The 56704-nt window shown below is 54.4% G+C and carries 54 protein-coding genes and 1 tRNA gene (3 of these 55 only partly in view); 25 read left to right on the top strand and 30 right to left on the bottom strand.

Features of this window, described 5'->3' with window-relative positions; translation table 11 throughout:
• The 9 genes from E3E36_RS08090 to E3E36_RS08130 form a co-directional block, all read right to left on the bottom strand.
• A protein-coding gene (locus tag E3E36_RS08090; RefSeq protein WP_167894947.1) for a hypothetical protein crosses the window boundary here: on the bottom strand, positions 1 to 1890 show its 5' portion. 201 nt of this gene lie to the left of the window's left edge; 1890 of the gene's 2091 nt are visible here — the first part of the coding sequence; the start codon lies at positions 1888 to 1890; its stop codon lies off the left edge, out of view.
• A gap of 17 nt (positions 1891 to 1907) precedes the next feature.
• The gene (locus E3E36_RS08095) at positions 1908 to 2117 is read right to left on the bottom strand and encodes a hypothetical protein (protein ID WP_167894948.1); all 210 of its coding nucleotides are present in this window, start codon (positions 2115 to 2117) and stop codon (positions 1908 to 1910) included.
• Between the two features lie 141 nt (positions 2118 to 2258).
• Positions 2259 to 3626 carry an ATP-binding protein gene (locus E3E36_RS08100; RefSeq protein WP_167894949.1) on the bottom strand — a complete coding sequence of 456 codons (1368 nt, stop codon included), beginning with the start codon at positions 3624 to 3626 and terminating at the stop codon, positions 2259 to 2261.
• 128 nt (positions 3627 to 3754) lie between these two features.
• Positions 3755 to 4603 carry a damage-control phosphatase gene (locus tag E3E36_RS08105; RefSeq protein WP_167895334.1) on the bottom strand — a complete coding sequence of 283 codons (849 nt, stop codon included), beginning with the start codon at positions 4601 to 4603 and terminating at the stop codon, positions 3755 to 3757.
• Positions 4604 to 4931: 328 nt separating this feature from the next.
• A tRNA-Val gene (locus E3E36_RS08110) sits at positions 4932 to 5008 on the bottom strand.
• Positions 5009 to 5046: 38 nt separating this feature from the next.
• Positions 5047 to 6789: a tRNA guanosine(15) transglycosylase TgtA gene (gene tgtA, locus E3E36_RS08115; RefSeq protein WP_167894950.1), complete on the bottom strand. Its 1743-nt coding sequence runs from the start codon at positions 6787 to 6789 to the stop codon at positions 5047 to 5049.
• Positions 6790 to 6831: 42 nt separating this feature from the next.
• A complete protein-coding gene (locus tag E3E36_RS08120; protein WP_167894951.1) occupies positions 6832 to 7752 on the bottom strand; it encodes an inorganic phosphate transporter in 921 nt (306 codons plus the stop codon).
• Positions 7753 to 7866: 114 nt separating this feature from the next.
• Positions 7867 to 8916 carry a glycosyltransferase family 2 protein gene (locus E3E36_RS08125; protein ID WP_167894952.1) on the bottom strand — a complete coding sequence of 350 codons (1050 nt, stop codon included), beginning with the start codon at positions 8914 to 8916 and terminating at the stop codon, positions 7867 to 7869.
• A gap of 24 nt (positions 8917 to 8940) precedes the next feature.
• The gene (locus E3E36_RS08130) at positions 8941 to 9240 is read right to left on the bottom strand and encodes a hypothetical protein (RefSeq protein ID WP_167894953.1); all 300 of its coding nucleotides are present in this window, start codon (positions 9238 to 9240) and stop codon (positions 8941 to 8943) included.
• Positions 9241 to 9330: 90 nt separating this feature from the next.
• On the opposite strand from E3E36_RS08130, the gene E3E36_RS08135 reads away from it, so the two are divergent.
• Positions 9331 to 13509, top strand: coding sequence for a DEAD/DEAH box helicase (locus tag E3E36_RS08135; protein WP_167894954.1), 4179 nt, complete (start codon positions 9331 to 9333; stop codon positions 13507 to 13509).
• On the opposite strand, the gene E3E36_RS08140 is transcribed toward E3E36_RS08135, so the two are convergent.
• Positions 13501 to 14205 (bottom strand): gas vesicle protein GvpD, encoded by a 705-nt coding sequence (locus E3E36_RS08140; protein ID WP_167894955.1) that lies wholly within the window; start codon positions 14203 to 14205, stop codon positions 13501 to 13503. The genes E3E36_RS08135 and E3E36_RS08140 overlap by 9 nt on opposite strands.
• A 63-nt stretch (positions 14206 to 14268) precedes the next feature.
• On the bottom strand, positions 14269 to 16122 hold the full coding sequence (locus E3E36_RS08145) for a prolyl oligopeptidase family serine peptidase (protein ID WP_167895335.1): 1854 nt from the start codon (positions 16120 to 16122) through the stop codon (positions 14269 to 14271).
• Positions 16123 to 16283: 161 nt separating this feature from the next.
• On the opposite strand from E3E36_RS08145, the gene E3E36_RS08150 reads away from it, so the two are divergent.
• The gene (locus tag E3E36_RS08150) at positions 16284 to 18206 is read left to right on the top strand and encodes a GNAT family N-acetyltransferase (protein ID WP_167894956.1); all 1923 of its coding nucleotides are present in this window, start codon (positions 16284 to 16286) and stop codon (positions 18204 to 18206) included.
• On the opposite strand, the gene E3E36_RS08155 is transcribed toward E3E36_RS08150, so the two are convergent.
• The 3 genes from E3E36_RS08155 to E3E36_RS08165 are packed head-to-tail and all read right to left on the bottom strand — an operon-like array spanning position 18172 to position 20647.
• Complete coding sequence (locus E3E36_RS08155; RefSeq protein WP_167894957.1) at positions 18172 to 18924, bottom strand: heparan-alpha-glucosaminide N-acetyltransferase; 753 nt, start codon at positions 18922 to 18924, stop codon at positions 18172 to 18174. The genes E3E36_RS08150 and E3E36_RS08155 overlap by 35 nt on opposite strands.
• A gap of 37 nt (positions 18925 to 18961) precedes the next feature.
• A complete protein-coding gene (gene mrtA / locus E3E36_RS08160; RefSeq protein ID WP_167894958.1) occupies positions 18962 to 19564 on the bottom strand; it encodes a CPBP family archaeomyxosortase MrtA in 603 nt (200 codons plus the stop codon).
• A gap of 33 nt (positions 19565 to 19597) precedes the next feature.
• Positions 19598 to 20647 carry a peptidylprolyl isomerase gene (locus tag E3E36_RS08165; RefSeq protein WP_167894959.1) on the bottom strand — a complete coding sequence of 350 codons (1050 nt, stop codon included), beginning with the start codon at positions 20645 to 20647 and terminating at the stop codon, positions 19598 to 19600.
• 417 nt (positions 20648 to 21064) lie between these two features.
• Here E3E36_RS08165 and cysS point away from each other — a divergent pair, with 417 nt between their 5' ends.
• From cysS to E3E36_RS08185, 4 genes are all read left to right on the top strand, one after another.
• Complete coding sequence (gene cysS / locus E3E36_RS08170) at positions 21065 to 22495, top strand: cysteine--tRNA ligase (RefSeq protein WP_167894960.1); 1431 nt, start codon at positions 21065 to 21067, stop codon at positions 22493 to 22495.
• Positions 22496 to 22590: 95 nt separating this feature from the next.
• Positions 22591 to 23913: a M20/M25/M40 family metallo-hydrolase gene (locus E3E36_RS08175; RefSeq protein WP_167894961.1), complete on the top strand. Its 1323-nt coding sequence runs from the start codon at positions 22591 to 22593 to the stop codon at positions 23911 to 23913.
• A 103-nt stretch (positions 23914 to 24016) separates the two neighbouring features.
• Complete coding sequence (locus E3E36_RS08180) at positions 24017 to 24664, top strand: phosphoribosyltransferase (RefSeq protein ID WP_167894962.1); 648 nt, start codon at positions 24017 to 24019, stop codon at positions 24662 to 24664.
• A gap of 12 nt (positions 24665 to 24676) precedes the next feature.
• Positions 24677 to 25009 carry a hypothetical protein gene (locus E3E36_RS08185; RefSeq protein ID WP_167894963.1) on the top strand — a complete coding sequence of 111 codons (333 nt, stop codon included), beginning with the start codon at positions 24677 to 24679 and terminating at the stop codon, positions 25007 to 25009.
• Here E3E36_RS08185 and E3E36_RS08190 read toward each other — a convergent pair.
• Complete coding sequence (locus E3E36_RS08190; protein WP_342764398.1) at positions 24988 to 26685, bottom strand: hypothetical protein; 1698 nt, start codon at positions 26683 to 26685, stop codon at positions 24988 to 24990. The genes E3E36_RS08185 and E3E36_RS08190 overlap by 22 nt on opposite strands.
• Positions 26686 to 26873: 188 nt before the next feature.
• Between E3E36_RS08190 and E3E36_RS08195 the strand changes: the two genes are divergently transcribed.
• Positions 26874 to 27857 carry a metal ABC transporter solute-binding protein, Zn/Mn family gene (locus E3E36_RS08195; protein ID WP_167894965.1) on the top strand — a complete coding sequence of 328 codons (984 nt, stop codon included), beginning with the start codon at positions 26874 to 26876 and terminating at the stop codon, positions 27855 to 27857.
• 51 nt (positions 27858 to 27908) lie between these two features.
• Here E3E36_RS08195 and E3E36_RS08200 read toward each other — a convergent pair whose 3' ends face one another.
• From E3E36_RS08200 to E3E36_RS08215, 4 genes are all read right to left on the bottom strand, one after another.
• Positions 27909 to 28796, bottom strand: coding sequence for an ABC transporter permease (locus E3E36_RS08200; RefSeq protein WP_167894966.1), 888 nt, complete (start codon positions 28794 to 28796; stop codon positions 27909 to 27911).
• Positions 28796 to 29848, bottom strand: a complete 1053-nt coding sequence (locus tag E3E36_RS08205; RefSeq protein WP_167894967.1) for an ABC transporter permease — start codon at positions 29846 to 29848, stop codon at positions 28796 to 28798. Before E3E36_RS08205 ends, E3E36_RS08200 begins: the two co-directional genes overlap by 1 nt.
• Positions 29829 to 31367 (bottom strand): ABC transporter ATP-binding protein, encoded by a 1539-nt coding sequence (locus tag E3E36_RS08210; RefSeq protein WP_167894968.1) that lies wholly within the window; start codon positions 31365 to 31367, stop codon positions 29829 to 29831. The genes E3E36_RS08205 and E3E36_RS08210 overlap by 20 nt, the downstream gene beginning before the upstream one ends.
• Before the next feature lie 64 nt (positions 31368 to 31431).
• Positions 31432 to 32670: a BMP family protein gene (locus E3E36_RS08215; protein ID WP_167894969.1), complete on the bottom strand. Its 1239-nt coding sequence runs from the start codon at positions 32668 to 32670 to the stop codon at positions 31432 to 31434.
• A 124-nt stretch (positions 32671 to 32794) separates the two neighbouring features.
• On the opposite strand from E3E36_RS08215, the gene E3E36_RS08220 reads away from it, so the two are divergent.
• Positions 32795 to 33244 carry a hypothetical protein gene (locus E3E36_RS08220; RefSeq protein WP_167895336.1) on the top strand — a complete coding sequence of 150 codons (450 nt, stop codon included), beginning with the start codon at positions 32795 to 32797 and terminating at the stop codon, positions 33242 to 33244.
• Between the two features lie 141 nt (positions 33245 to 33385).
• Positions 33386 to 34369: a signal recognition particle-docking protein FtsY gene (ftsY, locus tag E3E36_RS08225; RefSeq protein WP_167895337.1), complete on the top strand. Its 984-nt coding sequence runs from the start codon at positions 33386 to 33388 to the stop codon at positions 34367 to 34369.
• Here the strand turns inward: ftsY and surE are convergent.
• Positions 34366 to 35148, bottom strand: coding sequence for a 5'/3'-nucleotidase SurE (gene surE, locus E3E36_RS08230; RefSeq protein ID WP_167894970.1), 783 nt, complete (start codon positions 35146 to 35148; stop codon positions 34366 to 34368). The two genes, ftsY and surE, sit on opposite strands and share 4 nt — an antisense overlap.
• Positions 35149 to 35209: 61 nt before the next feature.
• Between surE and E3E36_RS08235 the strand changes: the two genes are divergently transcribed.
• The 9 genes from E3E36_RS08235 (at position 35210) to E3E36_RS08275 (ending at position 42250) form a co-directional block, all read left to right on the top strand.
• On the top strand, positions 35210 to 36184 hold the full coding sequence (locus E3E36_RS08235; protein ID WP_167894971.1) for an archaeosine biosynthesis radical SAM protein RaSEA: 975 nt from the start codon (positions 35210 to 35212) through the stop codon (positions 36182 to 36184).
• Between the two features lie 149 nt (positions 36185 to 36333).
• Positions 36334 to 36606, top strand: coding sequence for a 2-oxoglutarate ferredoxin oxidoreductase subunit delta (locus E3E36_RS08240; RefSeq protein ID WP_167895338.1), 273 nt, complete (start codon positions 36334 to 36336; stop codon positions 36604 to 36606).
• Positions 36607 to 36608: 2 nt separating this feature from the next.
• Positions 36609 to 37799, top strand: a complete 1191-nt coding sequence (locus tag E3E36_RS08245) for a 2-oxoacid:acceptor oxidoreductase subunit alpha (protein WP_167895339.1) — start codon at positions 36609 to 36611, stop codon at positions 37797 to 37799.
• A complete protein-coding gene (locus tag E3E36_RS08250; RefSeq protein ID WP_167894972.1) occupies positions 37799 to 38653 on the top strand; it encodes a 2-oxoacid:ferredoxin oxidoreductase subunit beta in 855 nt (284 codons plus the stop codon). The genes E3E36_RS08245 and E3E36_RS08250 overlap by 1 nt, the downstream gene beginning before the upstream one ends.
• A gap of 5 nt (positions 38654 to 38658) precedes the next feature.
• Positions 38659 to 39171, top strand: a complete 513-nt coding sequence (locus tag E3E36_RS08255) for a 2-oxoacid:ferredoxin oxidoreductase subunit gamma (protein WP_167895340.1) — start codon at positions 38659 to 38661, stop codon at positions 39169 to 39171.
• Complete coding sequence (locus E3E36_RS08260; protein ID WP_167894973.1) at positions 39168 to 40316, top strand: 2-oxoacid:acceptor oxidoreductase subunit alpha; 1149 nt, start codon at positions 39168 to 39170, stop codon at positions 40314 to 40316. The genes E3E36_RS08255 and E3E36_RS08260 overlap by 4 nt, the downstream gene beginning before the upstream one ends.
• Complete coding sequence (locus E3E36_RS08265; RefSeq protein WP_167894974.1) at positions 40317 to 41162, top strand: 2-oxoacid:ferredoxin oxidoreductase subunit beta; 846 nt, start codon at positions 40317 to 40319, stop codon at positions 41160 to 41162. It begins immediately after the preceding gene.
• Positions 41159 to 41719 carry a 2-oxoacid:ferredoxin oxidoreductase subunit gamma gene (locus E3E36_RS08270; protein WP_167894975.1) on the top strand — a complete coding sequence of 187 codons (561 nt, stop codon included), beginning with the start codon at positions 41159 to 41161 and terminating at the stop codon, positions 41717 to 41719. Before E3E36_RS08265 ends, E3E36_RS08270 begins: the two co-directional genes overlap by 4 nt.
• A 60-nt stretch (positions 41720 to 41779) precedes the next feature.
• Complete coding sequence (locus E3E36_RS08275; RefSeq protein WP_167894976.1) at positions 41780 to 42250, top strand: DUF192 domain-containing protein; 471 nt, start codon at positions 41780 to 41782, stop codon at positions 42248 to 42250.
• On the opposite strand, the gene E3E36_RS08280 is transcribed toward E3E36_RS08275, so the two are convergent.
• Genes E3E36_RS08280 through E3E36_RS08290 form a run of 3 tightly spaced genes read right to left on the bottom strand, consistent with a single transcriptional unit; the run spans position 42247 to position 43227 of the window.
• Positions 42247 to 42594: a 6-carboxytetrahydropterin synthase gene (locus E3E36_RS08280; RefSeq protein WP_167894977.1), complete on the bottom strand. Its 348-nt coding sequence runs from the start codon at positions 42592 to 42594 to the stop codon at positions 42247 to 42249. The genes E3E36_RS08275 and E3E36_RS08280 overlap by 4 nt on opposite strands.
• Positions 42591 to 43058, bottom strand: coding sequence for a type II toxin-antitoxin system VapC family toxin (locus E3E36_RS08285; protein ID WP_167894978.1), 468 nt, complete (start codon positions 43056 to 43058; stop codon positions 42591 to 42593). The genes E3E36_RS08280 and E3E36_RS08285 overlap by 4 nt, the downstream gene beginning before the upstream one ends.
• Entirely contained in the window at positions 43036 to 43227 is a 192-nt protein-coding gene (locus tag E3E36_RS08290; RefSeq protein WP_240911829.1) for a hypothetical protein, read from the bottom strand. Before E3E36_RS08290 ends, E3E36_RS08285 begins: the two co-directional genes overlap by 23 nt.
• 88 nt (positions 43228 to 43315) lie before the next feature.
• On the opposite strand from E3E36_RS08290, the gene E3E36_RS08295 reads away from it, so the two are divergent.
• The 6 genes from E3E36_RS08295 (at position 43316) to metG (ending at position 50345) form a co-directional block, all read left to right on the top strand.
• Entirely contained in the window at positions 43316 to 43567 is a 252-nt protein-coding gene (locus E3E36_RS08295) for a hypothetical protein (protein ID WP_240911830.1), read from the top strand.
• A gap of 66 nt (positions 43568 to 43633) precedes the next feature.
• Complete coding sequence (locus tag E3E36_RS08300; RefSeq protein WP_167894980.1) at positions 43634 to 45586, top strand: hypothetical protein; 1953 nt, start codon at positions 43634 to 43636, stop codon at positions 45584 to 45586.
• A gap of 2 nt (positions 45587 to 45588) precedes the next feature.
• On the top strand, positions 45589 to 47292 hold the full coding sequence (locus E3E36_RS08305) for a hypothetical protein (protein ID WP_167894981.1): 1704 nt from the start codon (positions 45589 to 45591) through the stop codon (positions 47290 to 47292).
• A gap of 70 nt (positions 47293 to 47362) precedes the next feature.
• A complete protein-coding gene (locus tag E3E36_RS08310) occupies positions 47363 to 47608 on the top strand; it encodes a hypothetical protein (protein WP_240911831.1) in 246 nt (81 codons plus the stop codon).
• The gene (locus E3E36_RS08315) at positions 47589 to 48008 is read left to right on the top strand and encodes a type II toxin-antitoxin system VapC family toxin (protein WP_206203565.1); all 420 of its coding nucleotides are present in this window, start codon (positions 47589 to 47591) and stop codon (positions 48006 to 48008) included. The genes E3E36_RS08310 and E3E36_RS08315 overlap by 20 nt, the downstream gene beginning before the upstream one ends.
• Positions 48009 to 48113: 105 nt before the next feature.
• Positions 48114 to 50345 carry a methionine--tRNA ligase gene (gene metG / locus E3E36_RS08320; protein ID WP_167895343.1) on the top strand — a complete coding sequence of 744 codons (2232 nt, stop codon included), beginning with the start codon at positions 48114 to 48116 and terminating at the stop codon, positions 50343 to 50345.
• 4 nt (positions 50346 to 50349) lie between these two features.
• On the opposite strand, the gene E3E36_RS08325 is transcribed toward metG, so the two are convergent.
• The 6 genes from E3E36_RS08325 to E3E36_RS08350 form a co-directional block, all read right to left on the bottom strand.
• A complete protein-coding gene (locus E3E36_RS08325; RefSeq protein WP_167894983.1) occupies positions 50350 to 51294 on the bottom strand; it encodes a helix-turn-helix domain-containing protein in 945 nt (314 codons plus the stop codon).
• Positions 51295 to 51351: 57 nt separating this feature from the next.
• Positions 51352 to 52773: a hypothetical protein gene (locus E3E36_RS08330; RefSeq protein ID WP_167894984.1), complete on the bottom strand. Its 1422-nt coding sequence runs from the start codon at positions 52771 to 52773 to the stop codon at positions 51352 to 51354.
• Positions 52774 to 52926: 153 nt separating this feature from the next.
• A complete protein-coding gene (locus E3E36_RS08335) occupies positions 52927 to 53781 on the bottom strand; it encodes a helix-turn-helix domain-containing protein (protein WP_167894985.1) in 855 nt (284 codons plus the stop codon).
• A 31-nt stretch (positions 53782 to 53812) separates the two neighbouring features.
• Positions 53813 to 55027, bottom strand: a complete 1215-nt coding sequence (locus tag E3E36_RS08340) for a hypothetical protein (RefSeq protein ID WP_167894986.1) — start codon at positions 55025 to 55027, stop codon at positions 53813 to 53815.
• 61 nt (positions 55028 to 55088) lie between these two features.
• Positions 55089 to 55373 carry a hypothetical protein gene (locus E3E36_RS08345; protein ID WP_240911832.1) on the bottom strand — a complete coding sequence of 95 codons (285 nt, stop codon included), beginning with the start codon at positions 55371 to 55373 and terminating at the stop codon, positions 55089 to 55091.
• Positions 55374 to 55413: 40 nt separating this feature from the next.
• Positions 55414 to 56151 (bottom strand): sulfite exporter TauE/SafE family protein, encoded by a 738-nt coding sequence (locus E3E36_RS08350; RefSeq protein WP_167894987.1) that lies wholly within the window; start codon positions 56149 to 56151, stop codon positions 55414 to 55416.
• Positions 56152 to 56199: 48 nt separating this feature from the next.
• Here E3E36_RS08350 and E3E36_RS08355 point away from each other — a divergent pair, with 48 nt between their 5' ends.
• On the top strand, positions 56200 to 56704 hold the 5' portion of the coding sequence (locus E3E36_RS08355) for a hypothetical protein (protein ID WP_167894988.1). 38 nt of this gene lie beyond the right edge of the window; 505 of the gene's 543 nt are visible here — the first part of the coding sequence; its start codon is at positions 56200 to 56202; the stop codon falls past the right edge of the window.
• Positions 56702 to 56704, bottom strand: the 3' portion of a protein-coding gene (locus E3E36_RS08360; RefSeq protein WP_167894989.1) for a sulfite exporter TauE/SafE family protein. Its footprint extends 762 nt past the window's final position; the window shows 3 of its 765 coding nt (coding positions 763-765); its start codon lies beyond the right edge, outside the window; it ends in the stop codon at positions 56702 to 56704. The two genes, E3E36_RS08355 and E3E36_RS08360, sit on opposite strands and share 41 nt — an antisense overlap.

Here is a 56704-nt window from a genome sequence, read left to right on the forward strand (position 1 = left end):
ATCCTCCGCCGTTTCGTAGGTCTCTAAGAGAGCCTTTGCGGTGAAGGGAAGGGTTATGACCTCGATTAGTTCCGCGATTTCCTCCTCGCTCAGGTATTCTCTGAGGTAGTCCCTCAGCTCCTCCGCCTTCTCCTCGGCCTCTTCTCCCGTGAGCTTTCCTGACATCAGGACTGCTACGAAGTCCTCGACCTTCCTCCTCGGCGAATCCCTCCTGAAAAGGCCCACCTTCCTCGTCTCCGGAATCTTCTCGATTATTGGGGCTATATTCTCCTCAAGCCTCTCGATGTAAGATTCGTCCTTCATCAGGGCTAGAACTGTGGCGAGCTCCCTGAGTTCCTCCTCAAGCTCCTCGGTAACTTCAGCATCGAAGGGCAGGAAGTCAGGGGTCTTCTTCAGCACCCCGAGGAGAAGCTTCTCTATCTCCTCGGCCTCTGTGGGCAGGCCTCTTATTGCCACGGACTCAAGGGCGGAAAAGGTCATTCTCCCGACGGTTGCGAGGTTGAGAGCACTCCTCAGGTCTTTCTCGGTGATGGAATTCGCTTTCAGCTTCTCAAGGAAGGGAACCCACTCGGCTGGAACCTCCGGTGAAGCTAGTCCGCTCTTCTCTGCCCCCTCAACTGCCGTGAGGAGAGCACTCCGAAGTTTCTCGTTCTTCAGGAGTTCTCTGAAATCAATGCCCCAGAGCTGTGAGAGGTCTTTGGGTGAGATCAATCCAGAAACGAGGAGGTTGAGCTCTTTTACCGCCGTCTTCCGCTTCATGACCCGCCAGAGAGCCTCCGCGAGCTTGGTGTTCTCTCGTTTTGTCTCCTGCCTTAACTCTTCCAGCGCAGAAACGATCCTGCCCACCGGTTCAACGTGTTCTAATCCTACTCCTTCCTCCGCTGCCCACTTCAGTATTGCCCCTGCTGCCTTCCCGTGCTTCGCAATCAACTGATGCATTTTCTTCGTCGGAACGATCCTTACCTTCTCCTCTTCCTGCTCCACATGTATTAACCCGTTCTGCACCATCCACGCGTATATCTTCGCCTTCCTCTCCGCCACGTTTCCCGTCTCTAACTTCAGATCTACTCCCATGCCCTTCAACGTCTTGAACGCTTCCTCCACCTCGGAGGGAATCTTCTGCGTGATAGTTTTGGTAGGCACTGTAGTTGGTGTGGGCTGCTGTGCTGCTTCTCTTCTCATTATTTCGGCGATGTTTTTGCTGTGCTTCTTTAGTACGTCCTCAAGAACAACTTCGTACCAGTAATCACCGAGACCTTTATCTTTTACTCCCCAGCTTTCATCCCTTCTGATTTGCTTTTTTATCCTCTCTCTGTGTTCTAGAACCGATTCCTTATTTGGGAATGCTTCGTAAACGATCTGGGAGAGCTCCTTTGCCAGATCGATAACATCCTCCTTTGCTCTTTCGGGGAGCATCCCTTCCCGAACGAGTTTGTTTATGGTTTTTTCGACCTCTTGTATTTCCTCAGGTTTTGGGACCCTGTGCCCTAATCTCTTTGGAAGCTCGACCGATAATGCTCTGTACGCGTTTTCTATGTCGAGATTGTGCTTCATTGCTGTTAGTGCGGTCAGTAGACGGTAAAACAGCGAGAGTTTTGGATATTCCCATGCTGGCACCTCTTCGGCATGTTTTCCATATCCTTCTATCCAGATCCCAAACCCCTTGCCGCGCCTTCCATCTGAAGAGATTATGACGCCGTATTTTTGAATGTCCGTCTCTTTGGCTTCGGGGTATATTGCTTTAACGATCTTTCGAAACAACGCATAGTCGTCGTGAAAGTGTGGGAGATGCTCATCAAGCGCGTCGTGATACTTTTTTTCTTCTTTTGTCTTTCTCCGTATATGGCCTCTTTCTACCCCGCCAATTTCCTTTTCATATGGCCCATACATTTGCATGTCACCTTATTTTACCCCACATTAATTGACGTTCCGCTTATTGAGATCGTGGCGCTTGACGTTATATTTTGAATATCCACTGTGAGTGTGGATTGAGACATTCCTGCCAGCAAGGAGTATGCCGAGAGCGTGCCTGTGACTGCTCCTACTGCGCTGCAACCGAGATCCACTCCCACGGTTTTCACTGCTGATCTCCCCTTAGGAAATTCAATTATCCACATCCTCCATCCACCCCATCTGATACGGTTCGTTGAAAATGCTCGCCATTCCTACATTTTCACCCTTGTAGGTCAGTTTTCTGTACTTTCCAGTTAAAGTATGTGCACAACACCCTAAAATGGTTTTCTGTAGGGATTGGACCATCACATGTATTCCCCAACTTCATTAAAGTCCCCCAAGTCACAGGCGAGCCATCCCCCACTGCGGAGCTCCTTTTTACCCTTCAGGCCTTTTGCAACTATCCCGTACCATTTCTCCCATCCTTCAAGCCCTACAAGCTCCGCCTTCCTCTCCAAGTCCCTCAAAACTCCCCTCGCTTCCCTCTCACTCAGCTCCTTCCACTTCACCTCAATGAAAAGGGCCTTTTTCTCCCGCTCGTTAATGGCGAGAAGGTCGATCTCCTCGTTTTTCTTCCACCAGCCGCCAATTTTCGTGAACCTAAACGGGAGTTTCCCGGCACGGTTCAATTCCTTGAGAAAATCACCCGCCACCTTTTCAAAGACAAAGCCGAGGTAGTGGTTGTACTCCTCTTCAAAGTTTTCGATGTAGCCGAAGTCTAGGAGCTGGGAGCGGTTCGGGTAGACAAAGCGGAACCAGAAGTTGAAGTATAGGTCGCTCAGGTAGTAGCGGGCGTTTCTCCTCCGCTCTGGCTCTCCAATAGGGTGCCTCTCCTCAACGATGTGGAGCGTCTGGAGGTTGCTCAAGTACTGGGAAACCGTCGAGCTTGGAAGGCCCGTAAAGTTCACTATCTCGCCGAACTTCGTCTTTCCAAAGGCTATCGCCTTCAGTATCGCGAAGTAGCGGGCAGGCTCCCTAAGCTCGCTCCGGAGAAGGAACTCCGCCTCATCGAACAGCGGTTTGTTTGGCTGAAAAACCTCTTCAAGCCCTTCGCCGGCCCTCAGCCTGAACTGGACTTCTTTAATGTATGCCGGTATGCCATCAGTTATCCCGTATATCCTGACAAGATCTTCCCAGCTTTTCTCGGGGAAGAACTCCTTCAGATGGAGGAAGCTCAGCGGTTCGAGTTTTATCGAGAGGGTCCTCCTCCCGTAGAGGGGACTTTTGTAACCCAAAACATGACTTTCCATCACGCTTATGGCAGAGCCAGTTAGGACGAGCTTGAGTTTTCTTGAAGAGTCCCATATCTTCTGGAACTTTGAGAGGAGTCCTTTGTTTGCTCTCAGAAGGTTCGGGAACTCGTCTATTATGACCACAACTCCCGAGTCTTCGAGTAGCTCGAAGACTTCCTCCCAGGACAGTTCTGCCTTTGCTATCAGAGGATTCTTAAGGGCTTTGGCGACGAGGGACTGAAACATCCTGAGGTTTTCCTTCTCAAGAGTTTCCTCAGCAAAAAAGTATATGTGGGGAATACCCTTCACCGACTTCTTAACGAGGGCAGTCTTACCAACTCTTCTTCTCCCATAAACGATTATGAGCTCTTTCCTGCTACTCTGGTAAGCTTCCCTTAATGCCTGCAGTTCCCTCTTCCTGTTTACAAATTGTTCACACATGATTATGATAATCCAGATTGAACTATTTAAACCTTTCCTTCCCCTGTGAAAGCCCTTCGCAAATCCGGGTGATCCCTCCCCTGCAACCCTTTAACTACCGGGGTGATAGTATACTATCGGGGTGCTAGTTATACCCTCAGACACACCATACTCCCCTGCGGAACTCCCAGCTCTCTCGCTATCGGCCGGCACTTCGCCTTGAGCAGGTAGAACACCCTTCCATCCTTTATCTCGCTCAGCGTCTCGAAGTTGCCCTGTCCCTTGGCAATTATAATATCCGCTCTTTCAAAGACCTCCCTGAACTCCTCCGAGACTCTATCAAAAGGAACGCCGACTATCCTCGTGCCAGTCGAGATGACCTTAGCGAACTCCTCAAAGCCTGTCCTTTTGAGGTCTCCTACGGTCGCGTCGTTTATAATCGGTCCTTCTTTGCCTGCCACGTAAATTTTAAGGTGGGAGAAGGACTTTTTGAGCGCCTTGATGAAGAGCCTGTCGAAGTAAATCTCGCCGCAGTTGTCAGTGATGTAGAGGAGGGTTTTCGCTTTCCCCAGCCTCTCAAACAGCTCATCGGAATGGTCAACGTAGAGCTCCTCGTTGAGCATCGCTTTGACGTCTTCCTCAATTCTCTCCGGCGAGTAGCCGACGGCGAAGTCTATCACGTTGCCGATTATGGCGAGCTTTAGGGCCGTCTTCAGGTCTATATCCTCCCCCTCAAGGTCGGAAACTATCCTTTCGGCGAGCCTGTTCGAGAGCTCTTTGTACTCCCTGAACGGGTCGTCGTTGCCTATAACTTTGTAAACGCCGAGAAAGACCTCGCTCCCAAAAATCGCGGGGATTGAGTCCTCGTTTATCCTCGCCATCAGCCTCGCCGCCTCGATGACGCCCCTCTTTCTGAGCTCCAGGTCGTTCGTGCCCATCTCGACTATCTTCTGGCACTGATTCGCGGCGCAGGCAAAGCACTCGTAGTGGATTTTCACGCTCACCACCGGGAGATGAAAGGTTCCGGGCTTTTTAACCCCATCGGCAGAACTTTGTGGGGCAAAGTTTGACCAAAGAGTAAACTTCCACCAAAACTGGCCAGAAAGAGCCCGCATGTCCCTCTGAAACTGAAAGTTTACAGCGGGTTTAACTCAAAAACCGGGGGTTAAAACCGGTTTCGCTTTCATTTTAACGCCCGAAGGGCGTTGTATTAATTGCGAAACCATACAGAACTGGCAAGTGAAAGATTAAACCCCTCTTAAAACTGAGAATTTCCAAGAGTGACATGCAAACCTTGATCAAACTTCGCGCAGGCGAAGTTTGTACTGGTGGGCCCGCGGGGATTCGAACCCCGGACCTCCACCTTGTAAGGGTGGCGTCATGACCATCTAGACCACGGGCCCGCCCGAAATAGGAGAAGGGAGGGGAGTTATAAAATTTTCTACTTCTCAACGCCCCTGCGAACCTTCACGGCTAGACCGCTCCGGAAGACCTTCAGCTCCTCGCCGTTTAAAAGTGTCTGTCCTGTGGCCAAAAGCTCGTCCCTCTCGTTCACCACCAGAACCTCGTCGTAGGGCCTTATCTTTGGGTCTGCATCGACCACGAACTTTGCGAAGACGTTCTTCCCGCGCCTCGCGAAGGGTTCTGCATCATCGTTAACAACGACCCTCATCCTCGGGAACGGCAGTATCTCGTGGAGCCTTTTCGCCCCCTCGATGCCGAGGGTTAAGAGGCCGTCTTCAGCCCTGAATGTCGCGAGGTGTTTGCCCTTGGCCTTTATCTGCCTCGGCATTCCTGTCTTCCGGGAAAGCTCGACGAAGGCATCCTTGAAGGCTTCCCCAGCGCCTTCTCCGAACTGATACTCCGCTATAGCCATTATGTACTCTCTAGCCTCGCCCTTCGAGGGCTTCCTTATGCTGAAGTCCTCCTCGCCCTCGCTCTGCGCAAAAGGGTAGGTCAAGCCGAGGTACCTGGGTATCTCTCCGAATATCGGGTGTTCTATCGTCTCAGGGAACTTGCTCTTAACGCGCTCTGCCCTCTCCTTAGCCCTCACAGCAGTCGGCCACCTCAAAGATTCCTCGCTCACCTTGAAGAAAGCGGAGGCCTTGGTTATCGGCTCGTTCTTCTCGAGGTAGTCCCTGTACTCCAACAGCCTCTTGTAGGCGGCGAACATCTTCGGGTGGCTCCTAGCCCTCTCGTCCACGAGCTCCCAGAGGGTACCCTCCTTAACCGCCTGCTTAACCCTGTTGAGCTCTTCGCGAATGACCCAGAGATTGTGAAGCGCCAAAAGTCTCGTGCGCTCTTCCTTCGGCATCTCCCTAAGCTCCTGGGGAGTGTGGCGGGAGCAGACGGGGCAGGAGCACGGGAAGTACTCAAGCTCCTCAAGCCTCTTCGTCCCCTCTGGCGTCATGTAGCGGTCGTCCTTTGCGTAGAGGGCATAGCTCGCGGAATCGAAGAGGTCTATCCCCATCGCCACCGCGAGGGCAAATATCATCGGATGGCCGGCACCGAAGAGATGGACGGGCCTGTCGGGCCTGAGCCCTTGTTTTGAAGCGATAACGACATCAACTAGGTCTCTGTAGCGGTAGCTCTCCATGAGCGGGACGACTGCCCCAACGGGGTGAATCTCAAAGTTCATCTCGCTTAGCTTTCTCGCGGCGTGGGTTCTCAGATCCGGATAGGTCGAGCCCTGGACGGCCGCGTTCATGGCTATCTCCTTTATTTCCTCAGCCTCCTTTGCCCTCTCCAGAGTTATTCGGAGATCTTCCTCCGCCTTCTCCCTGGGAGTGTCCGGTGGCGTCGGTATGTCGAGGAAAGTGCCGATATCAACGCCTATGTCGTGCTGGAACTTCACTATCTCGCTGTTGGTGACCTCTACACCGCCGTAGCGCATAAGCTGGAATGAACCAGAATCGACCTCTATTATGCCGTCGTAGTCAAGGAGCCTGTGGATTCCGACTTCAAGAGCCTTCTCCCTAAGCTCCGGCGTCTTGTAGATGATGTAAGAGTTGGTGATTACCATCCCGAAGCCCATTTCCTTCAGCTCTTTTGGGGTTACTATAAGTTGCTTCGGGTTGATGACCGGCATTATGGCCGGCGTTTCTATCGTCTTCCCGTTTACAGTGAGCCTGCCTATCCTCCCAGCGGCGTCTCGCGCTTTAACCTCGAACCTGAACTCGACCATCTCGCAACACCTCCCCGAGAGTAGGGCGGCCGGTTTAAAAGTCTAAGCCAGAAGGGTAATCATTAAGTATGAGAGTGCCCCGGCGGCGATTGGGGCGATAATCCAGCCGCGCACTATCCCCACGAGCAACTTCAGATTGACAGTCTCCCCTTTGTAGAGTCCAAGGCCGCTTATCGCGCCGACTATTGCCTGGCCAGAACTGACGGGGAGGCCGAGCAGGTTGGCCGCGCTCACGGCAAGTGAAGCCCCAAACTGGGACGAGAAAGCTGAAGTCGGCCCGAGGGGCGATATGTCCCTCCCAACAGTCATCATGACGTTGTAGCTGAACGTCAGTGCTCCTATTGCAAGTGTCGTGGCCAGAACCAGCTTGAAGGGCCCGTCGATCCCGAGGCTCTGAAGCAGGCCCGCCACGTTGGATAGCTCGTTGGCCCCGAGGTTGAAGGAGGAATACGCAGCGGCCGTGAAGACGAGCCACTTCTGGGCCAGCTCAAGGTTGCGCAGGCACTTTATCCTCTTCGTCAGGGGGTTGTAAATTCTATAAACTGCCACTGCAAAGAGTGCCGCAACTAGGGGCGAGAGAACCCAGGCGGACGCTATCTTCACAACCGTCCACCAGTCAACGGGGAGTCCCAGCGCGAGGGAGGCCCCGACGAGGCCGCCGATTATTGACTGCGTAGTTGAAATTGGCCTTCCCCACAGACTGGCGAGTGTCACCGCTGTGGCGGCGCTGAAGAGGACGAGACCTACCTGGGCCGGGCTCATGCCCTCGGCCATCCCTGAAACCGTGCCTGAGACACCTGAACCGCCAAGGAACACACCGAGAATCACAAAAACACCGATTAGCAGGACGGCACGCCTGAACCCTATAACGCCCGCACCAACTGCAGTGCCGACTGCCTTAGCACTGTCGTTGGCCCCTATCGCCCACGCCATGAATACAGCCGGGAGCACTAAAATGATCATCGCCCATCACTATAGTCTATTTGTTTCTACATAATCTATATAGTGTATGTAGTACTGAGACAGGCACTTAAAAAGGTTTCGAATGAAGTATGCCGGAACAGGGGACGGGGAACACTACAGCCTACCCGCGAGAAGCTTTCCGTAGCCGTACAAGTGCAGGGTGAGATAGAAAACCGCCCAGAACCAGACGATTATTGGGAATAGGAGCGCGTTTACGAGCCTCCCCCCCTCGAAGAACGTTGGGAGGAGCATAGTAAGGGTCTCAAAGAGCCACCAGAGGACGAAGATGGAGAAGTTCCCAGTTGCAAGAAGGGCTATTGGGACGACCACGTCAAAAAACGCCACAACATCCCCGAGAATCAAAAAGGCCCAGTCCTTGGTGAAGCCACCGCCGAGGTTCTTCAGGTCGCCGAGGAACCAGCGCTTCCTCTGGCGCCAGAGCACACTAATGCTCTTCGGCATCTCTGTCCAGACCCTTGCCCCTGGGGCATAGACGACCTCTCCAAACGCCTTTAGCGCCTTTGTAGTGGCGTAGTCCTCGACGATGTCCTCAACGAAGCCGCCGATCCTCTCAAGGGCTTCCCTCCTGAAGGCGGAAACCGGCCCGGGTGCGACGCTCAGGTCATCGAGCTCCTTTGCCCGGCGGAACATGGCTATTCTGAGGTGCTCCGCGTCCTGCGCCATCTCTAAGAAGGAACTCCCAGCGACACGAACCTGTCCGCCGACACCGAAAATTTCGTTGGAGTAAAAGCGTCTCACCAGCTCCTTAACGGCATCTCGTTCGAGATAACTGTCGGCGTCGGTTGTGACTACAATCTCCCCACTGGCCTTTGAGAGTCCGAAGTTCAAGGCTTTGGCCTTCCCGCCGTGCTCCTTACTGTAAACCTTTAGGCGGGGATCTTTTACCGACGATGCAAGCTCGAAGGTGTCGTCCTCGCTCCCATCGTCGATTACTATGACCTCGAAGTCCGGATAATCCTGTGCAAGGGCTGAGTTGATCGCCTTGAGGACCCTCTCGCCCTCGTTGTAGGCAGGGATTATTACGGAAACCCTCGGCTCCCACTCTCGAATTCTGTAATTACGGAAAAGGCTAATTATGTAATTGAAGAAAAAGTAGCCGTCCCAGAGGAAGATGACGACAAGACCGAGGAGGAGCGGGTTCATGTTGGGGATTCCGATGGGAAGCTTTTAATCTTTATCCGGAAGTTCAAGGGAGAGGGATTTTCCGATCCTGTACCTCACAACGTACCTGCCATGCTCGAACTCATCTTCCTCAGCCTCTAAGACCTCCACAGGCTCAATTTCTAGACCGAAGTCCATCGCCTCCCATTTAATGTCGTCGAAGTAGTCGTACAGACCGCAAGTGGCACAGAAGGAGCCGGAAAACTCTATTACAACTTCATCTCCCCGAACTTTCAATATCCTCGCCGTGGCCTCGCTCCCGTGAAGTCTGTTGAACTCCTCTATGACACGCCTCAGGGATTCCATTGTCCCACCGATTCTAGTTCTTAATTGACACTTAAAAAGTTTGTTAAGGTAACCGAATAGCTTAAAAATCGAAAAACCGAACCAACTTCGATGAGCGAGGAAAGGATACGCCACGCCGAGAGGGAATACACCGATGAGGAGATATTCGAGATACTGAGCGAGCCGGTTAGGGAGTGGTTTAGGCGGAAGTTTGGTACCTTCACCCCTCCCCAGCGCTACGCGGTGATTGAAATCCACAAGGGCGAGAACGTGCTTATCTCATCGCCAACCGGTTCCGGAAAGACCCTTTCGGCTTTTCTCGCCGCCATAAACGAGCTCATTCTCCTCGGGAAGGCTGGAAAGCTTGAGGATAAAATCTACGTGCTCTACGTCTCCCCGCTGAGGGCTTTGAACAACGACATCAAGAGGAACCTTGAGGGGCCTTTAGCCGAGATAAAGGAAGTTGCCAAAGAACTCGGCTACGAGCTGCCCGAGATAAGGGTTGGCATAAGGACGAGCGATACTTCAAGCTACGAGAAGAGCAAGATGGTGAAGAGGCCGCCGCACATCCTGATCACAACTCCCGAGAGCCTCGCCATAGCCCTGAACGCCCCCAAGTTCCGCGAGAGGCTTAAGACGGTCAAATACCTCATCATAGACGAGGTTCACGCCTTAGCCGAGAACAAGAGGGGAAGTCACCTTGCCCTGAGCGTCGAGAGGCTCGCCCACTGGTCGGAGAACGAGTTCGTGAGGATAGGACTGAGCGCAACGATTCATCCGCTTGAGGAGGTCGCCAAGTTCGTCTTCGGCTTTGATGACGATGGAAAGCCGAGGCCGGGCCTGATAGTTGACGTCAGCTTCGCCAAGCAGACGGAGATATGGGTAGAGAGCGTTGTAGATGACCTCGTTTACACGGACGCTGGGACACTGAGCAACGCCCTGTACCGCCGTCTGGCAGAGCTTATCAGGGAGCACAGGACAACGCTCATCTTCACCAACACGAGGAGCGGTGCTGAGAGGGTGGCCTACAACCTGAAAAAGCGCTATCCGGAGTTTGAGGGGCTGATCGAAGCTCATCACTCAAGTCTTTCGCGAGAGGTTCGTCTGGACGTCGAGGAGAAGCTCAAGAGGGGAGAGCTTAAGGCAGTTGTTTGCGTCCCAGGACACTCGAGGATTCTAACTCCAGATGGAATGCAGAGGATCGATGACCTCAGAAATGCGAGAGCCATAGTGGGTGTTAACGGTACCGAAGGCAGCTTTGTGGGATTCGGTGGAGTTCACAGGATCAAATACAACTCTAGGGGCGTTAAGCTGAGGACAAGGCTGGGTTTCGAAGTCGAGGCAACGCCTGGACACAAGTTCCTGACTGTTAGGAGGGGAAGGTTGACCTGGGTGGAGGCGAGAGAGCTTAAACCCGGGGACTACGTGGGGGTTCTCAGGAGACTGCCGAGTCCTGAAGAGGAAGTGCCCATCTTCGATTTTCTCCCCGATTCAGCCTACCTTCACCTCAAAGTCGGATTTCTAAGGGAGCTCAAGAAGAACGTACAGGCTAAATTTGGTTCCATCAAATCCCTCGCCAGGAAACTGGGAGTGGATGAGAGCTATTTAGCCAGGCAACTCAGAGGGGAGTACCCGTTCAGCTGGGGAAGGTTAAAGTTAATCCTCCGTGAAGTCGATATGTCCATCGAAGAAGACGATCTAAGCAGGATAACCTCCGACAAGGACTCCTACGAGCTACCGAAGAGGTTCACGCCCGAGCTGGCAAGGCTTCTCGGATTCTGGCTCGCCGACGGTTCATGGAAGGAAGGAACCCTAACCCTGTTCTCCAGCGATCTGGGCATGCTCAAACGATACGCCCAGCTTGCAAAGGAAGAACTGGGAATCGGGGGGAACATTAGGAGACAGAACGAAAGCACCTATTCCCTTGAACTGTCTTTCAGCGTCCTACTCCGCATGTTTAGAGAGCTTGTCGGGGGAGAAGGTAAGAAATCCACCAACGGCAGGTTTCCGGAGGTGCTCTATCGCCTTCCCGGGGAGCACAAGATCCAGTTTCTCTCGGGATACTTCGATGGGGACGGCTACCTTGATGTGAAGGACGGCAACCGCGTGTACTCTGCCGGGTTCGCGACGTTCAACCATGAGTTCGCGGAGGGCATACGAAACCTTCTCCTTCAGCTTGGGATTGTTGCTTCCATAAGGAGGAGATATTACAACGAACGGGGGTTCTTCAGGGGAAGGGAGATAAGGAAAGAAGGAACTTCGTACACGGTTGCAATCCTGGGCGGGGAATATCTGCGGAGGTTTGGAAAGCTCCTCGATCCCTGGAGGGAGGAGCTAAAAAGGCTGGAAACGCTCGATGAGGGTGGCTACTCAAACTCCGACGTGATCCCTGGGATTGGCGAACGCCTCAGGAATATCCGGGAGGCTCTTGGAATAAGCTCGTATCGGCTTCAAAAGATGGGGATGTACAACCCCATTAAGGCCGAGCTGGGGACGAGGGAGATCAGCAGAAGGAACCTGGTGAGACTTCTCGACTTCTACGAGAAAACCGCTCAGGAAAGAGGCCTGTCCGAGCTTATCATCGAAATCAGAAAACTCCGGGTGCTAGCCGAGGGTGATGTTTTCTTTGACAGAATAGTCTCGATTGAGGAGGTCTATATCGGCGACGCCTATGGGATACTCGATTCTGAAACCGGGAGCTATGTGGTCAACGGTTTTGTCTCAAAAAACAGCTCAACAAGCTTAGAGCTCGGCATTGACATCGGTACAATAGATTTGGTTGTCCTCATCGGTTCGCCAAAGAGCGTCAACAGGGCTTTGCAGCGCATAGGGAGGGCCGGCCACAGGCTCCACGACGTCAGCAAAGGAGTAATCCTCGCCCTCGACCGCGACGACCTCGTCGAGGTTACCGTTTTGGCTCACAATGCGAGGAACAGGAGGCTCGACCGGATAAGGATACCGAAGAACCCCCTCGATGTCCTCGTCCAGCATCTTTTGGGAATGGCGCTCAACCAGGTGTGGGACGTGGAGGAGGCATATAGGCTTGTGAGGCGGGCGTATCCGTACCGGGATTTGTCCTTCGATGACTTCATGAGCGTGCTGAGGTATTTGGCGGGAGAATACGCCGGCCTCGAAGAGAGGAAGGTCTACGCGAAGATATGGCTTGAGGACGGAAAATTCGGCAGGCGCGGCAAGATGACAAGGGCGATCTACTACATGAACGTCGGCACGATACCGGACGAGGCAAAGATTCGGGTCTACACCATGGACAAGCAGATGATCGGAACGGTCGAGGAAGAGTTTGCCGAAAGGTTGATGCCCGGCGACATCTTCGTTTTGGCGGGGAGAACCTACGAGTTCGTCAAGAGCAGGGGCAACAAGATTTATGTAATTCCGCGCGAGGGTGCGAAGCCCACTATTCCAGCCTGGTTCTCGGAGATGCTCCCCCTGAGCTTCGACCTGGCCCTCGACATCCAGCGCTTCAGGAAGGAGGTCTCCTCCCTTGTGGACAGCAAACGCGCCAGGAGCTTCCTGATGAAAAAGTACGGGATAGACGAGAGGGCCGCGAAGGCTATTCTCGCCTACTTCCGCGAGCAGGCGAAGTACTCAACGGTGCCCGACGACGAGACGGTTCTGGTCGAAATCGTCAAAGGCGAAAGGAGGAACGAGTACTTCTTTCATACGCTCATCGGAAGGAGGGCGAACGATGCCCTGAGCAGGGCCTTTGCATACCAGGTCAGCAAATGGAAGAAGTGCAATGTCGGGGTGGCCATAAACGACAACGGCTTTGCCCTCCTCCTTCCTCCAGAAGCCGAGCTGAGCGAGGACGAGATAAGGGCGCTCTTCCAGATCGAAGACCTGAGGGAGACGCTCAAGAGGGCCCTCGACAACACGGAGCTTCTGAAGAGGCGCTTCCGCCACGTCGCCAACCGTGGGTTGCTGATTCTCAGGCGGTACATAGGCCGGAGCAAGCGCCTCGGGAGGCAGCAGGTCATGGCAGTGGCACTGCTGAGGGTTCTCAAGGAAAACCATCCGGACTTTCCGCTGCTCAAGGAGGTCTACCGTGAGATAATGGAGGACAAGATGGATGTTGAGGCCGCCGAACTCTTCCTGGGCTGGATTAAAGAGGGCAGGATAAGGGTGGTCATCGAGCACAACGAGCTTCCCAGTCCCTTTGCATTCAACCTTGAGGTGATAGGCTCAAGCGATGTGGTTCTCATGGAGGACAGGCGCGAGCTGATAAAACAGCTGCACAGAAAGATAATGGCGATGATCGAGGCGTCAGGGTAGAGAGATCGTGCGGTCGGGGTATACAACAATGCCGCTGGAGGTTATCTCGTAGGGCCGGGTGGCGCTGTCAAACCCGCTGCCCCTGAACTTTGTTATCCGCACTCCCCTCGAAAGCCTTCCCCCGAGTTCAAAGGTCTTAAGCTCTATCACACCGCTGACCAAGTACTCCTCTATGCCTGTCTTTTCGAGTTCGGAAGTCAGCAAGACCGTGGTTCTCAGCCGCATCATCGTCTTTATGAAGGACAGAAACGCCCTCCTGTAGTCTATTTCCCTGGCGGCGGTCAGTTTGAGCATCGTTATTGGGTCGATGACTATCCTGGAGTAGCGCTTCTCCTGGAACTGCTTTTTAATTGCGTCGGTCATTTTTTCTATGTTTTCCGCGAACGTTTCAAAAAAGTCGCTTATCAGCACGTAGCGCTCAACCGTGGGTGTCGCGTCTATGAGCGTGAAGTGGGGATCCCTGAGGTTGAAGCCCATCCTCGTCATGTCCACCCTGATGTTGTCGGCGGGCTCTTCGAGTGTAACGTACAGCACGTCCTCCCCGTTGGCCACACCGGCCATGGCAAAGTGCATGGCCAGAGTGGTCTTCCCTGTGCCAGGGGCCCCCTTGACCAAGTAGACCCTTCCCGCTATGAGGCCGCCGTGCAGCATCCTGTCCAGTCCCGAGATGCCCGTGGATATTCTCTGGACATCCATGGCTCCGCCCCAGATACTAATTCCCACCCGCCATATAAGAATCTTTCGCGACAAAAAAGGGGATCAGGGCCACAGAACCCTCACAACAAAAGCCACCAGATCGGCCAATTCCCTCGCTCTCGTTTTCGGTGACGCACCCATATGGCCGCTCTTTGTCTCAACGCGAAGATATACCGGTGCGTCGACTTCCTTCATCCTGGCAAAGAACTTTAGGGCGTGAGCCGGGTGGACACGGTCATCGTGAAGACCGGTGTAAATGAGCGTCGGTGGGTAGCTCTTGTCTGGGTCAATGTTGTGGTAGGGGCTGTACTTGAGGAGGAACTCCCTGTCCTTCGGGTCGTCGGGGTTGCCGTATTCGGGAACCCACACGCTGCCGATGTAGAGTTTATGGAAGCGCATCATATCGATGACCGGATAGCCTATAATGGCCGCGTCCATGACGTCGGGCCTCTGGGTGAGCGTCGCCGAGACGAGAAGGCCGCCGTTGCTCCTTCCCCACGCGGCAACCCGGTAGCCCTCGGCCTTGAGCTTGCCGAGAACCGCTATGAAATCGTCGAAGACATTCTGCTTGTTCTCCCGCATGCCGGCGCGGTGCCACTCCTCACCGTACTCCGAACCACCGCGCAGGTTGGCCATTGCGAAGGTTCCGCCACGCTTGAGGAACGGTATCACCTGCGGGAAGAACCTGGGGGTGAGCGAGATGTTGAAACCGCCGTAGCCGAAGACCCAGACCCTTTTCTTATCCTCCTTGCCCCTCACGTGGAAGTAGTGGATTCTCGTGCCGTCCCCGCTCACCGCGAAGTCCTCCTCTACGGTGAACCCTCCCTCGATCTCCTGCTTTTCAATGATCCTCAGCTCCCCGTCGAACTCGTAGAGCCTGTAGGGCACGGTGAAGCTCTCGTACTTCAGGAGGGCCTTCTTCCCGTCGGTGTGGAGGGGGTAGACGCTCCCCGGGAGGTCAAATGTCATCCCGTCAAGCTTCTCCCCATCGAGGGAGTAAACCTCAAGCCTGTGGCTCGCGTGGACGAGCCTTCCGGCGAGTATTTTGCCGTCCACCACAACCGCCCACTCGAGCGGGAACTCTCCCTCCGGTACAACCTCAGTAACGTTTTCTCCCTCAATAGCAATGACCTTCCCGAGGCCCTTTCCTTCCCTTGTAAGGACGTAGAGCTTCCCGTTAACGACGTCTATCGGCCCTGCAGGGACTTCAGCGGAGTAAACCTTTCTCCATAGCTCTGGCTTCTCGACAGGCCCGATGTAGATGTCTGCCCTGTTCCAGCCGAAGGTTACCGTCAGCATGGCCCACCTGCCGTCTGTACTCTTTCTCAACGAAATGAAGTATCCGGAGCCGAGGCCCTCCCCGAAGACCATCCTTTCACCGCTCTCGTCCTTCCAAAAGAGCCTCACCGCGGGAGCCTTAACCCCGTCCGGAGTCTCGCCGTGGCGGTAGAAGCGGCTGAAGTAGTAGCCGTTTTCGAGGAAGGTGATGTTCCACACAGAGGGTTTTATCTCGTCGATGATTTCACCTGTCTCAATGTCAACTATCCTCGTTATCCCCTCGTCGGCGCCTCCAATCGAGAAGCTGTAGGCGAGGTATTTTCCTTCTTTGTCAGCGGTAAACCCCTGGAGGAGAACCTCGTCGCCGAGTTCCCTTTCAAGGGCCTTGGAATCAACGATGACCTCCCCACCGAGCCACCTAATAATCTGCCTGTCCTTCTCTTTAAACATGGCTATGACGCCTTTATCTGTGAGCCTCGCTCCGGTGAGGGTCGGCATCGAGTAGTACTTCCAGACCTCGGGGAAGAGCTCGTCGCTCAGCTTTCCTATGAACTCCCTGAAGCGCTTGTTCTCCTCCTCGACGAGCTTAAGAACGCGCTCATCTTCAAGGTTCTCCATCCAGACGTACGGGTCTTCCATCATAACCACCGTTATGATAAAGGCTTTAACGCTAATAAAACTGTCGGCAGGAGGATCCCGCCTTCAGGACGTGCGGGGCGGCTCTAGGTCACGCGGTGTTCACGGCGCGAGCCAGGTTAACGTTTTAACCTCCAGTGCCCTATCATCCCCGGTGGTTCTTAATGATCATGCGGGGAAGGGTCGCGGAGAGCGAAATCCCCCGGTTCAGGCACCGCTGGTTTGGCATACTCGAAGTTGAAGCCGGGGGTGAGAAGTACCGCCTCCACATGACGGGCAACGTCGCCCAGTGGTTCTTGACGGGGGACGAGGTTGAGCTCGAAGTTCTTGAAGAACCTAGGGAGCTGGAGGGTGTCAAGGTTCTCGACTTCGATGATTACAGGCTCTGGAGGTTCTACAACGGCGATAAAGTCTTGGTCTGGCCCCTCTGGGAGAAGGACGTCGAGGCAGAACGCTACTCTCCCCTCACCGGCGAACTGCTCTATACCTACAAGATTCGCGCGAGAGAGGCAAAGTACGAGTCAGACTTTGAGGCCATAGCGGAGCTTGAACAGTACCACTACGCCTCCCAGAAGGAGAAGGTGGCCCTGTGGTGCTGTGAGAAAGGCCACATCTTTGAGGCCAACACCAAGGGGGCCTGTCCAGTCTGCGGAACTGAGGATGTCCATATTCTTGAAATCAAGGGCTCAACGCCTGCCTCACGCTTCCTCATCCTCGAGCTGGTCGAGAGGGAGGAGTACGAGCCGAGGATCTTGAGCTACGTCCGTGTGGATCCTCCGATTCCGCTCATGCACCGCAGACTGCCGAACGGCGAGGTCGAAAAGAACATCCGCGAAAAGGTCTTTCCTGAGGAGTGGTTCCACCCATCCTTTTGGCCAGAGCGCATAATGAAGGAACTTTATGAAGAGTTAAAGAAGAAGTACAGGAGAAGGGTCGCCCGCTCCTATCTCTGGGAAAAGGCCAAATGGAAGGCCCTGTCCGAAACCAGCACGGCGGGAGCGAGAATTGCCCGTGTTGTCGTTCACCCCGACTACCGCTCGGATGGGTTGGGACAGCTGAGCGTAAGGGCGGCGCTTGAGTGGATAGCGGAGAGAAGGATACCTGAGATGAGAAAGAGGAAGCATCTCGTCGAGACCATAGCCCAGATGGCGAGGTACAACCCCTTCTTCGAGAAGGTCGGCTTCAGGTTCCTCTGGGAGACCGCCAGCGGGAGGCCGGTGCTGTTCTATCCGCTAACTGAAAAGGCTGTGGATTACATTGAGAGGTTTCTGAAGGAAGATCCCTATGCCCCGAAGGACGGAAGGCTCTGGCGTCCGAGCTACGGTAGGGTCGAACCTCTTGCAGGCCCCATAGTGTTCAAAAACGTCTCCAAGGTCTTCGAGAGCGAGCTCGACATAAATGGTCTTCCGGAGGAGATCCAGGGTTTGCTTATGGCCTTCGGGGTAAAACACCGCGTCATTCAGAGACCAGTCTTGAGAAACCTCAACTTCGAGATAAAACCTGGCGAGCTGATAGCGGTCGTCGGTGCCAGCGGGGCCGGAAAGACAACGCTGTTGAGGCTCATACTCGGGGCGGCAAACCGCTGGTGGGAGGAAAAGTACAGACCGACGAGCGGGGAAATAGCAGTTCCTGACAACGTCAGGGCGGCCGTGATGATACCAGGCGAGTTCGAGCCCTCTTTCGGCTCAGAGAGTATTCTCGAACACGTTTACAGGAAGCTCAAAGACCTCAACGCTGCCGTCGAAGTTCTAAACCGGACCGGCCTTAGCGATGCGGTTCTCTACCGTGCCAGGTATTCAGAGCTGAGCACCGGGCAGAAGGAGAGGGCGAGGATTGCATCCCTCCTGGCAGAGAAGCCGAACCTCCTGCTCATAGACGAGTTTGCGGCGCACCTAGACACGCTGACTGCAATGAGGGTTGCCAAGAAAGTTGCCCAGATGATCCGCGAGGCCGGAATCACCGCCCTAATAATAACCCACAGGCCGGAAGTGCTCAAGGCCCTTGACCCCGACAGGGTGCTCTTCGTCGGCTACGGAACGGCCAGGGTTCAGTCTAAATCGGAAGGCCCGGAAGCGGGCCGTGGATGAGCCTCAGCAGGCCGACGAGGATGGGCTGATGAATGATGTAAATCAGGAGGGTGTGCCTCCCCGCGAAGACGAGGAAGTGAATCAAGAGGCTTGGGGGAAGGCCCATCTCGATTTTTCTGCTTCCGCCGGGGTAAAAGATGCTCCCGACTGCCAAGCCGAGGAGGTAGACGCCGAACCAGGGGAATATCGGGAAGTAGTCGGGGGTGAAGTAGTCCTCCGGCATTATTCCAATGGGAAGGAGAAGCAAACCGTCGTGGAGGTTCCTCACGAAGAGTGAGCCGAGGATGAACAGAGCCGCCCACAGGAAGTTCCACTTCTCGAAGCGGTGGAAGGGGATCGCGAGGAGAGTCGCTACTCCAAGGAGGTGGAGCACGCCAAAGTGTATGGTCATGCCCTCGAGGAAGATGTAGGTCACGGCCGTTATGAGCATTCCGAGGCCGAAGAGCTTTAAGAAGCGTATGAAGTACTTCCGATACGGCCTGGAGGTCTTCATGACGGTCCGCGAGTAGCTTATCCAGAAAGAGAGCCCGGAGATAAAGACAAAGATGAATGCCGTTGTCCTGGCAAAGAGCAGCCAGAAAGTCTGGTGCCCTGAATAACTCAGAAACAGCTGTAAATCAGTGACGAAGTTCGAAACGACCATCATGAGTATGCCGATGCCGCGCAGGAAGTCAATTTCCCAGTAGCGGCCTCCCGTGTAAACCTCAGAGCCGAACATACCTCTCATTTGGCCTCAACACTAATAGAGGTTTCGGTTAGAGCAGAACGCACAGAACGTCAAAGAGCACTGAGCCGAGCCAGTGAAGGAGGAAGCTCGGAAGAAAGCTCCCGCTCTTCAGATCCATTTTAGCGAAGATTATCCCCGCTACGAACGAATAGGGGATTTCTATCGGGGGTTTTCCTATGTGGGCGAGCGCGTAGGGGATATCCTGCGCGATTATGGTCAGCCACTCGTTCTTTTTAGAGAGTGGGAAGAACAGTATGCCCCTGAAAAAGGCCTCGTGGGCAAACATTATGGCCCCAACGGCGAGTTCTTTGACGAAAAAGTCGCCCCAGCTGGAGTACTCGAATATGGGGTAGTAGTCCTTCATCTCGGGTACGGTCGTGCCGTAGAGACTCAGCGGAATGGTCAGCAGAAATAGTATGAGCGCCCACTTATAGCCCTCCCCCCAGCCCAGCCGGACGCCCACCTCCTCCCGTCCAAACCCCATTAAAACCGCGAGAGCAAGTGGAACTGCGAAGTAGAGGAGCATGTTGTAAAACGCCCAGCGGAAGATTCCGCCGTCGCTGTACCGTACCGCGAGGATGAGCGGCAGGGAGACGACGTAAAGGAGGTAGGGGTTTTGTCTGAACTCCATGGAGAAAAGTTGGGGGAGAGAGATAAAAGCTTTTCACTCCTCCCCGGACTCTTCCTTCTTCTCCTCGGCGGCCTTGACCTTCTTCTTGCTGGTGGTCTTCTTGGTGGTCGTCCTGCGGGTCTTCCTGCCCTTGGTGCTCTTCCTCTTGGGCTTCTCTTCATTCTTCTCGGTCTTCTCCCCGGCGACTTCCTCAGTCGTTACCTCTTCCTTGGTTTCTTCAGCGGTCTCCCCGGTGGGCTCTTCCTTCATCTCTTCGGCAGGCTTTTCCTCGGTCTCTGTTTCCGCTGGCTCAGCAGCAGCCTCAGCCTTCTCGACGAGGGGCTCGCTGACCTCCTCTTCAAGCTCTACTGCCTCTTCACCCTTCTCCCCGGGCGGCTTGAGGAGCTCCTCAACGTTCGGCTTGAAGCTGACCTCCTCGTAGCCTATGAACTTGAGGTCGCTCTCCAGGAGTATCTCACCGAGGACGAGGGTGTTCCTGTCGACCTCCTCAACGAGCTGGCCGAAGTCGACGGTAACGTCCTTCTCACCGACCTCTATGATGACCTTCTCCGTGTCAACCATCGGCATGCGGAGCTCGATGAGGGCCTTGACCTTCTCTATCGGGTCTTCAATCTTCTCGATGACCTCAACCTCATAGATGAGGTGCTTGCCCGCGTAGGGGTGGTTGAAGTCAACCCTGACCCTGCCTCCGCTGACGGTGAGAACCCTGCCCTTGAGCTTCCTACCGCTCTCGGTCTCTATCTCGACGGGCATGCCCGGGAACGGGAAGATGCCCTGCCTCCTGAACTGGCCGAGGGTGAAGGTCTTTATGAGCTTGGGGTCGCGCTTCCCGAAGCCCTTTTCGGGCGGGACGATTATCTCGTACTTCTTTCCGACCTCAAGGCCCTCAAGCTGCTCGTCGAGCCCGCTGAGGACGTGGCCAGCGCCAACGGCTATCGGGACGGGACCGTAGATGCCCTTCTCAGAGTATATTCCGGCCTTTTTGGCAACCTCCTCGTAGGTGGTGTCGAAAACCTCGCTGGTCTCCTTGACCTTTCCGGTGTAGTGAAGCCTTATGACGTCTCCCTTCTGAACCTTCATCACCGTAACCTCCTTCTACTGCTCTAACCCCGATTGAGGGAGTTGGTTTTTAAGCTTTTGTTTGTGCCAGGGCCAGGAGATACTCTTACGGATCATTGGGGTGTCACCTCCTGGGACTGTTCAGTGACACCGCACCATCAAGCGAAGCATTACACTGAGAATGAAACCGCGCAGATTAAGAGGGGAGTGCGTATCAGAAGAGTGTGGAGATTGGGAATGGAAGCAATGGCTGGTTGCAAGCCAGCCAAGCTCCTGCCTTTTTTATTATTTCCCGTTGAATTTTTGATTGGGCATACTCCTGAAACCATCCATAACAAGCAAACCCACTGCAAAATTCTCACTCTCTCTACTCAAATCTGACCAAAACGACGGCGATAACCTAATAAAAGAACCCCCCAAAGTTCTCACGGTGGTGAGAAGATGGCCATAAGAGTGTACAACACCCTGACCAGGCAGAAGGAGGAGTTCAGACCCATCAATGAAGGCGAGGTCAGGATGTACGTCTGTGGGCCAACCGTTTACGATTATACTCACCTCGGCCACGCCAGAACCTACATAGCCTTCGACGTTATTAGGAGATACCTTGAGCACCGCGGTTACACGGTCCTGATGGTTATGAACTTCACGGACATAGACGACAAGATCATCAGGCGCGCCAACGAGACCGGGGAAGACCCAAAGGAGCTGGCTGAGAAGTTCCTGAAGTACTTCCTTGAGGATATGAAGGCCCTCAAGGTCAAGCCGGCGGACATTTATCCCAGAGTCACCGAACACATTGAGGACATCATTGACTTCGTGAGGAAGCTCCAGGAAAAGGGCTACGCCTACGAGGGGAGCGACGGCGTTTACTTCGAGGTAAGGAAGTTCAAGGACTACGGCAAGCTGAGCAAGATAAAGCTCGACGACCTCGTCAAAGGCGCCCGCGTCGAGCCTGGTGAGGGCAAGAAGAAGCCCGAGGACTTCGCTCTCTGGAAGAAGGCCAAGCCCGGAGAGCCTAAGTGGTCTTCACCGTGGGGTGAAGGGAGGCCCGGCTGGCACATAGAGTGCTCCACGATGAGCACCAAGTACCTCGGCGAGAGCTTCGACATCCACGGCGGTGGAAACGACCTCATCTTCCCGCACCACGAGAACGAGATAGCCCAGACGGAGGCCTGCACCGGCCACGAGTGGGTCAAGTACTGGATGCACACCGGCTTTCTCATGGTGAACGGCGAGAAGATGAGCAAGAGCCTCGGCAACTTCGTGACGATTAGGGAGATGCTCCAGCGCTATGACCCTGAAGTAATCCGTCTCTTCGTCCTCCAGAGGCACTACCGCTCACCCCTCGACTACACGGAGGAGGGCATGGAGCACGCCAGGAACAACCTGGAGAGGCTCTACAACACCCTCGAGAACATCCGCGTGGCCATGGAGAGGGCGGAGATATCCTTCAGGTGGGGAAGCGAGGAGTTCGAGACCTACGAGGCCATCAGGGACGCGAGGAAGAAGTTCTACGAGGCCATGGACGACGACTTCAACACGGCAGAGGCGCTCAAGGCCGTCTTCGAGGTGAGCGGCGCGGTAAACAGGTACCTCAGCAGGGTCGAAAGGCCAAAGGAGAGCATCCTCAGGAAGGCGTGGGAGTTCTTCAGGATCGTCAGCGAGGTCTTCGGTCTCTTTGAGGACTACTTCAAAGAACAGAAGGCGGGCGAGGAGGAGGCTCTCATAGAGCTCCTCATAGAGGTGCGCGCCCAGCTCAGGAAGGAGAGGAACTTTGCCCTGGCAGACAAGATAAGGGCAGAGCTGAGGGAGCTCGGCATACAGCTTGAGGACACACCGCAGGGGACCATATGGAAGCGGGTGAAGGTCTGAACTTCCCCATCCGTTTCTCCTCTTCTTAAACCGGTTACACAGGTTCCAGCAACCCTTAAATATCATTTCGATGGAAATCTTAACGGTGTATGCCGATGGACGTGCTGGAGCTCCTCGCGGAACTCGTTAGTTTTGACACGACCAACGATCCGGGAAAGGGAATAAAGCCCCCAAAGGAGTGCCCCGAGTTCATCAGAGATACCCTGCAGTCATGGGGCATCGAGAGTGAGCTGATCGAAAAAAACGGCTACTACGCACTCTACGGCGAAATCGGTGAAGGGGAACCGAGGCTTCTCTTCATGGCCCACTTCGACGTTGTCCCTGTCAGCAGGGAAGAGTGGGACACAGACCCCTTTGAGCTGACCGTCAAAGGGGACAGGGCATACGGCAGGGGAAGCGCCGACGACAAGGGTAACGTTGCCTCAATAATGCTCGCCCTGAGGGAACTCTCAAAGACGAAGCTCGGTGGAAAAATCCTCTTCACCTTCACAGGGGACGAGGAAATTGGTGGAGCAATGGCAATGCACATAGCGGAGCGGCTTAAGGAGGAGGGGAAGCTCCCGGAGTATATGATAAACGCCGACGGCATCGGCATGAGGCCCATAATCAGAAGGAGGAAAGGATTCGGCATCAGGATTTCAGTTCCGGCCGAAAAAATCCTCATCAGGGGAGTTCTGAAAGAAAAAACCTTCAGGATAAACACCCCAGTCGTCGAGACGAGGCACGCGGCCTATTTCCTGCCGGGGGTGGACACGCACCCAATGATAGCCCTCTCGCACTTCCTGAGGAACAGCGGGGCTTTTGCCCTCTCACTCGAAGGTAAGTTCCTGAAAGGGAACGTGGTTCCCAGCGAGGTGACGCTCAGGTACCTCGAACCCGGCGAGGGGGAGGAGGTCAAAGCCGACCTGGGACTCACGAGGCTCCTGAAGGCAGTAGTCCCGCTCGTGAGGGCACCGGTAAAGCCGGAGAATTACAGCGACTACGGGGTTTCTATAACCCCCAACATGTACTCCTTCGAAAACGGAAGACACGTTCTGAGGCTCGACGTGAGGGCGATGAGCCGCTCGGAGGAGGAGATAGAAAGCACCATCAGAGAGGTCATCGAGTTCAACGTCCCGGGGGCAGAACTAGAGGTTCGCTCAAACGAGAGGGCGGGCTACCTCTTCACGCACCCCAGGGAGGGTATAGTTAGGGCAATGCTTGATGCTCTGGAGATGTTCGGGGTACGGGCCGAGCCGGTTGAAGGACCGGGGGCGGCAGATTCAAGGTTCTTCACGCCATATGGGGTAAAGGCAATCGACTTCGGCCCGAGGGGCGGAAACGTCCACGGTCCCAACGAATATGTGGAAGTAAGCTCCCTCAGAGTCCTGCCGGCGGTCTACAGGGAGGTCGCTTTAAGGCTCGTCCGAAAAGTTTAAGCATCCGCCAGATTACCGTTTTCATATTTTGCCATCTCCCTGTCAAAGCCGGAAGCAAAACGCTTAAATATAACCTCCCGTCCGCTCAATTAAGGGAAATCCAATGAAGAAGTTTCCGGCTTATCTTGCTTCTTGGGACGACATAGAGAAGTGGGCGAAGGAAGGGGCTTGGAAGATACTCGAAAACGGCTGGAGGCCCGACGTCATAGTTGGCCTCGCAAGGGGCGGCTGGGTTGCAGCGAGGCTCTACTGCGACTACCTCGGCGTCAAGGACCTCGTCAGCCTCAAGGTCGAGCACTGGGGCGTTACCGCCACCCCGGACGGAAAGGCCAAGCTCAAGTACGGCAGCAACTACAGCCTCGAGGGCAAGAAGGTTCTCATCGTCGACGACATCAGCGACACCGGCGAGAGCCTCACCCTCGCGAAGAACTACGTTGAGGACCAGAACCCGGCGGAGATAAAAGTTGCCACGCTTCTAACCATCAGGGGCTCGCGCTTTAAGCCCGACTACTATGGTGAGGAAATCGACTGGGCCTGGATAGTCTTCCCGTGGAACTTCGTCGAGGACATGATAAACCTCGTCAACAACCTCTTCGAAGAGAGAGAGGCCCTAACAACCGACGAGATAGTTGAGCTGTTCAAGGAGCTCCATAACCTTGAGGTTCCCAAGGGCAAGCTTGAGGAAGCACTCCGCATGGCAGAGCGCAGGAAGGTTTTTAAGTTCCGCGAGGGAGCCTGGCGCAAAGCCTGAGGGAGTGGTAGCTTGGACAGGGAAAAGAAAGTTCAGGAGATCAAAAACCACAGTGTCTATGCGAACGAGATCTACGAGATGCACAGCGAGAGCATAAACGAGGTTCTCGACAACTACGAGGGTCTCAAGCAGGACTACCTGAACGACCACTCACGCGCCAGGATCGTGAGGATAGTCTTTAATGAAGACAACGGCCTTCCCCTAGCGATAGAGTTCAACAGGAAGGACGACAGCTTCAAGGGCTTCACCATAGCGATAGGCAAGCCCCACATAAAGAGCGGTGGGGACGGAAAGGAAAAGAAAAAGGAAGAAAAGGGCTCCCCTCAAGAAGAGGAAAGCGGCTGAACATAGAAGCCCATCTCTATTCCCTTTTCACTCCATATCTCGTAGCTGCTGAGGTAGTAGGTCGGGTTCTGGAAGAGGGAGGTTAGTTTCCTGTTTTCTCCGGCTATCCAGACAATGTAGTTCTCGGGGTTGCTGGGGTTTCTGATGGCCATGATCACGGAAGCCCCGGCGATGTTTCCAAGCTCTCCCATAACTACCGGGTCAGTTTTATTGTCCGTGAGCACAAAGGAAACTATTTGCCAGTCACTGTCTTTTTCCAGAATCCAGTGGCCGTTTTCCGACTTCACAAAACGGAGCGGAAATTCATCCTGTATGCTCACGGCGATTGAATTGGCCACTGGACCGCCGACCAAAACGAGGTTGGAATTTAGGTCTTCGGGGGTAACGTCCACGTCGGCTTTAACTACAACCTCAACCCTCCCGCCCCACTGGGAGTAGAACGTTCTCAGGTTGTCGGCGATTATCTCCGCGGTTTCCATGTCCCTCTCGGTACCGGACGGGTCGGGGTTCAGGGTTCCATAAACCACCACGACTTTGCCGGTTACAGCACCCCTGTCGAATGCCCTTAAGGGTGTCACCGGAACGCGCTCATGATACATGTCCTCCGCCACTTCAGGAGGGACGCTTTCCCTGAGCTCAGCCAACATATCATCCACGTATTCCTCGATTGAGACACCGTTCTTCTGGCTCAGAACCGCATACTTGTCGTATATCCTGAGCATGTCGTCGATCCAGAACTCCCCCCAGCCCTTCTGCATCCACATAGCCAGGGCAGAGTAGTCGGGGTCAACGTTGAGAAGGGCAAAGTCCATCCAGCCGTCCGCGAAACCCTCGTATATCATCATAGTATCCCACCAAAAATGTATGTCGTAGGTGGCTAGGTAGGGCATGTCCCCCTCTATCGTGTCCTCCAGGTAGTGCAGGCTGTAGGTGTCCTCGTAGTACCTGTTCAGTCCCGGAATCGTTGTATCGTGGCCGAGTTCATGGTAAACAAAACTAAGATAGATGAGCTGATCCAATCCGGTGTTGTTTATGTAGTCTTTGTTGAGCGGCAAACCAAACATGGTATCCCTCGCGGTCTTGTAACTCCAGAGAGTTCTCTGTGGATCCCGTCTTACCAGCGGTACCATCCCGCCGGCACCGTATATCTGGGTTCCATTCCCCACCGGGCTAAAGCTGTGTCCGTGTATCGCTACAAGGAAGGGATGCTGAAACTCGAAGCGTACGTTGGAAACGTCAATATAGTTTCTCATAAAGTCATCAGGAGGGAGTTGCTCAAGGGCACCTTTGTAGACATTTATATCCTCCGCATAGTAATCCTCATGCTGCCTATAGAACTCCATAAAGTTGCTTTTCTTTGCGAAATCCCTGAGAACCCCAAGGTACTCCGAAGTCCAGGGGTCGTAGAACCCTGCCCACTGCTGAAGCTCCGGAGGCCCAGTACACTGGAGCAGATCCGCCTCAAGATAGTAAAGCATACGATCCCGGTCGGAGATGCTGGTGGCGTTCTGAAGATGCTCCCTCAGCATTGTAACGGCCCGGTGGTTTCGGTAGGGCCCAAACCATACATCAACTTCGTCCAGATAATCTCCCCGATGGATGACGAAGGGATCGTCCCTGCCGAAGGCCAGGTAATATACAACGCTCAGTAGTTCTGAGTTCGGGCTAATTCCCACAGACACGCCCGGTGTTATTTCATATGCTGAGGAAGGTACGGCCGATGCTGCCACAACAAGAGCAATTATTAACATAACCAGTCGCTTCATGACGACATCCCGTGGTATTTAATGAACACATCTTTTAAGTGTTTTGGTGCCAGCAGGTTTAAAACCCGTGAGGGGGAACAGAATTCGGGTGACCGAAAATGAAGGCGAGGGTATTTATCCCCCTCATGCTGTTCCTTGGAGCGCTCATGCCGCTGATGGGGGCCTCGGGGGAAAAGCCTCTGGTGGTGACAACGATAGCACCGCTGGAGGGAATAGTGAGCGACGCCTTCGGGGATTCGGTTGAGGTGGTCTACCTGATACCCCCGGGTGCAGACCCTCACGAGTACCAGCTCACAGCGAGCCAGATAGAGCTCCTCCGGAGGGCGGACGTGATAGTAACAACGGGCGGCCACCTGCCGGTTGAGAAAAGGATAGCGGAGCTGAAGAAAGAAGGCACGATAACAGGGGAGGTTCTCTTCCTCGAAGACTACCGGGAAAACGGCTTCCGCTACCTTGGGGAGCACTGGTACAACGATAAGGACAACCCCCACGGGATATGGCTCGACCCCAAGAATGCGCTGGCGATGGCAAAGGCAACTGAAAAGGCGCTTGAAAGGGAGGATCCATTAAGGGCCGAGCTCTACGCGATGGAGTACAGGAGCTTCGAGGAGAGGGTGAAGGCGATAGTTGACTCCTACCGGGCCCTTATGGAGGAGAACAGGAGCGCCGTGATTCAGACCCCTGCGAACCAGTACGCGGTCGAGTGGCTCGGGATAAGGGCGGTAGCGTCTATAAAACCCGAGGAAGAGGTGCCGGCGATAGGGATCGACGACCTCGTCTCAACTGCGGAAAATGCGGACATGATCGTTTACGCCACCGACAGCCCAGGCCAGCTAAAGGATGCCGCGAGAGAGCTGGCGTTGAAGAGCGGAAAACCCCTGGCGGAGATAACAGTCTTCTGGGGCGGCAGGCCGTACACAGAGATCCTCATTGAGAACAGCGCGGCCGTTGTAAAAGCCCTAAGCGGAAAAACCCCTACTGAAAAGCCCGGAGCCACAACGGACGCGACAAGGTATGCCCTGGTATCCCTTGTGGTGGGGGTTGTCCTCGGGACAGCTTTGGGCGTGGTACTGAAGAAGTGAACTTTTTCCTCTTCACTCCGACCTGACAAAAACAGAATGGAGAAGAGGGAGTCACTCCCTCTTGTAGGGCCTTCCGTCCCACTTCGGCGGCCTAGCCTTGCCAATGATTCCTGCCACGATGATAAGGGTCATTATGTAGGGCAGCATCAGGATGAACTGCCCGGGTATTATGTGGAGCGGTGCGAGCCACGCCGCCAGTGCGTCGAAGAAGCCGAAGAGCCAGCCGCCGAGGAGGGCAACAAGGGGGTTCCAGCCGCTGAAGACCATGTTGGCGAGTGCTATGAATCCCCTGCCGGCGGACATCGTTTTCTGAACAACTCCGAGCCAGGCGACGCTCATGTACGCCCCTCCGAGGCCCGCCAGCGCGTGGCCGTAGACCGCTGACCAGAACCTGTACTTCTCGACGTTTATACCGAGGGCGTCAGCCGCCTCAGGGTTCTCACCGACCGACCTAACGCGCAGTCCAAGGGGTGTCTTGAAGAGCACCCACCACGTGATGATCGCTATCGCTATGGTCACGAACACCATGGGGCTTATCTTGCCGTACTTGGTGTTCCAGCTCCAGAGCGTAACGGCGACCTGGTGCTGGCCGGCGGTTCCCCAGTAGGCGAGGATACCGAAGGGGACGACACCCATAGCCAGCAGGTTGATGCCTATACCCGGTATGATGTGGTCGCCCTTGAGGTACACCGTGAGGACTCCATGGAGGATTCCGAAGATGATGCCCGTGGCTATGCCGCCAACAAGCCCCATGATGCCGCTGCCGGTCACTTCCGCGGCTATTGCGCCAAAGAACGCACTCATGAGGAGGACTCCCTCATAGCCAATGCTGACCACACCTGCCCTCTCACTCCAGACGGCACCGACGCTCGTGAGCACTATGGGCACCATGGCCATGAGGGAGGTTATGAGTATGGATATAACCGACCCAAGGTCCATCAGGCCTCCCCCCTCGCGAGAGCCTTCTTAATCATGTCGTAGAGTCCAGGAATGGCAACGGTTATGACAATGATACCCTGTATGACCTTGATAATCTCAAGGGGTACCTGCGCGCCGATCTGCATCAGCGGGGTACCTGCGCGGAGCATTCCGAAGAATATCGCGGCGAAGATTATGCCCAGCGGGTGGTTCCTGCCGACGAGGGCGACGCCTATTCCATCGAAACCCAGGCCGTAGACGTTGGCCATTCCCTGGCTTATGGCGTATGTTGGCGGCTCACCCATGATCTTCATGGCGCCACCAAGGCCGCTCATGATTCCGCCTATAACAAAGGACCATATTATTGCCTTGTTCGGGTTAACACCGCCGTACCTGGCGGCCCTCGGGTTGATGCCGCTTGCCCTCATGCCAAACCCGAAGACCGTGTGCCAGAGGAGGTAGTACGTGAGGATTGAGGCAATGACCGCAATTATGAAGGCTATTGAGAGGTCAGTGTTCCCTATCAGGGGGAGCCTGGCACTTTCGGGGATCCTTATGGTCTTGTTGGGGTCGTTGGGGTTGGCGTACGGGCCGACGACGAGCCAGAGGACAAAGAACCACGCTATCCAGTTGAGCATGATGGTGGATATAACCTCGTGGACACCGCGGTAGACCTTAAGGAAGGCCGCAGGGAGGCTCCAGAGCGCACCGAGGAGCATGCCCATGGCGAGACCGAACCACATGTTGCCCCATATGTTGGTGAAGATGACGGCCGCTATCGCACCGAAGTAGAAGGAACCCTCCGCACCGATGTTGAAGATTCCAGTCCTGGCGCTTATGGCAAACGTGAGTGCCGTGAGCATTATCGGGGTGGAGTACGCGAGGGTGCTGGCTATACCGTTGGTTGAGCCGAGAGCGCCCTTGAAGAGCCAGTAGTACGTCTCTACAGGACTGTATCCGAAGGCCAGGAGCACTATGGCCCCCAGGAGGAAGCCGACGAAGATGGCTATGAGACTCTCGATGAGAGCTTTGAAGTTGAAGAACTTAAGGGCATCACTTTTTGAGCTCTTCATAGCGTATTCCCCCCATCATCATTCCTATCTCCTCTGTGGTGACCTCCTCGGGCTTGACAACTCCCATGAACTCGCCCTCGTAGATTATTCCCATCCTGTCGCTGAGCTGGATGACCTCATCAAGGTCTGCCGAGACAAGGAGAACGGCCTTGCCCTCGTTCCTGAGCTTCACGAGGTAGTTGCGGATGTACTCGGTGGAGGCCACGTCAACACCACGCGTCGGCTGGGATGCTATTATAAGGACAGGCTGTTTGCTGACCTCTCTGGCAACGATGAGCTTCTGCTGGTTTCCACCGCTGAGGCTCTTGACCGGGGCGTCCACTCCGGGAGCGGATATCTCGAACTGCTCGATGAGCTTCATCGTGTGCTTCTTGGCCTTGCCCCAGTCTATGGCACCCTTCCAGCGCTGGAACTCCTTCCTCCACTGCAGGCCGAGGATCGCGTTCTCGGTAACGGTCATGTCGAGCACAAGTCCCATGTGGGTCCTGTCCTCCGGGATGTGGGCCATTCCAGCATCATAAAGTTTCTTGGGAGATCTGCCGGTAATATCCTGCCCGTTGAGGAGAACACTTCCCTTTTCGGGCTTTCTAAGGCCGGTTATGGCCTCGATAAGCTCCGTCTGGCCGTTGCCCTCGACCCCGGCTATTCCAAATATTTCGCCGGCCCTCACCTCAAAGGACAGGCCTTTAACAGCATCCTCTCCCCTGTCGCCCTTGACCCAGAGGTTCTTGATCTCAAGTATCGGCTTTCCGGGTTCTTTCGGCGGCTTCTGGATCCTGAGAACGACGTCCCTGCCGACCATCATCCTCGCGAGGAGCTGGGGAGTGGCCTCGCTGGTCTTGACGGTTCCTATCACCTCACCCTTCCGGATAACGGTAACCCTGTCCGTCAGCTCCATGACCTCGTTGAGTTTGTGGCTGATGAAGATTATAGTTTTACCTTCAGCCTTGAGCTTTTTGAGGACGGCAAACAGCTCTTCGACTTCTATCGGGGTGAGAACCGCCGTCGGCTCGTCGAGGATCAGCACGTCAACGTCCCTAAAGAGCATCTTGAGTATCTCGATCCTCTGCTGGACACCAACGGGGAGCTCCTCAACGGGCACGTCGAGGGGCACCTTAAAGTTAAGGTCCTCCATAAGCTCCTGGAGCTTCTTTCTCGCCCTACCAACATCTATCTTCGAAAACAGCCCGTGCCCCTCCATACCGAGGATTATGTTGTGGAGAGCGTCAAAAACCTCAACGAGAGTAAAGTGCTGGTGAACCATACCGATGCCGTTTGCGAGAGCATCGGCCGGGCTCTTAAAGCGGGTCTCCTTACCGCGGATGTAGATTTTACCCGCGGTTGGGTGGAGCATCCCAAAGAGAATCTTCATGAGGGTCGTCTTGCCCGCGCCGTTCTCACCGAGGAGGCCGAGAATCTCACCCTTATATACCGTGAGGTCAACACCCTTCAGGGCCCTTGTGCCGTCTGGATAGACCTTCACGATGCCTTTCATTTCCAGTATTGGAGTCTCTTCCATGCAAGCACCCCCGATGATGAGATTCAAGAACCGCACAAAATTATAATAAAAGGGACGGAGAAGATCACTCGGCGAGCTGCATCATTTCCTGCCAGGTCTTGGCGCTCCTGATGGCCTCAATCTCGTCCTTGTTGAAGGCCTTCGGAACCTTGATCTCGCCGCTGGTTATCTTCTGCTTGAGCTCGTCGACGGCCTGCCAGATCCAGTCCGGAACCTGCTTCCTGGTGTCCTCAAGGTACTTCCTGAGCTCGTCCTTGCTGGTGAATCCGAGCTCCTTAAGCTTCTGCTGCTGGGTGTCCTCGGGGAGGGAGTCAAACATGGCCATGACGTCGTCAACGGTGCTGACGCCGACACCGTTCTCCTTGAGGCCGAGCTCGACAACACCTCCCTTGAAGTTGCCCTCGACGGCGTCCTTGACGGCGGTGTAGACACCAACGTCAACGCGCTTCATCATGCTAGCGATGATCGCTCCAGGCTTGATCCAGTCCTGGGCGGAGTCAACACCGACGGCGAAAGGCGGGCCCATCTTCTGGTTGTGGGCCTGGAGGTACTCGCTGATGGCGTTGAAGACACCGACACCGGTTCCGCCGGCGACCTGGTAGATGACCCAGGCGCCCTGGTCAAGCTGGGCCTTGGCGGCCTGGTAGCCCTTGGCCGGATCGGTGAAGGTTCCAGTGTACTGGTAGAGGACGTCTATGTTAACGTCCTTTCCGGTCTTCTGCTTGTAGTAGTCCTCGGCCCAGGCGACACCAAAGCGGTAGCCGCCCTCGAACTTGTAGAGAACCGGTATCTCCATTCCAAGGACGATTCCAACCTTGTCCTTGCCGCTGTCAGCGGCAATGAGGGCCGCAAGAGCGCCTATGAGCGCGGAACCCTCGTTCTCCTTGAAGAGTATCATCATGACGTTGTCCGGCATGTCCGGGTCAAAGCCGTCAATGATCGCGAAGTGCTGGTTCGGGTACTCCGAGGCGACCTTCTTGACGGCATCGGTCATCATGAAACCGACCGCGATTATAACGAGGTAGTCGCCCTGCTGGGCGAGGGTCTCAAGGTTCTTGACGTAGTCATCCTCGGTGTTGCTCTGGAGCTCAACGAGCTCGAGGTTGAAGTCCTCAGCGGCCTTTTTGGCACCTATGTAAGCCATGTCGTTGAAGCTCAGGTCACCCCTACCACCAACATCGTAGACGATGGCAATCTTGCCCTTGGTCTGGGTGGTGGTCTCCCCACCGTTGCTTATACAGCCGCTGGCCACGACGCTTATGGCTAGGAGGCCGATTAAAAACAGGCTTAACCACTTCCTCATCTGAAACCCTCCGCGAGTTTTGCAGATGTATATGGGAGGTGGAAATATATACTTTGCGGTGTTCCCAGAACCGAAAATATGGGAAAGAATTTTAACCTGCGAGTAAAAGTTCTTTGTGATGAGCATGTTAAAGGAAATCGCCAAACTGCACTCAGGAGCAGTTTTAATAACCGGAGACGGGAAGAGGATTGCCAGAATATACCTCAATGCATGGGGAAAGGCGGGCAGGAGCATACTTGCGGAGTACCTGCCGTTTCAGGTTAACGGCGACGTTTACATAGGGGCCCCCTTCGAAAGCGATGACTTCGATGTCTACCTGATAGTCAACCCGCTCTCTCGGCCGAAGCCCGAGAGGGTGATGCTCCGCCGCTGGCTGGGGGAACACAAGGACAAGCTCATCCTTCTCTACGAGCACAAGTACGTTAAGGACTCAATAACCCGCTATAAGATCAGAGAATTCATTGATTACCTAATCGCGTACAAGAGGGAGACCGTGGGCTTCGAGAGGGTTGACGTGATGCGCCTTGAGAGCGGGAAGGTGGTGGAGAGCAGGACTTATGTCAGGAGGTACTAAAAGGACTTATAAATCTCCACGATGATTCAGTCCGCCCGATGACGAACGGTTTCGGGTCTGAGCTGTGATGACACCAGCTATCGCCGAGGGCGTTCATAACTATTATATAGGAAGTAGCCTCCCGCTAATCAGGTGGTGGAGATGTTTGGAAAACTCAGGGAAAAGCTCAAAAAGTTCACAAAGACCGTTGAGGAGAAGATAGAGGAAGAGGAAAAGGTCCTCGAAAAGAAAGCTCCCGAAGAAAAGAAAGGATTCATTGAAAAGCTTCTCCAGGTGGAGATAAAGGATAAGGACGTTGAGGATGCCCTTGATGAGCTGGAGCTGGAACTGCTTGAGGCCGATGTGGCACTGGAGACCGTTGAAGCCCTCAGAGAGAAAATAAAAGAGAAGCTCGTTGGCAGGAAAGTCCGCATAGGCACAAACAAGGAGAAGATCATTGAAGATGCCCTCCGCGAGGCAATACTCGAAATTCTAACACCCGAAAGGAGGATAGACCTCATAGAGACCATAAAGTCCAAGGAGGAGAAGCCCTTCATAATAGTCTTCGTCGGTTTCAACGGCTCCGGAAAGACGACCACTATAGCCAAGCTCGCCCACTGGCTCAAGAAGAACGGGCTTTCAGTTGTCATAGCAGCGAGCGATACCTTCAGAGCCGGGGCGATTGAGCAGGTTGAGGAGCACGCAAGGCGCGTCGGTGTTAAGGTGATAAAGCACTCCTACGGTGCCGACCCCGCGGCTGTCGCCTACGACGCGATCCAGCACGCGAAGGCGAGGGGAATAGACGTCGTCCTCATCGACACCGCCGGAAGGAACGAACTGAACAGAAACCTCATGGACGAGATGAGGAAGATAGTCCGTGTCACCGAGCCGGATTTGGTGATCTTCGTCGGTGACAGTCTTGCCGGAAACTCGGTTGTCGAGCAGGCCAAGCAGTTCAACGGGGCTGTAAAGATAGACGGCGTGGTACTCACCAAGCTCGATGCCGACGCACGCGGCGGTGCAGCTCTGAGCATAAGCCACGCGATAGGCGCGCCGATACTCTTCGTTGGTGTCGGTCAGGGCTACGACGATCTCAAGCCCTTTGACGAGAGGTGGTTCGTGGAGAGGATTTTCGGGGAGGCTTAGTCCCCACTTATTAACACCCTTTTTATTTCCTCGAAGTCAACCCCTGCTGTCATATCTATGTTTATCGGCGTCACGCTGACCTTTCTCTCGACTTTGAGTGCATAAGCGTCCGTCCCGGGCTCGAACTCGGTCGTCTTCCTTCCAACTATCCAGTAGTACGAGTGCCCTCTGGGGTCAACGCGCTCCTCGATGGTGGGGTTGTAGCGTTTCCTGGCAAGCCTGGTTACTGCAATCTCGGTTTCAGGCGTCGCGCTTCCTGGCACGTTCACGTTCAGCATATCCACCCCATCGGGAAGGCCTCTTATCAGGACGCTCCCGGCGATTTTCCTGAGAAAATGCACAGAGGCAGAGAAGTCTACTCCCTCACCCTCGCTGAGGGTCTTCTTCCAGTCCACCTCCTGGCTTATCGCTATGGCGGGAATCCTATGGGTCGCGGCTTCAATGGCGGCCGATGCGGTTCCAGAAACTGTTATCTCGGTGCTGAGGTTCTCACCGAGGTTTATTCCGCTGACTGCCAGGTCGAACTTCTCGAAGCGCGCGAGGGCGAAGATGACGCAGTCTGTCGGCGTTCCATCAATCCCATAAGCTACCTTTGCCCCTGGAACGTTTACAAGCTTCGCCCTTATCGGCCTGTGGAGCGTCATAGCACGGCCACTAGCGCTCCTCTGGAAGAGCGGCGCGACAACGTAGACCTCGCCGAGCTCGCTGAGGGCTTTCACAGCGGCCCTTATCCCATTGGAGTAGATGCCATCGTCGTTGGTGAGGAGTATCTTTGGCATGTAAAAAACTCGACCTCACCTTTAAAAACCCTAACCACCAGCGGGGTTCAGGTGAGAAATTATGAGCTACTGGACGAGCGAGGACAACGTGGCCGGAAAACCTGGAACGGCCCTTTTCATCATCCTGCCTACGGTGGGCTGCTACCGCTTTAGAATAGAGCAGGCGTGCTACATGTGCGCCTACCCCACGGCGGCCCCGAAGGTAAAATGGAGCCAGGAGGCAATAGTGGACTATGTGAGAGAGGCTCTCAGGAAGATTGAGGGTAAAAAAGGGCCCTTTGCGGTCAGGATGTTCACTTCAGGCTCATTCCTTGACAACGGTGAGCTTAAGCCCGAGACGAGGAAGAAAATCTTTGAAATCCTCGCGGGGATCGATGAGGTCGAGGAGATAGTCATCGAGAGCAGGAGCGAGCTCGTTCGCTACGACGCGGTTAAGGAGTTGGCCGAAATAGTCCCTGGCAAGCACTTCGAGGTGGCGATAGGGCTGGAAACAGCGAACGACGACGTTGCCGATGTTTCGATAAACAAAGGGAACACCTTCGCCGATTTCGTGAAGGCCGCAGAGGCGACCCACGAGGCAGGGGCAAAGGTGAAGACCTACCTCCTCCTCAAGCCGATCTTTCTGAGCGAGCGTGATGGGATGGAGGACGCCAAGGAGAGTGTAATTAAGGCCGAACCCTACACGGACACCTTCTCCATCAACATAACCGATATTCAAAAGGGCACGCTCTATGAGCGCCTGTGGGAGAAGAAGGAGTACCGCCCACCGTGGCTCTGGAGCGCGGTGGAACTGCTTATCTGGGCCAAAAGAAAGTTCCCGAACAAGAGGATCCTCAGCGACCCGGTTGGCGCTGGATCCAAGCGCGGCCCCCACAACTGCCTGACCGACTACGACAGAACCATAGGCAGGGCGATAAAGAAGTTCTCGGCCACCCAGGAGCTGAGCCACATCGAGAACCTTAAACCGGAGTGCCGCGAGAGGTGGGAGTATATTGTCGAGAACAACCTGCTCGACTGGCAGCTGATCACATGGTGAAGTTATTTCGTTTTTGTTCGCTTCACGGCCCTTTATTTTCTGCAGTACCTTCCTGAATCCGGAGTTCTTTGATGTCCACCAATGGGCATCCACGAAACCTTTAAATGTTGACAAACGTAAACGGGGTTAGCAAATCGCGGGTGATGATTATGGCAGATGTCGAAGGGAAGACCGTCATCGTGAAGGGGGGCTACCTCGTAAGTGGCAAAGCCGAGGGCGTTGTTGAAATCGATGTTGACACTTTTCTCTGCAAGGGCTGTGGAATCTGCCTTGAGATGTGTCCCAGAAAGGTGTTTGAGTGGAGCAAAGAGCTGAGCGAGAAGGGCGTTCATTATCCGGTTCCGGTTCACGCGGATAAATGCGTTAAGTGCAAGCTGTGTGAGCTGCTCTGTCCGGACTTTGCTATTGCAGTTAGGTGGTGATTATGATAATCCGGGGAGACGAGCCTGAACAGGTCAGGCTCATTAGAAAGCTCTACAAACCGGGCAACTACTTCATGCAGGGCAACGAGGCAGTCGCCTACGGGGCTATCTTTGCGGGATGCAGGTTTTACGCCGGCTACCCGATAACCCCGTCGAGCGAGATAGCCGAAACGATGGCTAGGGAGCTTCCAAAGCTCGGCGGCTACTATCTGCAGATGGAGGACGAGATTGGGAGCATAGCGGCAATGGTCGGCGCCTCCTGGACGGGCTTCAAGGTGATGACGGCAACTGCCGGCCCAGGTTTCAGCCTCATGCAGGAGAACCTCGGCTACGCTGTGATGACCGAGACTCCCCTCGTCCTTGTCGATGTCCAGAGGAGCGGGCCGAGCACGGGGCAGGCGACGAAGGGGGCGCAGGGCGACTTCTTTCAGGCAAGATGGGGGACGCACGGAGACCACCCGATAATAGCGGTTTCTCCGACGAGCGGGCAAGATGCATTCTGGGAGACGATTAGGGCGTTCAACATAGCTGAGAAGCTGAGAACACCGGTCGTGGTTCTCTTCGACGGTGTTCTGGCCCACACGAGGGAGCAGATAAGGATCCCGGACATCGAGGAGGTAGAGATAGCCTACCGCAAGCTTCCCCAGAACGAGGAAGAGGCAAAGCTTCCCTTTGGAGACCCACACGGCGACGGCGTTCCGCCGATGCCGCTCTTCGGCCATGGTTACTTCACCCACGTTACCGGTTCAACACACAAGGAGAACGGGCTTAGAGACGTCTATACCCCCGAGGTTCACGACAGGCTCGTGAGAAGGATTCACCGGAAGATTGAGCAAAACCGTGAGGTTTACGAAAAGTACGAGGAGCACTTCACTGAAGATGCTGAAATCCTCGTTGTCAGCTGGGGCGTAACGGCAAGACCTGCCCTCGGAGCGGTTCTCAAGGCCAGGAAAGAGGGAATAAACGTCGGCCTCTTCGTACCAAAGACCGTTCACCCGTTCCCCTCAGAGAGGATGCGCGAGCTGGCGAAAAAGGCAAGGGCAATACTCGTCGCCGAGATGAACCTCGGCCAGATGATAATAGAGGTCGAGCGCTACGTTAACGACGACGTTCTTCTCAGGGGGGTGAACAGGATAGGCGGCGTGCCTCTAACGGTTGAGGAAATCCTGCGCGAGATAAGGGGTGTTGCATGATGGCCAAGAAGATTTACTCCACCTACCCGATGGTCAAATACCTCCGCAAGGAGGCTCTGCCAACCGCCCTCTGCCCCGGTTGCGGTGGGGGTACCGTTCTCAACGCCTTTGCAAATGCAGTTGACCAGCTTAAGATAGACCCGAAGGATTTGGTCGTCGTGAGCGGAATAGGCTGCTCCGCCTGGATAGCCTCACCCTACTTCTTAGCGGACACGCTCCACACGACCCACGGAAGGGCGATAGCCTTCGCCACCGGTGTCAAGGTCGGCCTTCCGGACAAGAAGGTCGTCGTCATAAGCGGCGACGGCGACCTGGCGAGCATAGGCGGCAACCACCTGCTCCACGCTGCGAGGAGGAACATCGACATAACGGTCATCCTCGTTAACAACTTCATCTACGGAATGACGGGTGGACAGGTGGCTCCCACAACGCCCTTCGGGGCGAAGACCACCACCAGCCCCTACAGAAACATCGAACACCCGCTCCAGATAAGCGAGACGGTCGCCGCCGCTGGAGCCAGCTACGTGGCGCGCTGGACAACTGCCCACGTCTACCAGCTCATCGAGAGCATCAAGAAGGCTCTTCAGGTGAAGGGCTTCTCGCTCGTCGAGGTAATCTCTCAGTGTCCCGTCCAGTTCGGAAGGAGGAACCGGATGAAGGAGCCGGCAGAGATGCTCCGCTGGTTCCTCAAGAACAGCGTCCCCGTGAGCAAAGCTAAGAAGATGTCCCCGGAAGAACTTGAGGGCAAGTTCATCATCGGCGAGATAATCAACAGACAGAGGCCCGAGTTCACCGAAGAGCTGAACAAGCTTATTGATGAAGTCCAGGAGCACTTCGGCCTTAAGGGGGAGTGATGGTTATGCAGATAAGGTTTGCAGGCATAGGCGGCCAGGGTGTTGTCCTGGCCGGTGTCATCCTCGGGGAGGCGGCCGCAATAGAGGGGCTGAACGTCCTCCAGACCCAGGACTACAGCTCAGCCAGCAGGGGCGGCCACTCGATAGCGGATGTCATAATCTCGAAGGAGCCGATTTACGATGTGATAGTCACCAAAGCCGACGTCCTGGTTGCCCTCGCCCAGCTCGGATACAACACCGTCAAGAATGAGCTGAAAAAGAACGGCCTGCTCATCATAGACACAGACCTTGTCAAGCCCGATGGGGATTACATCGGTGCACCCTTTACTCGGCTCGCCGAGGAGAGCACGGGGCTTGCCCTGACCGTTAACATGGTGGCCCTCGGCTACCTCGTGGCCAGGACTGGAGTGGTTAAGAAAGAGAGCGTTGAGGAGGCAATCAGGAGGCGCGTTCCGAAGGGAACCGAGGAGATAAACATCAAGGCGTTCACCGTTGGGTATGAGGAGGGGTTGAAATGAGATACCCGTTTCCTGTTGGAAAGTCAGACTTCATTCAGGGTGACGAAGCGATAGCGAGGGCGGCGATTCTGGCCGGCTGCAGGTTTTACGCTGGCTACCCGATAACCCCTGCGAGCGAGATATTCGAGGCGATGGCGCTCTACATGCCACTCGTTGATGGGGTAAGCATACAGATGGAGGATGAATTGGCGAGCATGGCGGCCATTATAGGCGCCTCCTGGGCCGGTGCAAAGGCCATGACGGCTACCTCCGGCCCGGGTTTCAGCCTCATGATGGAGAACCTTGGCTACGCGATAATGACCGAGACGCCGGTTGTTGTCGTTGACGTTCAGAGGAGCGGTCCATCAACCGGCCAGCCGACCCTCGCCGCCCAGGGCGACATAATGCAGGCCATCTGGGGCACCCACGGAGATCACAGTCTTATCGTCCTGAGCCCATCCACCGTCCAGGAGGCCTTCGACTTCACGATCAAGGCATTCAACCTGGCCGAGAAGTACAGAACCCCCGTGATCCTTCTCACCGACGCGGAGATAGCCCACATGCGCGAGCGCGTTTACATTCCAAAGCCGGATGAAATAGAGCTGGTCGAGAGGAAGCTCCCGGCCAATGAGGAAGAGGCCAAGCTCCCCTTCGGCGACCCGCACGGCGATGGAGTGCCGCCGATGCCGATATTCGGGAAGGGCTACCGCACCTACGTCACCGGCCTCACCCACGACGAGCGTGGAAGGCCGAAGACCGTTGATGCCGAGGTTCACGAGAAGCTGATAAAGAGGATAATTGGAAAGATAGAGAACAACAAGCACGACATCATAACCTACGACGCCTTCGAGCTGGAAGATGCAGAGATAGCGGTAATAAGCACCGGCATCGTTTCCCGCTCCGCGGTAAGGGCCGTCAAGATTCTCCGCGAGAAGGGCGTTAAAGCCGGCCTGCTGAAGCTCAACACCATCTGGCCCTTCGACTTCGATATGATTGAAGAGCTTGCGGAGCAAGTGAAGAAGATATACGTCCCGGAGATGAACCTCGGACAGCTCTACCATCTCGTCAAGGAAGGAGCGAACGGAAAGGCAGAGGTTGAACTCATACCCAAGATAGGCGGCGAGGTTCACACTCCGATGGAGATAGTCGAGAGGGTGGTGGGCTGAATGTACCTGAAGTCAGCTTACGATATTCGCGATAAGTACCTGAGAAAGGACATGCTGCCGACGATATTCTGCCCCGGCTGTGGGATAGGCTCCGCTCTGCAGTACACGCTCCGCGCGATAGACGACCTCGGCCTCAACCCTGACGAGATAGTCTGGGTCAGCGGTATAGGATGTTCCTCCCGCGTTCCGGGATTCGTCAACTTCGATGGCCTACACACGACCCACGGAAGGGCACTTGCCTTCGCAACCGGCATAAAGCTCGCAAACCCAAACCTCAAGATAATCGCATTCATGGGCGACGGCGACGCTGCTGCAATAGGCGGGAACCACTTCATCCACGCCATCAGGAGAAATCTCGACGTTACGGTGATACTCATCAACAATTTCACCTACGGAATGACCGGCGGGCAGGTCGCACCGACCGCGCTGAAGGGGCTGAAAGGCACCACCGCGCCTTACGGCCAGTTCGAGAACCCCTTTGACATAGCGGATCTCGCCGTCTCTGCTGGAGCCAATTACGTCGCCCGCTGGAGCGTCTTCAACTACCTCCAGGGAATCAACAGCATCAAAAAGGCACTCCAGAAAGAAGGCTTCACCCTCGTCGAGTTCCTGAGCCCGTGCCCAATAAGCTTCGGAAGGAGGAACAGGATGAAGACTGCCCCCGAGCTTCTCCGCTGGTATCAGAAGATAACCGTTCCCCTCTCCAAGGCCAAGAAGATGTCTCCAGAGGAGCTTGAGGGCAAGATAGTCATCGGCGAGTTCGCCGACAGGGACAGGCCGGGTCTCGTTAGGGAGTACGAGGAATACAAGAAGAGGGCCAAGAGGATGATGGGGTGGGAAGAATGAGGAAGGAAATCCTCTTCAGCGGTTTCGGCGGCCAGGGAGTTATCCTGGCGAGTGTTATCCTTGGAAGGGCGGCTGCCGTCTACGAAAACCTCTACGCCGTGCAGACTCAGGCCTATGGCCCGGAGTCGAGGGGCGGTGCCAGCAAGGCCGAGGTGGTCATCAGCGACGAGCCGATAGACTACCCCAAGACCCTCCAGCCGGACTGTGCGGTCTTCTTCTCCCAGGAGGCGTACAACAAGTACCTCCACACCGTGAAGGAGGGCGCCAAGATAATCGTCGAGGAGGAGCTCGTGCCCCACCGCGACATTGAGTTTGAGAAAAAGCTCGAAGTCATCTCTCTACCGCTCACGGAGATAGCGGAGGAGACCACCGGCCTGAGCCTCACCATGAACATCCTGACCCTCGGGATACTTACCGCATGGACCGGGGTAGTGGGAAGGGAGGCCATAGAGAAGGCCGTCCTCGACGCGGTTCCGAAAGGCACGGAGGAGATAAACCTCAGGGCGCTCCACAAAGGCTTTGAGCTCGGCGAGAAAGCCAAAAAAGGCGAGCTCTGAGTTCGTCTATTTTTCTCCCATTTCCCAAAAACTTATCAACCCGGGGATGGAGTTGGTTCTATGCTCGTAAACGAGACCAAGGGCAGGATATGGCACGGAAAGGTAAGGCTCGCGGACACGTTCTTCAAGCGGTTTAGAGGCCTAATGCTGGTTAGAGACATCAACTACGCCCTTGTTTTTGTATTGCCAGCCGAAACGAAGGCTAACGCTTCAATTCACATGTTCTTCATGCTGAGCGACATCGACGTAATCTGGCTCGACTCTTCTCGTCGGGTGGTGGATTTCAAGACCGCCAAGAAGTGGCGAGTCTATGCTCCCAAAAAGGCCGCCAAGTACATAATCGAGGGCCCAGTGGGGATGATAAATGTCCTCAAGGTTGAGGAAGGGGATTTAATAAGCTGGTCACCAACCGAGGAGAAAAGCAAGGCCGTTCCGGTGAAGATTTCGCTGCCGGAGAAGATTTCCTTTGAAGGTTCGAACGGCATAGCGATGGCCGAGAGCGTTAAGGAAATAAGGGCGGAGAAAGCTTAAAACTCAAACTCCACCCCGTTCTCATCCCCTTCCCAGAGGACTATCCTCTGAAGCCTTATGCCATCGGGAAGCCTCTTCTCAATCTCTCCCGCTATCCAGAGGGCGACGTTCTCGGTCGTCGGGTTCTCAAAGAGGGCGTTGAGGTTCCTGTGATCGAGCCTCTCGATGATTTCATTGACTATTCTTCTCAGCTCAAGGAAGTCCATAACGTAGCCGTTCCTCAGCGGGCCCTCAAGGGCAACCTCAAGCCAGAAAGTGTGGCCGTGAAGCTCCTCGGGCTTTCCATCTATGACCACGGCGTGAGCCGCCTCGAATTTGAAACGCTCGACGATGCGGGACTTCATAGGTATTCCTCCAAGTCTTTGGCGGAAGAAACCAGAACTACCCCCTCCTTTTCACATGCATCTGCGAAATCAGAGTCAAGGGACACCAGTGCTCCAATCCCGTAGTATTCCACAGTGGCAAGCAGGAGGGCGTCGTTTGGAAGAAGGCCATAGTCCCGGGACAATCTAACGGCCAGCGTGGACACGTCATAGTTTATTTCGAGAAAATCCGGTATTGCCAGAAGTGGCAGAACGATCTTTTCAAAATCCTCCACTGCAGATTTCACGATATCTGGGTTCTTCTTGGCTCTCCAGTAGGGGCCGGCTTTTAGGCGGAGGTAGTGATAGAAGACCTCGCTAAAGACCACGTCGTTTATAAAAACTCTCGCACTGGAATGGAGCAGTCCTGAAAGAAGACTCTCCGCCTCCGGATTGCCCTTTAGAGCCTCCACGAACACGTTACTATCCACGAGAAAGCTCATCATAAAGATCAGCCTCCAGCTCGCGCCAGGACTTCTCGGACTTTATCGACCCGAAGGCGCGCTTGAGAACCTCATCGACGTTTTCCCGGGCTTTTGCCCTCAGCTCATCCATCTTGGCCCGCCACTCCCGGTTTACCGTAACTCCCCTGGAGGCCTCCATTTTCCACACCATAGAGAGTTGGCGTGGCATTTAATAAACCTTCCCACCGAAAACCAAATCAGTCTCAACGTCTTAAACCTTTAGGATGGTGCCATGGGCTATGGAATGGCCGTTCGATGCCAACCGCGTTATAGCAGGTGGTGTTTTCGTCTTCGTCGAGTCAGAAGTCTTCAAGGGGCTTCTTGAGCTGAAGGAGAAGCCCTTCGTGATAGTCGGAGAAACCGGCGGCTTCAAGAAGACGAGGCTGACTATGACAACCTACGACAGGGCGCTGATAATAACGCGCGGCAAGGTCAAGTTGCCCGAGGGCGCGGTGGTTGTTAGGGCAAAGGAGCTTTCGCTGGGGAAGTGAAGGTTCCATGTGATGGTCCAATCCCTACAGAAAACCATTTTAAGATGCTGGACGTATTTCTCTCTAATGTTGTCCGTTGATGTCACGCCGGAGGCATGTGTGACAGGGGTCGTTGGAATCATTGCTGGCCCAGGCGATAGTATAAAGTCTAACAGTAGGATGTGCCAGCGCTTCGTGAAGGAGAATGAGGATAGCTGGACGGAGGAGGCAGCGAACATCATAAAGGGAATCCTGTCATTTGGCACGGAGGCAACCATCGAGACGGTGGGCATAGATGGTGCCGTGTACGTGGTGGCCACCGGTGAGGGGAAGGGCGAGGATACGTACACCGTTTACATCGCGCCGGAGGCCACAACCACGGTCAACCTGGCGGTGGCCGAGGGCACCCTGATAGTGAGTGGGGAGTACAAGGTAAACCTCACGCTCTCCGGATCCGGTGATTGTAAACCCACGCTCAAACTTGAAGGGACACCCCTCGAGGAAGGGAAAAACGATAATGTAAAGCTTAACCCCACCGACGGAAAGCTCACGCTGGTGATAGACAATACTGAGGAGTGCAACCCGGGATTCGCGGCGATCCTGGACGTACAGCCAACGTACGATGGGGGCAAACCGGTGCAGTACACGATCGTCGGAATCCCACTCTCCGTCAAGTTCGACCGCCTCGTTGCTGCACTGACCTGCCCGGACTTCGACTTGGACCACCTGGACGTGGAAGTGAAGAAATCTGTGTTCGCTGCGGTTCTTGGTTCAAACGACCCCTGTACCGAGCGCAAGCAGATCTTTGGAGATACAGCCGGACAGCCAGCAGCGACACAGGCCAGCGGATACTACTGGGCGATTTACAACCAGGCAGTATACGCAAAGGCAGACAAGCAGCCAACCCAGAACGACTATGACTTTGCAATCATCTTCGACGGAACGGAGCCGAGGGTGTGGGTGAAGGATGCAGATAACTACAAAGACAAGGACAAGATCAAGGACATCGCAGACAGCATTATCCAGAACAGACAGTACCAGAAGTACTGCATCAACTTCAACGGGACAGATTACTATGCGAACTGCAAGCAGTACCACGACAAAATACTGGGAGATTTCACAACAGGATTCCCAGCATACGTTGGCGGATGCACCTTCGGAACGCTCGCCTGTGAAGGGATCTGGCTGGCGGTAAGCGGAGGATTCTCTTGGGCCACCGTGATAAAAGATATCCCAAGAGCCGCAATTACATGTTCAGTACAACCAGCAATAGCATACCTCTTTGCGCGCTTCAGCAGTACAAGCACAGCATACCACGTTGGCGAAGGTATCGGATTCCTCGCGCAAGTCGGAGTTGGGGGCTACTTTACCGCAAGAAAGGTTGGAGCAGTCACGTCAGGTGTGAAATACAACCAGCTGATGAATTTTGTAAAGCAGTACGGCCTGTTTAAGAGCACTCTACTAGGGGAAGGGACTGGGCGAATAACAAGAGAAACTATTGCATCAGTCGGCAACGATATATTTAGAATGAACCAAGAGGCAGCAAAAATCGCAGGGACGGACTTCAAAGACATACCTGTATGGAAAGCCCTTGGATTCGATAACGAAAAAACGGCAGAAGCGATGCTTGAAGGATACGTTGATAACGAAAGGCAGCTAGTAAAGTTTTTGCAAAAAACCCTCGGTGAATTCGGAGAACAAGAAGGATCTACAAAATTCGGTGAGGAACTCAAGAATCTTGTAGGGACAAAAAGAGGTAACGTCAGCGGCTTTTACACCGTTATATCCAATCAGAAGGACCAGATATTCCAGAAAATCAAAGAAATGATGGCGCCAAAACTCTCAAAGAAGGGCATGTTTGTGTGTGGCACGGTAGGGGCAGTAATGGGAACAGTCGGATACTACGCGGCAACATCAACAGGCATAGTATATAACAAACTAACCATAACCGCAGATAGTCCCGCAAAAGTAGTTACAATAAATGCAAGTACAACGTATACAAATAATGGGAAGATTGAACTTATACCTGGAGGCGAGTAGCGGTGGTCATCCCTAAAACGTTGCCCAAAAAGAAAGGAAAAATAAAAGAAAAGGGGTTACTGCGAGAGAAAGAGGTGCCAGTAGATTACTACCACGTATACGGAGACACAAACGCTGTGATCTCTTCAATACTTGGCGGAGAAAACCCTCCAACAAACACACACACACCAATACTCCATGACGACAAATTTGCAATATTCTCGGAACATCATGCAGACAGCATAGCATACGAAACGCTCATCGGTGGGGTGCACCAGATCTTCGAAGCCCATTCAAAGAAAACCTATCCAGGTGATAAGACAAAAAAAATACTCGAGTACATTGTAGACACTTTCGGCAAGAAAAACGGAGAGGAATTCGTATATCTGTCAGACAGCGAACCCAAGCGCTTGGAGCAATACCATAAAAGACCAGTCATAATATTGCAGCCTTTCGACTCTGCAGCAGACGCTCTTGAAAAAGAACTTGCACAAAAAATGATAGACGAAATAGAGTTTCAGGAGCGAGTGCTGACAAAAAATGAGAAGGAAAAAATACAGAAAGCCGCAAAACTAATAATACGTGCTGCAAAGAAAATGAAGAAACTAATGGAAGATAGGCCAGTATGGGACTACAAAGCTCTCGCAGATGCACGGGCACGACTGTATAAACAGCCACACTTGCTTGCAAGAGAGGCGGCAGAAATCCTGGGCATCGATCCGCTTGAGCATTTCCAGGAAGAGATAATGGAGCTCGCAAAGATGTTTCCCAAAACTATAAAGCCGGAAAAAACATATGGCGACCGCTGGTACGAATTCCTCAAGAAGAAGGGAATTGATCCGAAGACACTAGAGCTGATTGGGAAGAAACCACCAGCACCGAAGTTCGGGGAAGCAAGGAAAAGGGAAGAGGAGGAACTGCGAGCGAGGGGAGTGCCGGAGGAAGAGATCTACAAGGAGCTGGAGAGGAAAGGGATACCGAAGGAACTTGCGAAGGTTATACTGGACGTGAAAGCAGCGGAGACGACACCGACGAGCCAGATACAGAGGATGCTTGAACAGCACGTGGACAGGGATCCGAGGAAGGCAAAAGCAGTTCTTGATGTTATGGAGAGGACTGGGAAACTGGTCCCCGTGCCCAAGTACTGGGCGAACATCGTTTCGAAGATGGCAACGGGGGAGATTAAAGAAGAAGAGATGCTCGAGGCGCTCGCAATATCCAAACACTTCCAGACGGCCTACGCAAAGGCTGTGGCTAAGGCATCAGAGATGGACGAGCCGGAGAGCGTTATGCAGAAGATGATGGCCATAAAGAGGATACTTGACGCTGCACACAGGGAAACACTGGGGGCGCTGAAGGAACACCCCGTCTATGGAGAACACATAAAGAGGAACGAGCGTGCAATAACCGAAGAAGTGAAGTCCGTGGCCGAGGCCCTGAGCAAGACGTTCTACGCCAAGAGCAGGAGCGACCCCTCACTCTCCGTGAGCAGGTTCATGTGGCTTGAGTTCGGTCCTTCTATCGGGGCATTTGCGGGGATCGTTTCAATCCTCGGAATGGCATTGGAGGACTTTTCCGTTATAGGGGAGCTCAACGAGGCAACGGTTAGGGTGGTGTATCCGAAACTTATCAAAAACGTCCTAACGCTCTCGTGGAAAGCCGAGGACAGGGGATACATCGGCATTACGGTTCTCCATGAGCTCGTGAGGAGCTCGCTGGTGGGATAGTTTTCTCATTTTAATCTGCCCGGAGTGCGTCTATACGAAAGCCTTAAATTCTGTAATACAAAAAGCCATTATGGTGAACTACATGAGTTCGGCCGTTGTTACTGTGCGCGTTCCAGAGGAGCTCAAGAGGGAGATGGAGAGGTACAAGGGAAAGATAAACTGGAGTGCCGAGATAAGGGAGTTCATAGCCGAGCGCATAGAGGAAGAGAAAAAGAGGGAGGCCTTTGAGAGGCTCCTCAACCTCGTAGAATCCCTCCCCGGCGTTCCGGAAGGTACTTCAAAGAGGCTCGTGAGGGATGACCGTGAGGGTCATTGACACCTCGGCCTTCGCAAAGTTCCTCCTCAGGGAGGAGGGCTGGAAGAAGGTCGTTCCGCACCTTAAGCCTGAGAAAGAGCCCGTTACCGTTGAGCTGCTTCTCGTTGAGACGGCCAACGTCCTTTGGAAGCACGCTTTAAAGATGAAGACGGTTGAGGAAGAAAGGGCCGAGAGGCTCTTCGAGGGGGTCATGGAGCTCGTCGGGAGCGGGGCCCTTAAGGTGGAGGAAAACGCGAGGTACCTCGGTGAAGCCTTCAGGATCGCCCTTGAAAAGGGGATTACGGTTTACGATGCCATATTCATAGCCCAGGTGATGGTTCTTAACGCCACCCTCATCACCTGCGACGAGAAGCAGGGACGAGTTGCCAAAGAGCTCGGCCTCGACGTCGTTCTGCTCTGATATATCAAACCATGCATATTTTTCTCCCCACTTAATAACCCACCGTAATGCTTAAAACCCGCAGGTCTTATAAGGGGCTAAAACGACGGTGTGGCGGTGGTTAAAATGGTCAGGTACATGGTAACCTCAGCACTCCCTTACGCTAACGGCCCGATTCACGCCGGCCACCTCGCGGGAGCCTACCTGCCCGCCGACATCTTCGTCCGCTACCTCCGGCTAAGGGGCGAGGAAGTGCTCTTCATATGCGGAACCGACGAGCACGGCACGCCAATAACCTTCCGCGCTCTCAAGGAAGGCAGGAGCCCGAGGGAAATCGTCGATGAGTTCCACGAGCACATAAAGACGACCTTCGAGAGGGCCAAGATAAGCTTCGACTACTTCGGCAGGACCGAGTTGCCTGTCCACTATAGGATAAGCCAGGAGTTCTTCCTCAAGGCCCTGGAAAACGGCCACCTCGTCAAGAAGGTCACCAAGCAGGCCTACTGCGAGCACGACAAGATGTTCCTCCCGGACAGGTACGTCATTGGAACGTGCCCCCACTGTGGGGCAGAAAACCAGCGCGGCGACCAGTGTGAGGTCTGCGGTCACCCGCTTACCCCGGAAAAGCTAATTAACCCGCGCTGCAACATCTGCGGCAATCAGATCACGTTCAAGGACTCCGCCCACTACTACATCCGCATGCAGGACTTCGCCGAGAGGCTCAAGAAGTGGGTCGAGAGCCAGGAGCACTGGAAGCCGAACGTCAGGAACACAGTCCTCGGCTGGATAAACGAGGGGCTGGAAGAGAGGGCAATGACGAGGGATCTCGACTGGGGAATTCCGGTTCCGCTCGACGACGAGGATGTGAAGGGCAAGGTGCTCTACGTCTGGTTCGAGGCTCCAATCGGCTACATCAGCATCACGATCGAGCACCTGAGGAGGGAGGGAAGGGAGAACGAGTGGAAGAAGTTCTGGCTGAACCTCGACGGCGAGACCAAGGTCATCCACTTCATCGGCAAGGACAACGTGCCCTTCCACGCGATATTCTGGCCCGCTTTCCTGATGGCCTACGGCAGGTACAATGACGGTGAGATCGAGGCCGAGTGGAACCTGCCCTACGATATCCCCGCTAACGAATACCTTAACTTAGAGGGCAAGAAGTTCTCGACGAGCAGGAACTGGGCGATATGGGTTCACGAGTTCCTGGATACGTTCCCGGCGGACTACCTCCGCTACTACCTCACTGCCATAATGCCCGAAACGAGGGACAGTGACTTCAACTTCGCCGACTTCAAGAGCAAAATAAACGAGGAGCTCGTGAACAACCTCGGGAACTTCGTGCACAGGGCCATGACCTTCGTGAACCGCTACTTCGATGGAACTGTACCTGAGAGGGGTGAGCTTGACGACCTTGACAGGCAGGCCTTCGAGGAGATTGAGAAGGCCTTCAAGGAAGTCGGAGAGCTGATATCCCAGTACAGGTTCAAGGACGCCCTCAGGCGCGTCATGGAGCTGGCCATCTTCGGCAACCGCTACTTCGACCACCAGAGGCCCTGGAAGACGGCAAAGACCGACCGTGAGAGGACTGCCACGACCGTCAACGTCTCCCTCCAGCTCGTCAAGGCCCTCGGAATCCTCCTCGAACCGTTCCTGCCCGATGCGAGCGAGAAGATATGGCACCTCCTCAACCTCGAGGAGCTCAAGCGCTGGGAGTTCAGCGAGCTTCCAGTGGGCCACCGCGTCAGGAAGGCCAGCCCAATGTTCAGGAAGGTCACTGACGGGGACATAATCCACTTTATAGTCAGCTACATCGGCAGGGGCAACCCGGAGAGCGCCAAACTGCTCCTCGACAAGTATTACAAGCGGGACGATGTTGTAAAGGTCGTCCTTGAGCGCTTCGGCGAGAAGAGGAAGGACGAGGCTCTCGCGCTCCTTAAGAGCATCTACGGTGAAAACGTCGGTGGAAAGGCCGGAAAGGCCGAGAAGACCAAATCCTCTCAGAAGAAGGAGAAGGTAAAGGGGAGTGAAAAGATGGAGTACGTAAGCTTCGACGACTTTATGAAGCTTGACCTCAGGGTCGGAAAGATAATAGAGGTCAATGACCACCCCAATGCGGACAAGCTCTACGTGGTCAAGGTAGACCTCGGGGACGAAGTCAGACAGCTCGTTGCAGGGCTCAAGAAGTCCTACAAGCCCGAGGAGCTGCTCAATCACTACGTCGTCATTATAGCCAACCTCGAGCCCAAGAAGCTCAGGGGAGTGGAGAGCCAGGGGATGCTCCTCGCGGCGGACGATGGCAAAAACGTTGCCCTGCTGATGCCTGATAAAGAAATAAAGCTGGGTGCAAGAATAAGGTGAGGGCTCAAAGTTTGAGCTCCACCCAGTTCTCCCTCTTTTTCTTGTAGACCCTTACCAGCCCCTGTTTCTCAAGGCGCTGGAACATCCTCCAGGCGGTCGTCTTTGGTATTCCGAGCATCTCCCTGACCTCAGACTGCTTGGCTTTTCCGCCCCTATCAAACAGGTAGAGCAGGGCCTTTTCCTCGTCCTTGGTAAGCTCGTACTCCCTGAGCCTCCTTTCAAAGTCCTCCCTGCTGATGCCCGGGGACTGGGTCTCTTTACCTTTCGTCCGGAAGTATACGAACCCTGCAACGGCAAGCACTATGACCGCTGCCGCACCGATTAGAGCCCCACCCTGAGAACCCTCGGTTGGAGTCTCTGTCCCGGGCACTTCGGGAGCAGTCCCCGTGCCGTTCTGTGTGGTCGTCTGGGACAAAGTTCCGCTTTCCGGGGTGGTAGTTGGTGGGGCTGCAGTTTCTCCCGGCCTGTACTGGATAACGTAGGAGACGCTCTGGTTGCCAGCGGGCATTACAAGGGAGTTCCCGTTTATCTTAATGGGGATGTCGGTCAGATCTACTATAACCGCGTTTTCGGGAAAGGTTATTTTAACCGGGACTTCGGAAGAGAAGCGAACGCTCCATATTGCCCCGTTCTTCGATGTGAGATCGGGGGTGTAATAGGTTATTTTGATTGAGGTGGCGTTTTCAAAGTAGACGATAAGCTTCGTCCCGTTCATCTCATAGGGGAGGGGGTTTTCATTCCCATCTATTACTACCAGACCCTCAACGTTCGAAGCGAGAAGGGGGATCGACACACCTACCGTGTAGTTATCCGGCCGAATAATCTGATCTATTCGAACATACCCGTCCGCATAGACTGTGAGCCCAAGTGATTCGACTGCATACTGCCCCTCAGCCGATGAAACGAAGGTTAGGACAATGAGGAGCACCAAGGCCACCCTTGCCTTCATACCAACACCTCCAGAAGGTTAGTGTAAAGCATTTAAAAAGATGGCTAAAAGGGGGACTCACTCCCCCTCGTCCTCCAGGTGATCCTCTTCATCATGGCTGTCTTCTATGTCGCCCTGGCCATCGTCTCCGCTCTCCTCGTCCTCCTCCACGCGGCTGGAGTCGTTACTGCCATCGTCCTGCTCTTGGTAGTCCCCATCTTGGCCATGGTAGCTGGAGTCATCGTTTTCATCGTAGGTGTTCTCGTTGTGGCTGTCATCTTCATCCTGATTCTCCATGTGTTCATCGTCCACGTGCTCTTCATCTTCCTCGGTGTCCATGTGATCGTCTTTCTCGTCCTCTTCCTTTTCCATATGTCCCTCGTGTTCTTCGTTATCGTCCTCATATTCCTCTTTGTGCTCGTTCTTCTCCTGGTACTCCTTCTCTATCTCCCTGGTTTCCTCAACTATGTCCTTCAGTTCCTCGTTGATATCGTGTAGCATGTCGAGCGCCTCTTCATACTGTCCGCTCTCAACAAGCGCGTTGAACTGTTCATACATTGCCTGGAGTTCAGAGAGGTCTCCTACAAGGTCTTCCGTGAGGTAGGTGGCGTTCATAGTGGAGTCCTGGAGCATGGCCATTAGTTCCTGCATGAGTCTCATCTGTTCCTGGAGCTTCTCCATGAACGCCTGGCTTATCTCGTCGGCCTTGGCTGTGACGATCTGCTCCTGGAGCTTTTCGACCGCATCTTCAAGCCTGTCCATGAGCTCCTCAGCGTACTCGAGGTCAGACTTAAGCGCCGTAAAGTTGCCGTTGGCAATGTCTTGGGCAACGACCTTGTACGCCTCCTTGGTTGCATTGTAGAGCTCCTCAACCTGAGTGACGTTAAGGCCCTCGCTCCTGGCCTCGTCCAGGACCTTCTCCACGTAGGGGAAGTACTCTGCCGCCCTGTGAAGCTCCTCCTTCGCATCAAGGACGAGTTCGTGGTATTCGTCCTTATCCTCAGCTTTCTTCTCGTTGTGCCCTTCATAGTAGTCCGTCAGCTCCTCAACTACTTCTTTGTAGAGGTACAGCGCCGACATTGAGGCGTTTATGCTCTCGCTGTAGTTACCACTGTTGTAGAGCTCCCACGCCCGGGCCCTCAGCTCCTCGGCCCCGAGGTACAGGGAGAGGGTCTCGTTCGGTATCGTAATGTCGCTGGTGTTGAGCTCATCCATCAGTCCCTCGGTGTAGTTGGCGGCCCTGTCCACTATCACAAGGATGTTGTACGCCATCGTCTGAAGTGTCGTGTTGGTCGTGTTCGTTGAGTTGGTCATGTTAACCTGGGTTGTGTTGGTATAGTTTACAGGGGTCATGTTGGTTGCATTGACCGGTAGGGTCTGGTTGACCGTTTCTGTCGTGTTGGTCGTTGTTACGTTGACACTCGCCGCCCATGCGGCTGTGCTCATCGGTATTAATGCCGCTATGAAGAGCACCAGCAGTGTTTTCATACTCATCTTCATGGCTCTCACCTGATCCACGATAGAGCCTGCAGGTATATTAGGAACCCGCCGAAATTTTGGTGTTTCAAAACGTTTCAAAACGTTCCTCCGAGGGAGAAAAGACAGTTGAAATGTGCAAGGGGGAATAAAACCTTTGAAAGATCTTAAAACAGGCTAAAACCGGAGCTCCACCCAGTTCTCCTTTTTCCCCCTCAGTATCTTCACGAGGCCCATTCTCTCAAGCCTCTTGAACATCCTCCAGGCGGTTGTCTTTGGCAGGCCTACTGCTTCCCTGACTTCTGCCTGGCTGGCCTTCCCCCCTTTATCAAAAATGTAGAGCAAAGCCCTCCTCTCGTCTTCGTTCAGATCGAGGTTGCTCAGCTTCTCCTCGAACTCTTCCCTCGTTGGTGTCCTGCCTCCAAACACTGATGACCTCCGTTTCAATAACAGGTACGTGGCACCTCCCGCAAGGACTATGCCCGCGACCAGATAGTAGAGGCCCCCGGAACTACCCCCATCGCTTTTCCACGGCGGTCCCCTTCCCTCGATGGTGTAGGAGATGCTCTGGTCCCCCGGAGGCATGGTAATGGAGTTTCCGGCTATCTCCAGAGGGATGTCGCTTAAATCGACCACCACAGCATTATCGGGCAGGATGACGGTAAAGGACTCGTTGGTGGATAGTTTTAGGGTCCAGACTATGCCCTCCTTTGATGTGAGGTCAGGGGTGTAGTAGGAAACCCTGATCACATCGGCGCTTCCCGTGTACACCGCGAGGATGTCCCCATCAACGCGGAAGTTGAGGGGATTTCCATCGGCGTCTTCAACAACCACGTTCTCCACATGTTCTGCAAGGAGGGGGAGCTGGATTTGAGCCTCGTACTCCTCTGGGAGAACCTCATAGGTCACCCCCACATAGCCGTCGCCGTAGACGGTGAGGGTGAGGGATGAGACAGTATAAGCGCTAACTGGATGGAAGAGAATAATCATAAGTGCCAGCAGCGAGATAAAGGAGACGAGTTTATCCCTCATTTGAGCATCCCTCCAAAGGAAAAAGGAAAGGTCAGGAGTGGACAAGTATAAACTCCTCGACGCGGTGGAGCATGTCAAGGGCTATGACAAAGTGGGCCTTTGCCTGCACCGGCTTCCTGGCCTTCAGCAGCTCAACGCCTATCCTGAGCTCTTGGGCGGCAACATTGAGCTGAACCTCAGCCCTGGTCGTGTCCACGCCCTCGCCCCTGAGCTCCCTGAGGGCTCTGGTGTCCTTCTGAATCCTGTCCCACATCTCGCTGAGGAAAGCCCTTACATCCCTGAGCTTCTCCTGGAGCTCCATTTCGTGCGCCCTCCTCATTATGAACTCCACTGTCCTGTGGAACTCCTCAATGATTTTCCTGTTCTCCTGCATAACGCGGAGGGCCTCCTCCCACTGTTCCTGGTCTGCCAGGCTCTTGACTTCGTCGTAGACCTCGACGAACGCATCAAGCCTCTCCTGGAGCTCTGTGACGTTATAGCCCTTCTCTTGTCCGACCTCGATAGCCTTCTGCACTATCTCGATGCCCTTCTCGTCCCTCTCAAGGAACTCCCCCACTATCTTGTCGGCGTTTGCATAGGCCAGCTCCTCACGAACTCTCCTGAGCTCCTGGTCAAGGAGTGCCCTTTTCTCCCTGGCAACCTTAAGGTCAGCTCTGGCCTTTTCATAATCACCGGCCTTCAGGTCTTCAAGGACGGTCTTGTAGGCCGTCTTCGTCCCGTTGTAGAGCCCGGTGAGGTTATTCACGTCGATTCCCTGCCTCTCAGCTAGCCTTATGGTCTTCTCAACGAACCTGAAGTACTCCGTCATGCGCTCGATTTCCATTTTGATGCGTTCCCTTACATCCTGGACCTTCTCTTTGGCCTCCTTAAGCGCGGAGAGGGCAACCTTGTAGTGGTGCATCGCAGTGAGGCTATCGAGTATCGAGTTGTAGTAGTCGCCGGCCTCGTACTCGCTCACTGCCTTCTCCTTGAACTCCTCAGCCAGCTCGTAGTTCTTCAATATGCTTGAGTTCTCCGGCAGTTTGTCCTTTATAGGTTCAATCTTCTCCTCGGCGAACTTACTCAGGCGCTGGAGCTTCTCTATGAGGTTGCCTGCTATCACCATTTCCCTGGTGCCGTTGTCCAGCACTCCGGTGTAGCTTTCGGTGGCGCTGCTTGTGCTGTTGGTTTCCGCCAGCCCCAGCGGTATCATACTTCCAACCAGCAATATTGCCAGGGCCAGTGCAAAGCCCTTCATACTCTCCATGGGCATCACCGATGATGGATAGGCTCACATCTTATTTGAGGACTCCGGCGGAACGAACGTTTCAGAGCGTTCCATTCTTCTCAAGTTCCTTTGCAAGGAGCGCCACGGTCAAAATACCTTCCATGACGCTTTTAAATCTCGGGTTCTCGCCGAACTGGGCAAAGATTGTGCCGTGGTCTGGGTGCCACGCATCGACCTGTTCCCTGTCTTTGGCCGTGATGATGTAGACCACCCAGCCACTATCCTTGAGCGTCTCCACGAGCCTCCAGGCGTTTGTCATGTCGTTTTTGTCCTTGATCTCAATGCCGTACTCCCTACGGATCCTTTCAAAGAGTTCCTCCATCATCCCACCGGTAAAAATTGGGGCGGGCCATTAATAAACTTGTTCACAGAAGCATCCTGAACGCCACGATAACTAGGAGCAGTGCAAAGGCCATCTTAAGCCCCCTCGATGGCATCCGGGACACCATGCGAGCACCGAGGAATGAACCCACTACCATACCTGGGATAAGAAGAAGGGCCGTAGACACGTCAACCTGGCCCAGCGTGTAGTGGGTGTAGGCCGCAACGAGGGAGGTAAAGAAGAGGGCGAAGCTTGAGGTTCCAACAGCGTATTTGACAGGGAGGCGGGCCAGCGAATGGAACAAGGGGACGTTCAAGATGCCCCCGCTGACTCCGAGGAGACCGCTGGCAAGGCCGGAAAACATCCCTATCGGAGGTATACGTTTATACCTTATCTCCCCGGCCTCCTCCCCGGTGGAGGCTTCTTTTTCGGGCTTTGTAAATATGTATGCAAGGTAAAACAGGAGCAGGGAAAAGAGCACTTCGAGTGCCTTCTCATTGATCACGGCCGAGACATAGGAGCCTGCTACGGCAAGGGGGATCGAAAACGCCGCCGTTATGAGAGCAACCTTGTAGAGAACCCTCCCACCGCGTATATGCATGAAAGCGGAGGACAGGGAGCTTATCGTTATGCACGCCAAGCTGGTGCCGATGGCGACATTCAGGGGCAGACCGGCGAAAGTCAGGGTTGGGACGATGAGAAAGCCACCACCGACGCCAAAGGTACCGGCTATAACACCGATACCCAGTCCCAGGAGAGAGCTCAGCACATAACTGACCATAACAAAAAGCTTTAATACTGTCATGCTAAATAAGGGTTTCGATGGGCGATGAGGAGCCGTGCACTCCTGTTCTGGCTTTTGATGATCCTCGCCTTTGTTCTCACCCAGCCGGGGGCAATAGCCTTCGCCAACTGGGACGCTCCCTACGGGTTCTATAAAGACCTCTCCGTGTGGATGAGCTGTGCCGGGGCGGGGTTGATCCTTGTTCTCGCCTACGGCGTTCACATGTGGGGAAAAGGGGATCTCGGGCTAGCGAACTTGATCGGAGCGATTTCCCTGATAACGGCCACTATCTGGCTCGGCTACTGGATGGAGAAAGCAATCGGTGGGGAGATGGGCTACGGCAGCGGGAACGTCCTGGTGTTCCTGATAGGAGGATTCATCGGACTGGTTCTCAGCCTCATGCTCCTGCCGATTTCCCTACCCTACGTGCTCACCGGTGACCTCTACTACCCCTATGACCGTCCCTTGATGGTTGTGTGGGTAGCGATGGTAATAATTGCCATAGTTCTGCTGGTTGCATACCTAAAAGCGAGAAAAGAAGAGAAGCTCA

Origin of the sequence: Thermococcus sp. M36, from assembly GCF_012027355.1 — an archaeon.
Taxonomy (GTDB): Archaea; Methanobacteriota_B; Thermococci; order Thermococcales; family Thermococcaceae; genus Thermococcus.

Bases quoted from the DNA above. Each gene is read 5' to 3' on its own strand.
- E3E36_RS08095 (WP_167894948.1), bottom strand. From the start codon at position 2,117: ATGTGGATAATTGAATTTCCTAAGGGGAGATCAGCAGTGAAAACCGTG.
- E3E36_RS08100 (WP_167894949.1), bottom strand. From the start codon at position 3,626: ATGTGTGAACAATTTGTAAACAGGAAGAGGGAACTGCAGGCATTAAGG.
- tgtA (WP_167894950.1), bottom strand. From the start codon at position 6,789: ATGGTCGAGTTCAGGTTCGAGGTTAAAGCGCGAGACGCCGCTGGGAGG.
- E3E36_RS08120 (WP_167894951.1), bottom strand. From the start codon at position 7,752: ATGATCATTTTAGTGCTCCCGGCTGTATTCATGGCGTGGGCGATAGGG.
- E3E36_RS08125 (WP_167894952.1), bottom strand. From the start codon at position 8,916: ATGAACCCGCTCCTCCTCGGTCTTGTCGTCATCTTCCTCTGGGACGGC.
- E3E36_RS08130 (WP_167894953.1), bottom strand. From the start codon at position 9,240: ATGGAATCCCTGAGGCGTGTCATAGAGGAGTTCAACAGACTTCACGGG.
- E3E36_RS08135 (WP_167894954.1), top strand. From the start codon at position 9,331: ATGAGCGAGGAAAGGATACGCCACGCCGAGAGGGAATACACCGATGAG.
- E3E36_RS08140 (WP_167894955.1), bottom strand. From the start codon at position 14,205: ATGGATGTCCAGAGAATATCCACGGGCATCTCGGGACTGGACAGGATG.
- E3E36_RS08145 (WP_167895335.1), bottom strand. From the start codon at position 16,122: ATGGAAGACCCGTACGTCTGGATGGAGAACCTTGAAGATGAGCGCGTT.
- E3E36_RS08150 (WP_167894956.1), top strand. From the start codon at position 16,284: ATGATCATGCGGGGAAGGGTCGCGGAGAGCGAAATCCCCCGGTTCAGG.
- E3E36_RS08155 (WP_167894957.1), bottom strand. From the start codon at position 18,924: ATGTTCGGCTCTGAGGTTTACACGGGAGGCCGCTACTGGGAAATTGAC.
- mrtA (WP_167894958.1), bottom strand. From the start codon at position 19,564: ATGGAGTTCAGACAAAACCCCTACCTCCTTTACGTCGTCTCCCTGCCG.
- cysS (WP_167894960.1), top strand. From the start codon at position 21,065: ATGGCCATAAGAGTGTACAACACCCTGACCAGGCAGAAGGAGGAGTTC.
- E3E36_RS08175 (WP_167894961.1), top strand. From the start codon at position 22,591: ATGGACGTGCTGGAGCTCCTCGCGGAACTCGTTAGTTTTGACACGACC.
- E3E36_RS08180 (WP_167894962.1), top strand. From the start codon at position 24,017: ATGAAGAAGTTTCCGGCTTATCTTGCTTCTTGGGACGACATAGAGAAG.
- E3E36_RS08195 (WP_167894965.1), top strand. From the start codon at position 26,874: ATGAAGGCGAGGGTATTTATCCCCCTCATGCTGTTCCTTGGAGCGCTC.
- E3E36_RS08200 (WP_167894966.1), bottom strand. From the start codon at position 28,796: ATGGACCTTGGGTCGGTTATATCCATACTCATAACCTCCCTCATGGCC.
- E3E36_RS08205 (WP_167894967.1), bottom strand. From the start codon at position 29,848: ATGAAGAGCTCAAAAAGTGATGCCCTTAAGTTCTTCAACTTCAAAGCT.
- E3E36_RS08210 (WP_167894968.1), bottom strand. From the start codon at position 31,367: ATGGAAGAGACTCCAATACTGGAAATGAAAGGCATCGTGAAGGTCTAT.
- E3E36_RS08215 (WP_167894969.1), bottom strand. From the start codon at position 32,670: ATGAGGAAGTGGTTAAGCCTGTTTTTAATCGGCCTCCTAGCCATAAGC.
- E3E36_RS08220 (WP_167895336.1), top strand. From the start codon at position 32,795: ATGTTAAAGGAAATCGCCAAACTGCACTCAGGAGCAGTTTTAATAACC.
- ftsY (WP_167895337.1), top strand. From the start codon at position 33,386: ATGTTTGGAAAACTCAGGGAAAAGCTCAAAAAGTTCACAAAGACCGTT.
- surE (WP_167894970.1), bottom strand. From the start codon at position 35,148: ATGCCAAAGATACTCCTCACCAACGACGATGGCATCTACTCCAATGGG.
- E3E36_RS08235 (WP_167894971.1), top strand. From the start codon at position 35,210: ATGAGCTACTGGACGAGCGAGGACAACGTGGCCGGAAAACCTGGAACG.
- E3E36_RS08240 (WP_167895338.1), top strand. From the start codon at position 36,334: ATGGCAGATGTCGAAGGGAAGACCGTCATCGTGAAGGGGGGCTACCTC.
- E3E36_RS08245 (WP_167895339.1), top strand. From the start codon at position 36,609: ATGATAATCCGGGGAGACGAGCCTGAACAGGTCAGGCTCATTAGAAAG.
- E3E36_RS08250 (WP_167894972.1), top strand. From the start codon at position 37,799: ATGGCCAAGAAGATTTACTCCACCTACCCGATGGTCAAATACCTCCGC.
- E3E36_RS08255 (WP_167895340.1), top strand. From the start codon at position 38,659: ATGCAGATAAGGTTTGCAGGCATAGGCGGCCAGGGTGTTGTCCTGGCC.
- E3E36_RS08260 (WP_167894973.1), top strand. From the start codon at position 39,168: ATGAGATACCCGTTTCCTGTTGGAAAGTCAGACTTCATTCAGGGTGAC.
- E3E36_RS08265 (WP_167894974.1), top strand. From the start codon at position 40,317: ATGTACCTGAAGTCAGCTTACGATATTCGCGATAAGTACCTGAGAAAG.
- E3E36_RS08270 (WP_167894975.1), top strand. From the start codon at position 41,159: ATGAGGAAGGAAATCCTCTTCAGCGGTTTCGGCGGCCAGGGAGTTATC.
- E3E36_RS08275 (WP_167894976.1), top strand. From the start codon at position 41,780: ATGCTCGTAAACGAGACCAAGGGCAGGATATGGCACGGAAAGGTAAGG.
- E3E36_RS08280 (WP_167894977.1), bottom strand. From the start codon at position 42,594: ATGAAGTCCCGCATCGTCGAGCGTTTCAAATTCGAGGCGGCTCACGCC.
- E3E36_RS08285 (WP_167894978.1), bottom strand. From the start codon at position 43,058: ATGATGAGCTTTCTCGTGGATAGTAACGTGTTCGTGGAGGCTCTAAAG.
- E3E36_RS08290 (WP_240911829.1), bottom strand. From the start codon at position 43,227: ATGGTGTGGAAAATGGAGGCCTCCAGGGGAGTTACGGTAAACCGGGAG.
- E3E36_RS08295 (WP_240911830.1), top strand. From the start codon at position 43,316: ATGGAATGGCCGTTCGATGCCAACCGCGTTATAGCAGGTGGTGTTTTC.
- E3E36_RS08300 (WP_167894980.1), top strand. From the start codon at position 43,634: ATGTTGTCCGTTGATGTCACGCCGGAGGCATGTGTGACAGGGGTCGTT.
- E3E36_RS08310 (WP_240911831.1), top strand. From the start codon at position 47,363: ATGGTGAACTACATGAGTTCGGCCGTTGTTACTGTGCGCGTTCCAGAG.
- E3E36_RS08315 (WP_206203565.1), top strand. From the start codon at position 47,589: ATGACCGTGAGGGTCATTGACACCTCGGCCTTCGCAAAGTTCCTCCTC.
- metG (WP_167895343.1), top strand. From the start codon at position 48,114: ATGGTCAGGTACATGGTAACCTCAGCACTCCCTTACGCTAACGGCCCG.
- E3E36_RS08325 (WP_167894983.1), bottom strand. From the start codon at position 51,294: ATGAAGGCAAGGGTGGCCTTGGTGCTCCTCATTGTCCTAACCTTCGTT.
- E3E36_RS08330 (WP_167894984.1), bottom strand. From the start codon at position 52,773: ATGAAGATGAGTATGAAAACACTGCTGGTGCTCTTCATAGCGGCATTA.
- E3E36_RS08335 (WP_167894985.1), bottom strand. From the start codon at position 53,781: ATGAGGGATAAACTCGTCTCCTTTATCTCGCTGCTGGCACTTATGATT.
- E3E36_RS08340 (WP_167894986.1), bottom strand. From the start codon at position 55,027: ATGGAGAGTATGAAGGGCTTTGCACTGGCCCTGGCAATATTGCTGGTT.
- E3E36_RS08345 (WP_240911832.1), bottom strand. From the start codon at position 55,373: ATGATGGAGGAACTCTTTGAAAGGATCCGTAGGGAGTACGGCATTGAG.
- E3E36_RS08350 (WP_167894987.1), bottom strand. From the start codon at position 56,151: ATGGTCAGTTATGTGCTGAGCTCTCTCCTGGGACTGGGTATCGGTGTT.